The organism is Stenotrophomonas muris (assembly GCF_052751275.1).
Genome location: NZ_CP199879.1, coordinates 1861652 through 1919322 on the forward strand (window position 1 = coordinate 1861652; position 57671 = coordinate 1919322).

Annotated in this window: 48 protein-coding genes and 1 pseudogene (1 of these 49 cut by a window edge); 17 read left to right on the forward strand and 32 right to left on the reverse strand. The window is 64.2% G+C overall.

Annotation, left to right across the window (positions count from 1 at the left end):
• Positions 1-60: 60 nt before the first annotated feature.
• The 3 genes and pseudogenes from ACUVWL_RS08555 to ACUVWL_RS08565 all read left to right on the forward strand — a co-directional run.
• Positions 61-2160, forward strand: coding sequence for an ATP-binding protein (locus ACUVWL_RS08555; RefSeq protein WP_445979081.1), 2100 nt, complete (start codon positions 61-63; stop codon positions 2158-2160).
• Positions 2157-3587, forward strand: a complete 1431-nt coding sequence (locus ACUVWL_RS08560) for a DNA cytosine methyltransferase (RefSeq protein ID WP_445979082.1) — start codon at positions 2157-2159, stop codon at positions 3585-3587. Before ACUVWL_RS08555 ends, ACUVWL_RS08560 begins: the two co-directional genes overlap by 4 nt.
• Before the next feature lie 211 nt (positions 3588-3798).
• Positions 3799-3973: pseudogene (locus ACUVWL_RS08565) on the forward strand (transposase); the annotation flags it as partial.
• 1017 nt (positions 3974-4990) lie between these two features.
• Here the strand turns inward: ACUVWL_RS08565 and ACUVWL_RS08570 are convergent.
• The 8 genes from ACUVWL_RS08570 to moeB all read right to left on the reverse strand — a co-directional run bounded on the left by ACUVWL_RS08570 (position 4991) and on the right by moeB (position 15764).
• A complete protein-coding gene (locus ACUVWL_RS08570) occupies positions 4991-6079 on the reverse strand; it encodes an AAA family ATPase (RefSeq protein WP_445979083.1) in 1089 nt (362 codons plus the stop codon).
• Positions 6076-7206: a DUF262 domain-containing protein gene (locus ACUVWL_RS08575; RefSeq protein WP_445979084.1), complete on the reverse strand. Its 1131-nt coding sequence runs from the start codon at positions 7204-7206 to the stop codon at positions 6076-6078. Before ACUVWL_RS08575 ends, ACUVWL_RS08570 begins: the two co-directional genes overlap by 4 nt.
• A 194-nt stretch (positions 7207-7400) precedes the next feature.
• Complete coding sequence (gene guaA, locus ACUVWL_RS08580; RefSeq protein WP_329916095.1) at positions 7401-8966, reverse strand: glutamine-hydrolyzing GMP synthase; 1566 nt, start codon at positions 8964-8966, stop codon at positions 7401-7403.
• A complete protein-coding gene (locus ACUVWL_RS08585) occupies positions 8963-9388 on the reverse strand; it encodes a hypothetical protein (RefSeq protein WP_260439405.1) in 426 nt (141 codons plus the stop codon). The genes guaA and ACUVWL_RS08585 overlap by 4 nt, the downstream gene beginning before the upstream one ends.
• 161 nt (positions 9389-9549) lie before the next feature.
• Positions 9550-11007, reverse strand: coding sequence for an IMP dehydrogenase (gene guaB, locus ACUVWL_RS08590; RefSeq protein ID WP_005416248.1), 1458 nt, complete (start codon positions 11005-11007; stop codon positions 9550-9552).
• A 388-nt stretch (positions 11008-11395) separates the two neighbouring features.
• Positions 11396-12274 carry a bifunctional methylenetetrahydrofolate dehydrogenase/methenyltetrahydrofolate cyclohydrolase FolD gene (gene folD, locus ACUVWL_RS08595; RefSeq protein ID WP_445979085.1) on the reverse strand — a complete coding sequence of 293 codons (879 nt, stop codon included), beginning with the start codon at positions 12272-12274 and terminating at the stop codon, positions 11396-11398.
• 177 nt (positions 12275-12451) lie between these two features.
• On the reverse strand, positions 12452-14284 hold the full coding sequence (locus tag ACUVWL_RS08600; protein WP_445979086.1) for a monovalent cation:proton antiporter-2 (CPA2) family protein: 1833 nt from the start codon (positions 14282-14284) through the stop codon (positions 12452-12454).
• Between the two features lie 343 nt (positions 14285-14627).
• Positions 14628-15764, reverse strand: coding sequence for a molybdopterin-synthase adenylyltransferase MoeB (moeB, locus tag ACUVWL_RS08605; protein ID WP_445979087.1), 1137 nt, complete (start codon positions 15762-15764; stop codon positions 14628-14630).
• Positions 15765-15975: 211 nt separating this feature from the next.
• On the opposite strand from moeB, the gene ACUVWL_RS08610 reads away from it, so the two are divergent.
• Positions 15976-16452: a DUF695 domain-containing protein gene (locus ACUVWL_RS08610; RefSeq protein ID WP_445979088.1), complete on the forward strand. Its 477-nt coding sequence runs from the start codon at positions 15976-15978 to the stop codon at positions 16450-16452.
• Positions 16453-16697: 245 nt separating this feature from the next.
• Here the strand turns inward: ACUVWL_RS08610 and ACUVWL_RS08615 are convergent, their stop codons facing one another.
• The 11 genes from ACUVWL_RS08615 to ndk form a co-directional block, all read right to left on the reverse strand.
• Positions 16698-17183, reverse strand: coding sequence for an RHS repeat-associated core domain-containing protein (locus tag ACUVWL_RS08615; protein WP_445979089.1), 486 nt, complete (start codon positions 17181-17183; stop codon positions 16698-16700).
• Positions 17184-17222: 39 nt separating this feature from the next.
• Complete coding sequence (locus tag ACUVWL_RS08620; protein ID WP_236636371.1) at positions 17223-17390, reverse strand: hypothetical protein; 168 nt, start codon at positions 17388-17390, stop codon at positions 17223-17225.
• A gap of 7 nt (positions 17391-17397) precedes the next feature.
• Entirely contained in the window at positions 17398-17832 is a 435-nt protein-coding gene (locus ACUVWL_RS08625) for a hypothetical protein (RefSeq protein WP_445979090.1), read from the reverse strand.
• Positions 17833-17886: 54 nt separating this feature from the next.
• Positions 17887-18495, reverse strand: a complete 609-nt coding sequence (locus ACUVWL_RS08630; protein WP_445979091.1) for a DUF416 family protein — start codon at positions 18493-18495, stop codon at positions 17887-17889.
• Positions 18496-18934: 439 nt separating this feature from the next.
• Entirely contained in the window at positions 18935-20332 is a 1398-nt protein-coding gene (gene der, locus ACUVWL_RS08635; protein WP_014646861.1) for a ribosome biogenesis GTPase Der, read from the reverse strand.
• Positions 20333-20349: 17 nt separating this feature from the next.
• On the reverse strand, positions 20350-21558 hold the full coding sequence (gene bamB, locus ACUVWL_RS08640; protein ID WP_046430197.1) for an outer membrane protein assembly factor BamB: 1209 nt from the start codon (positions 21556-21558) through the stop codon (positions 20350-20352).
• Entirely contained in the window at positions 21558-22196 is a 639-nt protein-coding gene (locus ACUVWL_RS08645) for a YfgM family protein (RefSeq protein WP_032960761.1), read from the reverse strand. Before ACUVWL_RS08645 ends, bamB begins: the two co-directional genes overlap by 1 nt.
• Positions 22197-22260: 64 nt before the next feature.
• On the reverse strand, positions 22261-23133 hold the full coding sequence (locus ACUVWL_RS08650) for a helix-turn-helix domain-containing protein (RefSeq protein ID WP_445979092.1): 873 nt from the start codon (positions 23131-23133) through the stop codon (positions 22261-22263).
• An 18-nt stretch (positions 23134-23151) separates the two neighbouring features.
• Positions 23152-23937 carry a type IV pilus biogenesis/stability protein PilW gene (gene pilW / locus ACUVWL_RS08655; RefSeq protein WP_041863329.1) on the reverse strand — a complete coding sequence of 262 codons (786 nt, stop codon included), beginning with the start codon at positions 23935-23937 and terminating at the stop codon, positions 23152-23154.
• Entirely contained in the window at positions 23924-25129 is a 1206-nt protein-coding gene (gene rlmN, locus ACUVWL_RS08660) for a 23S rRNA (adenine(2503)-C(2))-methyltransferase RlmN (protein WP_005409296.1), read from the reverse strand. The genes pilW and rlmN overlap by 14 nt, the downstream gene beginning before the upstream one ends.
• 10 nt (positions 25130-25139) lie before the next feature.
• Positions 25140-25565, reverse strand: coding sequence for a nucleoside-diphosphate kinase (gene ndk / locus ACUVWL_RS08665; RefSeq protein ID WP_005409295.1), 426 nt, complete (start codon positions 25563-25565; stop codon positions 25140-25142).
• A gap of 360 nt (positions 25566-25925) precedes the next feature.
• Between ndk and ACUVWL_RS08670 the strand changes: the two genes are divergently transcribed.
• From ACUVWL_RS08670 to ACUVWL_RS08680, 3 genes are all read left to right on the forward strand, one after another.
• A complete protein-coding gene (locus tag ACUVWL_RS08670) occupies positions 25926-26579 on the forward strand; it encodes a TetR/AcrR family transcriptional regulator (protein ID WP_014646856.1) in 654 nt (217 codons plus the stop codon).
• Between the two features lie 39 nt (positions 26580-26618).
• Complete coding sequence (locus ACUVWL_RS08675; protein ID WP_049440713.1) at positions 26619-28991, forward strand: 3-hydroxyacyl-CoA dehydrogenase/enoyl-CoA hydratase family protein; 2373 nt, start codon at positions 26619-26621, stop codon at positions 28989-28991.
• 74 nt (positions 28992-29065) lie between these two features.
• Positions 29066-30274, forward strand: a complete 1209-nt coding sequence (locus tag ACUVWL_RS08680; protein ID WP_019661304.1) for an acetyl-CoA C-acyltransferase — start codon at positions 29066-29068, stop codon at positions 30272-30274.
• A gap of 475 nt (positions 30275-30749) precedes the next feature.
• Here ACUVWL_RS08680 and galU read toward each other — a convergent pair whose 3' ends face one another.
• The 8 genes from galU to cmk all read right to left on the reverse strand — a co-directional run bounded on the left by galU (position 30750) and on the right by cmk (position 39036).
• Positions 30750-31628 carry a UTP--glucose-1-phosphate uridylyltransferase GalU gene (galU, locus tag ACUVWL_RS08685; RefSeq protein WP_032960751.1) on the reverse strand — a complete coding sequence of 293 codons (879 nt, stop codon included), beginning with the start codon at positions 31626-31628 and terminating at the stop codon, positions 30750-30752.
• A complete protein-coding gene (locus tag ACUVWL_RS08690; RefSeq protein ID WP_014646852.1) occupies positions 31625-33538 on the reverse strand; it encodes a polysaccharide biosynthesis protein in 1914 nt (637 codons plus the stop codon). The genes galU and ACUVWL_RS08690 overlap by 4 nt, the downstream gene beginning before the upstream one ends.
• 3 nt (positions 33539-33541) lie before the next feature.
• The gene (locus tag ACUVWL_RS08695; protein ID WP_046430191.1) at positions 33542-34531 is read right to left on the reverse strand and encodes an MraY family glycosyltransferase; all 990 of its coding nucleotides are present in this window, start codon (positions 34529-34531) and stop codon (positions 33542-33544) included.
• A 3-nt stretch (positions 34532-34534) separates the two neighbouring features.
• Positions 34535-35713, reverse strand: coding sequence for a lipopolysaccharide assembly protein LapB (lapB, locus tag ACUVWL_RS08700; RefSeq protein WP_014646850.1), 1179 nt, complete (start codon positions 35711-35713; stop codon positions 34535-34537).
• A 6-nt stretch (positions 35714-35719) separates the two neighbouring features.
• Positions 35720-36004, reverse strand: a complete 285-nt coding sequence (locus ACUVWL_RS08705) for a LapA family protein (RefSeq protein WP_014646849.1) — start codon at positions 36002-36004, stop codon at positions 35720-35722.
• Positions 36005-36081: 77 nt separating this feature from the next.
• The gene (locus ACUVWL_RS08710; protein WP_005409286.1) at positions 36082-36387 is read right to left on the reverse strand and encodes an integration host factor subunit beta; all 306 of its coding nucleotides are present in this window, start codon (positions 36385-36387) and stop codon (positions 36082-36084) included.
• 87 nt (positions 36388-36474) lie between these two features.
• Positions 36475-38160 carry a 30S ribosomal protein S1 gene (gene rpsA, locus ACUVWL_RS08715; protein ID WP_005416230.1) on the reverse strand — a complete coding sequence of 562 codons (1686 nt, stop codon included), beginning with the start codon at positions 38158-38160 and terminating at the stop codon, positions 36475-36477.
• A 198-nt stretch (positions 38161-38358) separates the two neighbouring features.
• Positions 38359-39036 (reverse strand): (d)CMP kinase, encoded by a 678-nt coding sequence (cmk, locus tag ACUVWL_RS08720; RefSeq protein WP_014036894.1) that lies wholly within the window; start codon positions 39034-39036, stop codon positions 38359-38361.
• 197 nt (positions 39037-39233) lie between these two features.
• Here cmk and ykgO point away from each other — a divergent pair, with 197 nt between their 5' ends.
• From ykgO to ACUVWL_RS08750, 6 genes are all read left to right on the forward strand, one after another.
• Positions 39234-39359 carry a type B 50S ribosomal protein L36 gene (ykgO, locus tag ACUVWL_RS08725; protein WP_005409283.1) on the forward strand — a complete coding sequence of 42 codons (126 nt, stop codon included), beginning with the start codon at positions 39234-39236 and terminating at the stop codon, positions 39357-39359.
• Positions 39360-39534: 175 nt separating this feature from the next.
• Positions 39535-39834: a hypothetical protein gene (locus tag ACUVWL_RS08730; RefSeq protein WP_227837998.1), complete on the forward strand. Its 300-nt coding sequence runs from the start codon at positions 39535-39537 to the stop codon at positions 39832-39834.
• Between the two features lie 39 nt (positions 39835-39873).
• Complete coding sequence (locus ACUVWL_RS08735; protein ID WP_014646848.1) at positions 39874-40911, forward strand: agmatine deiminase family protein; 1038 nt, start codon at positions 39874-39876, stop codon at positions 40909-40911.
• A gap of 160 nt (positions 40912-41071) precedes the next feature.
• Positions 41072-41959 carry a carbon-nitrogen hydrolase gene (locus ACUVWL_RS08740; protein WP_014646847.1) on the forward strand — a complete coding sequence of 296 codons (888 nt, stop codon included), beginning with the start codon at positions 41072-41074 and terminating at the stop codon, positions 41957-41959.
• Between the two features lie 14 nt (positions 41960-41973).
• Positions 41974-42504 carry a GNAT family N-acetyltransferase gene (locus tag ACUVWL_RS08745; RefSeq protein WP_069117148.1) on the forward strand — a complete coding sequence of 177 codons (531 nt, stop codon included), beginning with the start codon at positions 41974-41976 and terminating at the stop codon, positions 42502-42504.
• Between the two features lie 4 nt (positions 42505-42508).
• Positions 42509-43729 (forward strand): TraB/GumN family protein, encoded by a 1221-nt coding sequence (locus ACUVWL_RS08750; RefSeq protein WP_014646845.1) that lies wholly within the window; start codon positions 42509-42511, stop codon positions 43727-43729.
• A gap of 135 nt (positions 43730-43864) precedes the next feature.
• Here ACUVWL_RS08750 and ACUVWL_RS08755 read toward each other — a convergent pair whose 3' ends face one another.
• From ACUVWL_RS08755 to ACUVWL_RS08765, 3 genes are read right to left on the reverse strand one after another with little or no spacing between them, the layout of a single operon-like run.
• The gene (locus ACUVWL_RS08755) at positions 43865-46951 is read right to left on the reverse strand and encodes an efflux RND transporter permease subunit (protein WP_014646844.1); all 3087 of its coding nucleotides are present in this window, start codon (positions 46949-46951) and stop codon (positions 43865-43867) included.
• Positions 46948-50469 (reverse strand): efflux RND transporter permease subunit, encoded by a 3522-nt coding sequence (locus tag ACUVWL_RS08760; RefSeq protein ID WP_445979093.1) that lies wholly within the window; start codon positions 50467-50469, stop codon positions 46948-46950. Before ACUVWL_RS08760 ends, ACUVWL_RS08755 begins: the two co-directional genes overlap by 4 nt.
• The gene (locus ACUVWL_RS08765; RefSeq protein ID WP_014036886.1) at positions 50466-51611 is read right to left on the reverse strand and encodes an efflux RND transporter periplasmic adaptor subunit; all 1146 of its coding nucleotides are present in this window, start codon (positions 51609-51611) and stop codon (positions 50466-50468) included. The genes ACUVWL_RS08760 and ACUVWL_RS08765 overlap by 4 nt, the downstream gene beginning before the upstream one ends.
• Positions 51612-51816: 205 nt before the next feature.
• Between ACUVWL_RS08765 and ACUVWL_RS08770 the strand changes: the two genes are divergently transcribed.
• The gene (locus ACUVWL_RS08770; protein ID WP_014646842.1) at positions 51817-52206 is read left to right on the forward strand and encodes a c-type cytochrome; all 390 of its coding nucleotides are present in this window, start codon (positions 51817-51819) and stop codon (positions 52204-52206) included.
• Between the two features lie 9 nt (positions 52207-52215).
• Positions 52216-52677, forward strand: a complete 462-nt coding sequence (locus ACUVWL_RS08775) for a c-type cytochrome (protein ID WP_005416218.1) — start codon at positions 52216-52218, stop codon at positions 52675-52677.
• 154 nt (positions 52678-52831) lie between these two features.
• On the opposite strand, the gene ACUVWL_RS08780 is transcribed toward ACUVWL_RS08775, so the two are convergent.
• Both ACUVWL_RS08780 and ACUVWL_RS08785 read right to left on the reverse strand, forming a co-directional pair.
• The gene (locus ACUVWL_RS08780) at positions 52832-54715 is read right to left on the reverse strand and encodes an ATP-binding cassette domain-containing protein (protein ID WP_014646841.1); all 1884 of its coding nucleotides are present in this window, start codon (positions 54713-54715) and stop codon (positions 52832-52834) included.
• A 356-nt stretch (positions 54716-55071) separates the two neighbouring features.
• Positions 55072-55947 (reverse strand): LysR family transcriptional regulator, encoded by an 876-nt coding sequence (locus ACUVWL_RS08785; protein ID WP_445979094.1) that lies wholly within the window; start codon positions 55945-55947, stop codon positions 55072-55074.
• 101 nt (positions 55948-56048) lie between these two features.
• Between ACUVWL_RS08785 and ACUVWL_RS08790 the strand changes: the two genes are divergently transcribed.
• Both ACUVWL_RS08790 and dbpA read left to right on the forward strand, forming a co-directional pair.
• Complete coding sequence (locus ACUVWL_RS08790; RefSeq protein WP_445979095.1) at positions 56049-57128, forward strand: YeiH family protein; 1080 nt, start codon at positions 56049-56051, stop codon at positions 57126-57128.
• Positions 57129-57312: 184 nt separating this feature from the next.
• On the forward strand, positions 57313-57671 hold the 5' end (the start) of the coding sequence (gene dbpA / locus ACUVWL_RS08795; RefSeq protein WP_032960452.1) for an ATP-dependent RNA helicase DbpA. 1018 nt of this gene lie beyond the right edge of the window; only the first 359 of its 1377 coding nucleotides appear in the window; the start codon lies at positions 57313-57315; the stop codon falls past the right edge of the window.

Sequence of the window (57671 nt, forward strand, 5' to 3'; positions counted from 1 at the left end):
ATAGGCAGCAGCATTAGGATATGCGGCACGGACCAAGCCGCCCCAAACCGGAGATTGCGTATGGCCAAACCTTCTCGCCAGGCAGCTGCGGCCGTCGGCAGCGAGTCAGGTCAGCAAACCCCTGCCGCAGAACCAATCTCGCCCGGACATGCACCATATGAGCTGCGCATCTCTCGACTGACAGTCGATAAGCTCGGCGTCAAGCTATACGACAAAGCCAGCGCCGTGGTCGCTGAACTGATCGCCAACGGCTATGACGCGGATGCCGAAACGGTCACCGTTCGCCTTCCCCTGAACCGCCAGTTGGCGTCTCAGGCTGGGGGCAAGTTGAACGACCTTGGGTTCGAGATCGAAGTCGAAGACGACGGTCACGGCATGACGCCAGAGGAGGCAATCGGCTTCTATTTGCGCGTTGGCGCTGATCGCCGCACCCGCAAGGACCAAGATGGCAGCAGGTCACGCGAGAAGAAGCGGCCAGTCATGGGCCGTAAAGGCATCGGGAAGCTTGCACCTTTCGGCATCTGTCGTCGCATCGAGGTATGGTCGGCCGGCGGTCCAAAAACCGAGGACGGCTATGCCATCACGAACTTCTTCATGGATTTCGACAAGATCGTCACCGATGATGACGAGGCTGTACCACTTGTTGTCGGCAGTGAGGACCGTCTCTGGAGTAAGAAGTCCGGGACTCGTATTAGGTTGACATCCTTCTTGGCCAAGCGCGTTCCAGACCAAGAAACATTCTTGCGACAACTAGCGGTACGGTTCACATTCGCGAAGCCAGATTTCAAGATCATGATTGTCGATGTGGCCACGCCTGGTGCCGCTCCTATCAAGGTCAACCCGCTTGACATTCCGTTGTTACCCGGATCAAGGATTGATTTGGCCAGTCGACCTGTCATGACCGACGATGACACGGCGCTGCCTGTTTCCGGGTGGCTCGGGATGGCAAAGGAAGCCTACAAGAACGAAGAGATGATGGGCGTCCGCATCTATGCCCGCGGCAAGATCGCAGGCGTCACGCGAGACTTTAACCAGCCAGCCGGCTTCACTGGCGAATTCGCGATGCGCTCCTATTTGGTGGGTCATGTTGAGGCAGAGTGGCTGGACCTTGATAACGGCGACGACCTCGTGAGGACAGACCGTCAAGATATCCTCTGGTCTTCCGACTACGGTGAGTTACTCCGGCGCTGGGGAGCGGAGCTCATCAAGGAAATCGCTCGCATTTCACGCGAGCCGCGTCGCGTGCGGGTTCGCGATGAATTCCTGCGGAAGTCTGGCATCGAGCAACGCGCACGGCAGAGGTTTGGCGACAAGCAGGTTGCCAGAGTTGCAATCGACTTGGCCAAGAAATTTGGTGGCTTTGCGGCAGAAGATGAGTTGAGCGATGACGTCTACGTCGAAGATCTCTCGCAAATCATCCTATCGGTGGCCCCACACCAAGCGTTGATGGAAGCGTTCCACGAATTCACCAATCAAGTGACCAAGGGTGAAGCCTCGATCGACCAAATGCTCGATATCTTCAGCAAGGCACAAATCGCAGAACTGGCTTCTTACGCTCAGATCGCGGCGCAACGCGTGAGGGTAATCAAAGACCTTCAGCAAATCATTGACGTATCGATGGACGAGAACCAGTTTCAGGCCCTGATTGCGCAAGCGCCATGGCTTATCGAACCGTCTTGGACCGTCATCACCAAAAACCAAAGCTTGAAGAACTTCAAGCATGCATTCGAGAAATTCTGGAAGATGACGCACGGCACTGATGTCGTGCTGGCCATCGACAAAGAGGCCAAGCGGCCCGATTTCACTCTGGTCAGCATCGATGGGCTCCTGCACATCGTGGAAATCAAGAAAGCTGGACATGCCTTCGACGACACAGACTTTGATCGCCTGATCAATTATGTCGATGCTTTTGACTTATTTTTCAAAGAGAATCAAGAGACCGTGGTTGAGTTTTACAGAGCTTGGCGCATCGACCTCGTCGCAGATGGCGAGAAGCTGAAGAAGAGTTCCAACAAGCATGCGTTCAGCAGATTCGTAGATTCTGGCCAACTGAAGCGCATGTCATGGCGCGACTTCCTGACCCGTGCAAAAAAAGTTCACGAGCAATTCCTTGATGTGCATGATCTGGGTGCCGAGAGCCGAGAAGGAAAGATGGCATGAGCAGGCTGCGCGCCGTAAGTCTTTTTTCCAACTGCGGCGCCGGAGATGTCGGCTACCGCGAGGCTGGCTTTCGCTTTGATGTGATGGCCGAGTTGGACCCTCGACGTTTGGAAGTCTGTCTACTCAATCATCCGGGAGCAGAGGGTGTGCCTGGTGATCTGCGCAATACATGGCAGACCGTGATCAAAAAGTACCGCTCTCGCGCAGGGCAAGCTCGCCCCGCCCTTCTGTGTGCTTGCCCACCATGCCAAGGCATGAGCTCCGCGCGCTCCGGGAAAGGCAGTCATGATGATGCAGAGGCAGGCTCCAGGGACGAGCGAAATCTCTTGGTGACTGTAATTGCCCGCGTTGCACTGAAACTGATGCCCTCCCTCATCGTGGTTGAGAATGTTCCCGCATTCTTCACGCGGAAAGTGCATCACCCCAAGGACAAGAAGCCGGTCTCAGCCGCGAACTACCTCATCACTTCACTTGCCGAAGACTACGTGGCATTCCCATTAATCGCTGACCTCTGCGACTTCGGCGTTCCCCAGTCGCGCAACAGAGCATTCCTCACTTTCGTGCGCAAGGACCTACCTGGACTCAGGCAATTGCTCCACATGGGTCGGACGCCGTTCCCGCGCGCAACGCATGCACCAGATGTGGGCAGCGCCAAGCCAGTGTCGCTGATAGAAGCGCTCGCGTCCTTCGCGTTGCCATACTTGGACGCAGCCACGCCCGAGACCGCTCACGCTGAGGAGTACGCAGGTTTCCATTCGGTACCGGTTTGGGATGAACGAATCTACTCCATGGTTGCGGCCATTCCCAGCGGATCAGGCCGCAGCGCATGGGACAATGACGCTTGTCGTCGTTGCGGACCAGTAAAGGTGCTTCCCGAATCAGTAACTTGCCCGAAATGTGCTGAACCGTTACCCCGACCGATCGTGCGAGAAGACGGTGGCGGCTATCGATTGGTCAAGGGATTCAAGAGCAGCTATCGCCGGATGCACGCTGACCGGCCTGCAGCCACAGTGACGACTGCTAGTGGTCACATCGGCAGCGACTACACGATTCATCCCACGCAGAATCGTTTACTTAGCCCACTGGAGTGCTCGCTACTCCAAACGTTCCCGATTGATTTCAAGTGGGGCGACGCGCTCAAGAAGCTCGGCCACACCAATGTGCGCGAGATGATCGGCGAGGCCGTCCCGCCCGCGTTTACGAAATTGCACGGTGAAGTGCTCAAGGGCATCTTGAAACGCGAGTGGGCCCGTGCGCCACTGACATCCAGCGACGAGCGGATTGTAAAGGGGTGGGCGAAGCTTACGGCGGCTTCCAAGAAGGATGGCCGTAAAGACCCGCGGGAGTACTTCGATTATGCGAAGCCGTTGAGGCGCGCCAAGTCCTCAAAGATGCAGAGGGATCACTCGGCGGACGCGCGGACCTGATACGAGTAAAACTCAAAAGACTCTTATACACGCTTCGAGACGGAGTTCGTTTCGCATGTCGCATTCCTAGATCGCTTGAATTCTCCAATTAAGCCACATGCAGCAGACGCTCGGGCCGGTGAATCTCTCCGGGGTCCGTATTCATTCAATGGGCGAATACGCGATCCCCGAGGGCCATCGCTACCGTAGCTATGCTTGGGCAGCAAAAGCGTGGAATAACTGGCGGCAGCGCGCATTGCGTAGCTACCTGGAGCCCCTACGAACATTTGCCCGTCGTCCTACAGACCTATCCACCAGGCATTTTGACTCATTGCCGATGGCCCCTCGGAACGAATCTGGTCGAAGGGTTCAACAACAAGATCAAGGTCATCAAGCGCGTCGCCTACCTTCCCCGGAGTTGGGTGAAGAGCCAGTTTTAGGCTGCCGTTAGCCCGTGCAGCCAAACATTCCAGATAGCATCTAGATCGGGAGATGTGCATGCATGATTCCGACCACCAGTTGGCGTTCATCTGCGCCAACCTTCTCTACTGAGTAGTGAATCCGACCGCATTGCCCACTCAATTTAGTATGCAGCGTGCATGAGACCAATCTAGCATGCCCATCCATTACAACTGACACGTTGCGCTGGCGCATCTTCCTATAGTCCGCCTTAGTATTCGAACTCTCATCGCTGAGGTCTACCCCCCTCGCGCGCGCCGCAGCCTGAACTCGCGGAAGATCCCAAGCACACTCTCCACACACATCAATATAGTCATCATTCAAAAATGAGAGATGCGCAACAACCTTTCCGCCTGACTCATGTAAGTCAACGCCCAAGTCAGCAGGACTGACAGACGGCGCGAACAATATATCCGGAAAAGCAAGAGCCGAAAATTCTGTAAAAACCCTTGCGCAGCTTATATTTCTCGCCAAATGAAATCTATAAAGACCCAGCAAGTCACGCTCTTCGCAGACCAGGAACGAGCTTCTGGGATCCGAGCCCCTATACTCTATCTCTATAATTCCACCTGAGTGCATGGGGGCAGCCAGAACTCCACAGGCCAAGCGGGAATCCATTCTATACGCGCCCCCATACGCACTAGATGAAGACGGCGCATCCGGATTTCTCACAGAGTATTCCAATTCTAAACCGGCGTCGCACACCAAGCATCTATCAATCAAAGTCAACAGCCCGGAAACGTCACCCATATCAAGTCCGAACTCAGCCGCACGCTCGAAAAGAACACTCCACAGGGGCGTCTCTCCACAAAGCATGTTGTATAGGCTGCCCGGTGTATGTACTGCAAATCCATCATTAACAGCTTTAGTCAGTATTCGAGAAATTCGGTCAAATATTCTGGGAGATGTTTCAGAACACGTCGCCCCTTTGAAATATTCGAGATCAACGAGAAGAGATCCCACGATCACTCCTTACGAGACGAACTAGTATTGATATGGAGGGATCGCATATTCGCGATGTGTTGATCAAAGAACCCACGCGGCCAGTCCGACGGCCGACCGTCATCACCTATGGTTAGCTCCGCAATGGAACTAGAACCATCACCTTCAGAGTTGATCGCGACAAGAAGACAGTCTTCCTTGCACAGTCCATTCGATTCTTTTGATGTAACCGCGATCCTGATTCCATCAACGATATAATCACTATGTGTCTCAATCAAAACATTTACACCAGTCGCGGCAAGCATTGATAAAAATCTCGAAATTGCCGTTTGTGCAGAGGGATGCAAGTGAGCTTCAGGGCTATCGATAATGAACGTTGAGCCAACCTCAGCCGTCAGCCCCGCAACGACAACAGGCAGCGCGTACGTAATTCCAAAGCCAGTGTGCGTAGAAAGAACCCAGTCCTCTTGCACACCTGGACGCTTGAAATACATTGACGGCGGTGCATTTCCATTCGCACGAACCTGGACCTCAATCGGCCCAAAAATCTGACTCATGTAGTACTCAACCAGAGGCAGAAGAAGTCCCGGCACGGAATCAGCACTAGGGATCAACTCTTCTCTCATGCGATCTCGCTCATGTGAACCGAGTACCTCCGCCGTGTACTGACCAGCGAATCCGACATCAAATTCGCCCACTCCTTGGCCTGAGAATTCTGGTTGAACCAACCTCGGTCCGAATCTCTCCGCCGCGAGATAGATCATCGAACTCTGGCTATCGGATGTGCGAGTGGAATTTACGTCTAGAACGCGGGCAGACGTACTGCTAGAAAATTCGACAACTGCGCCCGGCTGAATACTGATGGTGAACTTACCCTCCAAATCACCATGCAAATCTCTATTGAAGAGAGAGTCAGCATCCCCGAACTGAAGGCCAAAAGGACCATTCACAGGTATGGTTGATTTTGCCATACCACAGTGATGCAGCAGAATAGCCTGAAGAATTGTACTTTTCCCACCAGCGTTCGGGCCACATAACGCAGTCATTGGAGCAAGCCGCAAACTCAAATCACTGAAACACTTAAATCCCTGAATGCGCAGATCTCTGATCATGCCACAAACACCTTTCCAATTTTATAGAACCTGAGTGCTACGCTACCGGCCGAGGCAGTAGACTGAGTTACAGATGAAATGAAATCATGGTCCTCAGAGCACAGCACTCTGTACTCGTTTCTTATCTCAGAATGTGGCCTCAAGCGCTCTTCAGGTGTTATGAGAAGAGTAGTCCCCACCGCCTCAAAGATCGCTCTATTAATCGGCATTCTTCGATCATGCTCATAGGGCCACTTGCGAAACGAATATTCTCCAAATATGTCGTAGGCAACACGCATCGCACGCGTGAAATGATATGAATACTGTCTAATCTGCGAAGCACTCAGATTGTTATCAATAAGCTGAGTTGCATCATTCAAAAACTGATCCAGCCCCTCGCACTGATAATATTTGTCGAGACCAAACATGGAGAATGCAAGAACTCGGAGTGCAACCTCTCTGTCCGCCATCCGAACATTAGTTGCGAGACTATTTCCCGTGGCACAACTAAACTCCTGCGTTGCGGTCAACTCCCGGAGCAGCTCGCGCGATGGCGCCTTACTCATACAGTGGCGAATCTCTTGAGAATTCAGAGGAGTACCGCCAGTATTAATTCTCTTAAAAATGTCAAACTTGACAGGAGTTGGCGTCTGCGGATCAATGACGTTAACAACAATCTGCGTGCCATTTATTCGCTTAGCCCAAAGTGTACTCCTCAAATTATCGAACTTTCTCCCGCCCACTTCATCAGAAAGATATTCGAGGTCCACCAGCGCGAAACCCTTATTCCCTCGAACAAAGTCGTGAATAGTTGAAAGGCGCTGCACTCCATCCACAACCTGCAGCCGCCCCTCGTTATCGGCAGCAAAGTAGAAAGCCGGCAACGGAATCCGCAAAAGAACAGATTCGATAAGCCGTGATTTTTGTCGCGGTGACCAAACTTTTAGGCGCTGGAAATCGGGAGCAAGATCAATCTCCCCCTCATCGATCATGTCAAGGATGTTTCGTAGTGAGAACATCTTAGGTTCGACGCGAATCTGAGTGGGATCGTACGGTCGCGCCAGAGCACCGTCGGAGCCCCCATCAACAGCCTCCTCCTGTTCGAACTGATTCTGGTCATCCAGATCGTTGAGCGTCGGACTAATCATGATTTACCTAAAATTATGCAAGCGAAACAGATGCCGTGCATCTTACCGAACCGGGATGGAAGCGAACCGTTCCACCCTAACAATCGCATTGAAACATAGGATCCAACTGTTCGCACACAGTGGCCTGCAGAGTTGAGCGGTGCACAGTACTCACATACAACAAGGGCGCCTCTCGGCGCCCTCGTTCTTTCAATTCACTCCCACTCAATAGTAGCCGGCGGCTTCCCCGAGATGTCATAAACCACCCTCGACACCCCCCGCAACTCATTGATGATCCGATTGCTCACCGTCCCCAGGAACTCATACGGCAGATGCGCCCAATGCGCGGTCATGAAGTCGATGGTTTCGACCGCCCGCAACGCAATCACCCACTCATAAGCCCGCGCATCACCCACCACGCCCACCGACTTCACCGGCAGGAACACGGCAAACGCCTGGCTGGTCTTGTCGTACAGGTCCGCCTTGCGCAGCTCATCAATGAAGATGGCATCGGCCTTGGCCAGCAGCTCGGCGTATTCGCGCTTCACTTCACCCAGGATACGCACGCCCAGGCCCGGGCCCGGGAACGGATGGCGGTAGACCATGGTCCGCGGCAGGCCCAGCTCGACGCCCAGGCGGCGCACTTCGTCCTTGAACAGCTCGCGCAGCGGCTCCACCAGGCCCAGCTTCATGTGCTCCGGCAGGCCGCCCACGTTGTGGTGGCTCTTGATCACATGCGCCTTGCCGGTCTTGCTGCCGGCCGACTCGATCACGTCCGGGTAGATGGTGCCCTGCGCCAGCCACTTGGCGTTCTTCAACTTGTTCGATTCTTCGTCGAAGATCTCAACGAACAGGTTGCCGATGATCTTGCGCTTGGCTTCCGGGTCGCTCACGCCTTCCAGCGCGGCGAAGTAACGGTCGGCGGCGTTCACGCGCACCACCTTTACGCCCATGTGCTCGGCGAACATCGCCATCACCTGGTCGCCTTCCTGCCAGCGCAGCAGGCCGGTATCCACGAACACGCAGGTCAGCTTCTCGCCGATGGCCTTGTGCAGCAGCGCAGCCACCACGGACGAATCGACGCCGCCGGACAGGCCCAGGATCACTTCGTCATCGCCCACCTGTTCGCGCACGCGGGCGATCTGGTCGTCGATGATGTTGGCGGCGGTCCACAGGGTCTGGCAGCCGCACACGTCCACCACGAAGCGGCGCAGCAGCGCCTGGCCCTGCAGGGTGTGGGTCACTTCCGGGTGGAACTGCACGCCGTACCAGCGCTTTTCTTCGTTGGCCATGGCGGCCACCGGAATGCGGTCGGTGGTGGCGGTGATGGTGAAGCCCGGCGGCGCAACAGAGACGTGGTCGCCGTGGCTCATCCAGACATTCAGCTTCGGCTCGCCGCCGTGGTCGCTCAGGCCCTTGAACAGTGCATCCGGGTTGATCACGTTCACTTCGGCGTGGCCGAACTCGCGCTGGTCAGCCGCTTCGGTGGCACCGCCCAGCTGCGCGGCCAGGGTCTGCATGCCGTAGCAGATGCCGAAGATCGGCAGGCCGCTGTCGAACACTTCCTGCGGCGCGACCGGCGCACCCGGCAGCGTGGTCGATTCCGGGCCACCGGACAGGATGATGCCCTTGGCGCCGAACGCAGCGATCTCGGCCGGGTTGTGGTCCCACGCCCAGATTTCGCAGTAGACGCCCAGCTCGCGGATGCGGCGGGCGATCAGCTGCGTGTACTGCGCGCCGAAATCGAGGATGAGGATCTTGTCGTTATGGATATTGGTCATGGTGCCGTTCCAGTGGTGTTTTTCGCAGCGCCTGGCGCTTCAAGGCTCTGCGTCAGCGTGGCGATGAACGCCTCGCGTTGTTGAATATGTGAGGGGTCTTCCTCATCCCAGCGCAGCATCAGCAGGCCATGCGGTGCGTTGGGGTTGGCCCGGTCAGCGCGCGGCAGCTCGGCGATTTCCTGCACTTCGGTGCCGGGTACGATGCGCCGTTGAAAGGCGCGCATCGGGTAGCCAGATGCTTTCGCAGTACCCCAATCGGCCATCGCGGCGCTCATCCGCTTCGGCTCCAACGGCCCCAGCACCGAATCGGTCACCGGATCTTCCGGGCCAGCCCACAGCTCGGTAATGCACTGCAGCGTGACCTGCAGCGGGCGCTCGCCGGTGCCCTTCAGCAGCCAGCGCTGCTCGCCGGCGGCCTGCACCTGCCAACCCTTCGGCAGCGAGAACGCGTTCTGGCACGCCTGCACGTGCTGCAATTGCGAAACCGCCGCGCCCGGAGACCCGGAGCGCGGCGGCGGTTCGGACAACGAACAGCCTGCCATCAGCAGGCTGCCCGTAATCGCAAGAGCAGTTCGCAAGCGCATCAGGCGCGGTAGTTCGGCGGCTCTTTGGTGATCGTCACGTCGTGGACGTGGCTCTCACGCTGGCCGGCGCCGCTGATCTTCACGAACTTGGGCTTGCTGCGCATGTCTTCGATGGTGGCGCAGCCCACGTAACCCATGGTGGCGCGCAGGCCGCCCATCAGCTGGTGGATGATGCCGCCCACCGGGCCGCGGTACGGCACGCGGCCTTCGATGCCTTCCGGCACCAGCTTGTCGGCGGTGGCGGCGTCCTGGAAGTAGCGGTCCTTGGACCCCTTCTCCATGGCAGCCAGCGAACCCATGCCGCGGTAGCTCTTGTACGAACGGCCCTGGTACAGCTCGGTCTCGCCCGGCGATTCCTCGGTACCGGCCAGCAGGCCACCGACCATGATGGTCGAGGCACCGGCGGCCAGCGCCTTGCCGATGTCGCCCGAGTAGCGGATGCCACCGTCGGCGATCAACGGGATGCGGTCCTGCAGCGCTTCGGCCACCAGGTCGATGGCGGTGACCTGCGGCACGCCGACGCCGGCGACGACGCGGGTGGTGCAGATCGAGCCCGGGCCGATGCCGACCTTCACCGCGTCCGCGCCGCTGTCCAGCAGCGCCAGTGCGGCTTCGCCGGTGCAGATGTTGCCGCCGATGACCTGCACGTTCGGGAAGTTCTTCTTGACCCAGCTGACGCGGTCCAGCACGCCCTGCGAGTGGCCGTGCGCGGTATCGACCACGATCACGTCCACGCCGGCGGCGACCAGCGCTTCCACGCGGCGGTCAGTATCGCCACCCACGCCGACGGCAGCGCCGACCAGCAGGCGGGTCGACAGATCCTTGGCGGCGTTCGGGAAGTCGGTGTTCTTCTGGATGTCCTTGACGGTGATCAGGCCACGCAGTTCGAACGAGTCATTGACCACCAGCACCTTCTCGATGCGGTTGCGGTGCAGCAGCTGCAGCACTTCGTCGGACGCGGCGCCTTCCTTGACCGTGATCAGGCGATCCTTCTTGGTCATGATGTGGCGGACCGGATCGTCCAGCTCGGTCTCGAAGCGCATGTCGCGGTGGGTCACGATGCCGGCCAGCTGGCCGTCGCTGCCCACCACCGGCACGCCGGAGATGTTGTGCGCCTGGGTCAGGGCCAGCACGTCGCGGATGGTGGTTTCCGGGCCGACGGTGATCGGGTCGCGGATGACACCGGCCTCGAACTTCTTGACCTTGGCCACTTCCGCGGCCTGCTGTTCCAGGCTGAGATTCTTGTGGATGATGCCCATGCCGCCGAGCTGGGCCATGGCGATGGCCAGGCGGGCTTCGGTGACGGTGTCCATCGCGGCGGACAGGATCGGAAGCTTGAGCTTCAGGTCTCGGGTCAACCGCGTTTCGAGGTTGACGTCCTTGGGCAGGATGGTCGAGTGGGCGGGGACGAGCGAGACGTCGTCGTAAGTGAGTGCTTCAGCCTGGATGCGCAGCATCGGCATACCCGAGATGTGGGGAAGCGCGACATTTTACCCTGTTTTCGCGTCGCGTGGCAGGGGGTAGATGCGACGCAGTGTCGCGCCGGCGGCGATTGGTTCAGGGGGCCATCCGGGCCAGCGGCATGCTGCCTTTGGTGGGTGCGGACCGTTGGTCCGCACTACCCTTCAGACACCTGTGCCCCAGCATTGTGCCGACCAACGGTCGGCACCCACCTTAAGAGGATCACTCGGGCCGCCCTGGAGCGCCTTTGGTAGGTGCCAACCTTGGTTGGCACGATGCGTCCGGCACCGGCACCCCAGACGGGCCGATGGCCCCGATGGATGTGTGCCAACCAAGGTTGGCACCTACCAGGAGCAGGCCAACGGTTGCCCCCACCCCAAAAGGTCAGCTCAGCGCTTCCGCCGCTTCCAGGGTGTTCTGCATCAACGTGGCCACGGTCATCGGGCCCACGCCACCCGGCACCGGGGTGATCCAGCTGGCCCGCTGGGCAGCCGCCTCAAACCCGACATCGCCCACCAGGCGGCCGTCGTCCAACCGGTTGATGCCGACGTCGATCACCACCGCGCCCGGCTTCACCCACTCGCCCGGCACGATGCCCGGGCGGCCCACCGCCACCACCAGGATGTCGGCGTTGCGTACGGCCTGTTCCAGCACCTCCTTGGGGGTGAACTTGTGGCAGCTGGTCACGGTGCAGCCGGCAATCAGCAGCTCCAGGCCCATCGGACGGCCGACATGGTTGCTCACGCCCACGATGGTGGCGTTGCGGCCGCGTACCGGCTGGTCGGTGTGGCCCAGCAGCGTAGTGATGCCGCGCGGGGTGCACGGGCGCAGGCCGAACTCGCGCAGGGCCAGGTGGCCGACGTTTTCCGGGTGGAAACCGTCCACGTCCTTGCGCGGGTCGATGCGCTGGATCAGCCGGCGCGCATCGGGGATGCCCGGCAGGGGTAGCTGGATCAGGATGCCGTTGATCTTCGGATCGGCGTTGAGCTGGTCGATCAGCTCGAGCAGCTCGGCCTCGGTGGTACCGGCCGGCAGATCGTAGTCGTGTGCCTCGATGCCGACCTTCTCGGCGGCACGGCGCTTGTTGCGCACGTATACGGTCGAGGCCGGGTCGCCACCGACCAGCACCACGGCCAGGCCCGGGCGGCTGCCACCGGCCGCCACGCGGGCGTCGACGCGCACCTTCAGGCTGTCGAGCAGGTCCTCGGCGATGCGGCGGCCATCAAGGATGCGGGCAGGGTGCTGGGGGGCGGAATCGGTCATCGGGAGCAGGCGTGGGGCGGCGGGGACGCTATTGTCCCTGATTCAGGCCCCCTCGCCCACCGCAGGATGGGGTCCTGATGGGGTCGGATCCCTTTGCCACAGGCAAAGGGCTCTGACCCCAGCACGACGTAGCGGGTCAGAGCCCTTTCCGCTGGAAAGGGATCCGACCCGCAAACGTTATTCTCCCTCTTCCGGCACGTCCTGCGGGTTCAACGTCTTGCTTGCCCGCTTCGGCGCGGTGAACGGCGTCGGCGTCGGCACGCCCTGGGCTGAATTGCCGAACACCATCTTGGCGCCGGCATTCAAGCCACCACCGGCAATCTCCAGCTCGAAACGCTCGGCATCGCGGCGACGGATCTGCTCGGCAATCTCCACCGCGTCGTCTTCATCCGCACCCAGTTCCACCAGCGCGGCCTGGCCGAACAACACCGCCGATTCAAACGTCTCGCGGATCTGGAAATCGACACCGGCATGGATCAGCCGCAGCGAATGCTCGCGGTCGAACGAGCGCACCATCAGCTTGGCCTGCGGGAACTCGTGCGACACCAGTTCGACGATGCGGTCGGCGGCCTCGGCCTTGTCCACGCACACCGCAATCGCACGCGCGGTGGCCGCGCCCGAGGCATGAAGCACGTCCAGTCGCGTACCGTCGCCGTAGTAGATCTTGAAACCGAAGCGCGCGGCGCTCTGGATCATCTCCACGTCGTTGTCGATGATGGTCACGTCCACGTCGCGCGCCAGCAGCGACTGGCTGGCGACCTGGCCGAAGCGGCCGAAGCCGATCAGCAGCACACTACCGGACAGGCCCTCGGCCTCGTCCACGCCGTCCATGTTCACCGTCGGCTTCGGCGCGATGCGCTTGTAGACCAGCACCACCAGCGGGGTCAGCGCCATCGACAACACCACCACCGCGGTGAAGTTGGCATTGATCTCCAGGTTGATCACGCCGGCTGAGGCGGCAGCGGAGAACAGCACGAAGGCGAACTCGCCACCCTGCGCCATCAGCACGCCGCGGTCCAGCGCCTGCGCGTGGTCGCTACCCATGATGCGCGCCACCACGTAGATGCACAGCGCCTTGGCCACCATCAGCGCCAGCACCAGGCCGAGGATCAGCTGCCAGTTGCCAGCCACCACGCCCAGGTCCAGCGCCATGCCCACGCTGAGGAAGAACAGGCCCAGCAGGATGCCGCGGAACGGTTCGATGTCCGCCTCGATCTGGTGGCGGAAGGTCGACTCGCTCAGAAGCACGCCCGCGAGGAACGCGCCCATCGCCATCGACAGGCCGGACAGCTGCATCAGCAGCGCCGCGCCCAGCACCACCAGCAGCGCGGCGGCGGTCATCACCTCGCGCGCCTTCGATTCGGCCAGCACGCGGAACAGCGGATTGAGCAGGAAGCGGCCGACCAGCACCAGGCCGACGATGGCGCCGACGCCGATCGCCACCGACAGCCAGCGCGAGCCTTCACCATCGGCGCTGCCCGCGCTGGGGCCCATCCAGGCCACCAGCGCCAGCAACGGCACGATCAGCAGGTCTTCGAACAGCAGGATCGAAACGATCTTCTGCCCCGACGGCAGTGCGATGTCGCCGCGCTCGGCCAGCAGCTGCATCACCACTGCGGTGGATGTGAGCACAAAGCCGGTGGCACCGATGAAGGCCACCTGCCACGGCAACCCGAACAGCTTGGCGATGCTGGTCAGCACCAGCGCACAGGTGACGATCTGCAGCGTGCCCAGCCCGAAGATTTCCTTGCGCAGGCTCCACAGGTGCGAGGGCCGCATCTCCAGGCCGATCACGAACAGGAACATCACCACGCCGAGCTCGGCGGTATGCAGGATCGCCTGCGGGTCGGAGAACCAGCCCAGCCCGAACGGTCCGATCGCCAGGCCAGCGGCGAAGTAGCCCAGCACCGAGCCCAGGCCGGCCCGGCGGAACAAAGGCACCATCACCACCGCCGCGCCCAACAGGGCGACGACCTTGACCAGCTCGCTGGTCGCTGCTTCTACCGCCATGCGGTGCTTTCCCCAAGATCCAGAATCGCGTTCAACAATAGAGCAATGCCGATGACGGCAATAGCACGCATGTTGCGCCGGATTGTCTTGGAGATGGAACGATACCGGGAGTGACCCCCAGCATCATCCCGAAACCATGCATCCGCGTCGGTGGGTGCCAACCTTGGTTGGCACAACCACAACCTGTAGAGCCGAGCCCACGCTCGGCTGCTCTTCGTGCCGAGGCCAGAAGCAGCCGAGCATGGGCTCGGCTCTACAGTAGATCCACGCCATGCGTGGATGAATCCCCGGCCAGGTTCCCCGCCGTGGATCCACGCCATGCGTGGATGACGCCCGGCCGGGTTCACCCACCCCGGCAGAACGCGGCGTAATCGATATATCCCGGGAACGGCACGCCCGGCGCGCACACCGGGCAATGCGGGTCCGGCCGGATGCCGGTCTCACGGAAGCGCATGCCCAGCGCGTCGAAGCGCAGCAGGCGGCCAACCAGCGGCTCACCGATGCCCAGCAGCAGCTTCAGCACCTCGGTGGCCTGCAGCACGCCCGCCAAGCCGGGCAGCACGCCCAGCACACCGGCCTCGGAACAGTTCGGCGCGAACTCCGGCGGCGGCGGCTCGGGGAACAGGCAGCGGTAGCACGGCGCCACGCCACGCTGGCGGCCAGCGTCAAACACGCTTACCTGGCCGTCGAAGCGCTCGATGGCGGCGTAGACCAGCGGCTTGGCGTGCTTGATGCAGGCGTCGTTGAGCAGGTAGCGCAGCGGGAAGTTGTCCGACCCATCCAGCACCACGTCCACGCCCTCCAGCAGCGCATCCACGTTCTCGGAAGTGACCCGCTCAGGCACCGCCTCGACGTCGATCGACGGGTTCAACGCCAGCAGCCGCTCGCGCGCCGAATCGACCTTGAACTGGCCGACGCTGGCTTCAGTATGCACGATCTGGCGGTGCAGGTTGCTGCGCTCCACGCGGTCGTGGTCGGCGAAGCGCAGGTGCCCTACCCCGGCGGCGGCCAGGTAGAACCCAGCCGGTGCGCCCAGCCCACCCGCGCCCAGCACCAGCACGCGCGACTGCTGCAGCCGGCGCTGGCCGGCCTCGCCCACCTGTGGCAGCAGCAGGTGGCGCGAATAGCGATCGTAGAAGTCGCGGTCGGCGGCGCTGGCCAGCGGCTGCACCAGCGGCAGCGACTGCTCGCGCCAGGCCACGGTGCCGCCGGTCACGGAAGCGACGCGGGTGTAGCCGGCCTCCAGCAGGAACTGCGCGGCGTCGGCCGAGCGCTTGCCGCTCTGGCAGATCAGCAGGATCTCCTGGTCGTGCCGCGGCAGGTGTGCGGCCGGGTCGGCCTGCAGCTCGCCCTTGGCCACGCCGCGCGCGCCCTCGGCCATGCCGCCGGCCCGTTCGTGTGCCTCGCGCACATCGATCAGCACCGCGCCATGGGCCAGGCGCTCGCGTGCCTGCGCGGGGGAAATCTCTTGGATGCTCATGGCCGCATTATCGCGCAAACCCTGCGCCTGAAGTTGCGCCTCGGACCAGAGCCCAACGGCAAAGCGTTGCCGGACATTAACCGAAGCTATTCACAGCGGCACAAACAAAATTGCCGAGTTGAGGCAGCCCCTCTTATCGGCAACTGAAACGGGCTTCCTTAAGTCGCGCATGAGCTATCATTTGACTTCGGCCCATCCATAGAACCGTGAAGTGAAGAACAAGATCACACCCGAGCCTTATTACACGCTCATCGATACATCGATCGGGAATGATCCCGCAGTTGTCGTCGTCAACTCGGCATTGCGAAATTTCAAGGACCTTGCAGCTTTCCCATGGCACCTAAGAATTTGCATCGACTGCAAAATACAAGATAAAAATGGCATGCCAACAACTGAAGAAACTGAAGCCCTTCACAAGTTGGAAGTCAGCGTCGCAACGCCACTCCAAGCCACCCATAACGCCATCTTCCTAGCACGCATCACCGCACGGAAACAACGAGTATTGCTATATCGCGTACACGACCCCGAGGCGGCTAATGACATACTTCAAACACTCTCCAAAGAAGATACCCCGCTGCGCGAATGGGAATACGAGATGGAACATGATGCCGCCTGGGAATTAGCGAAGCCAGAACTCCACCTACTGGAGCAGGATTCCCGTTTCAACCAGGACGCGATGCAGTCCTGACTGCTAGCAATCAAACTCTTTTCTGCACGCCTGCATGCGGGCTTCGTGTCTTGGGTTGCTTGGAGAGCTTGCATTAATCTTGTTGGCTGACGAGCCGCCTTGGGATTGCGCTCCGCCATTCTGCTCAATAAGACGCTGCTCGCGTCCACTTATCGCATCCGGATTTGCAGAATTCCTATCTACCTTGACTGGGCCATAGCCCTCAGCTGTCTTGGCTTGATGATCCGGCTGACTGGTTCTTTTCGCTACTTGCTGTTCAGGTTTACCTTTTCCACTCGTCTTTCCTGAATAGGTCGGTTTTTCAGGGTGATCTCGAGTATAGGTGGTGTAGGTTTTTTTCTGCCCGTCTCAACCATATTTACCGCACTCTTCAACGGCCCGAGAGCCCTCCCTCCTGGCACTGCATCAGCAACAGCTTCGCCAATTGACGTGGATTGAATTTCATCACCTGGCCTCGGGGCGTTGGCAGGCTCCGAATGAGTCATTGCGAGAACAAAGAAAATGACCACAGGACATACCGGACAACGACCTTCCGGGTCACTGAACTTGTAAGGGTTATTGAAGGCATATGCATAGCGGTTGAAGAACCGCCAATCGCCGTTTCCATACGCCGCGACCGGATCAACAGAGAGAAATGCCCCGATGGCGGGGTCGTAGTACCGCTGCCGCATGTAGCTCAAGCCCGTTGCAGCATCGCTCACATGCCCGGTATAGCCCGGCCCATCAGTCACTTCCCCGCCAACGACGGCTCCATAGGGCTCATAGGCGAATCATTTGATGACGTTGCCGGATGCATCGGTCTCGGCCACCGGCGAGCCCAAGGCATCGGTGTGGATATAGGTGACCGTTTGTGCTGTTGCAGTCCCTACAAACGTCGTCACAGCCATGGCGATGGCAGCCAGCCACTTGGGGACCTGCTTTGTCTTCCGTGTGTTCATATCCACCTCAGTTCGACCAGGCCGAGCACGCCTGCGCGTTGCAGGCACGTACCTTGTAACCACCCTGGCAGCGGGTATCGAGGTCGTAGCCGATGCCTTCTGCCCTATGGGTCGCGCCGCCGCTGCTTGAACGCATGTTGTAGTAGGTGGCACCCGGCGACGCATTCCAGATGACCGAGCAGATGTTGGGGCCGCTCTTTACGATCCTCACACCCGTAGGTACGGCCGGCGCACTGGAAATCGCAACCAGGCCAGCAGCAGAACTGGGGCTGCAGCCTGCGGGATTGCAGGCACTACCACGGTAGTAGAAGTTGCCTCCGCCGCCCTTATTCAGGGAAACGGCTCGATCCCCCGCAATCAGCGACCAGTTGGCGCGGTCAGTACTTTCTTCGATTTCATAGCGCGTCGCGTCCGCCACCTCCAGCAGAGAGTTTGAGTACACCGCGCCAATTCCACCCCCTTGCATAAATCAATGGAATGGCATGCTCAAGTCACCCTAGGATTCAGGGGTTGCAGCAAGGCTCGGCAATTCCACGCGCCCCCATCGTTTAACGATTTCAGCCCGTGCCACTTTATTTTCTCTTCCGGTAGACTTGAGAATTTCCAAGGCACGCCTCTGTCGTTTCAGCTCAGTCTGCATCAAGAGGCTTCTTAGTATTCTATTTTCAAATTCAGGAGCATTTGGATCCAGATTTTCAACAATCTGAACAAACAAATCCACTGAGTCTCTAGCCAATTCAACCACATCCATCACGGCCGTGACCTCGGCATGAGTAGCTGCGGCTGAGGCGGTTATTGAAATTGCGGCTGCAGCATCCAGCGCGGAAGACGCATAAATTGAACTGAAACTGGATGGATCCGGAGCCTGTGCCTCGCAGCCTTTGGAAAGACTTTCGAGATTGCGACTCCCCCCAATGACCTCAAGCCAGACAGAATCAAGGGTGTTACGCAGAATGTTTACATCCCCAAATGAAGTCTGGGCACTAAATCTGCGATAGTTTGGAATCATCCTCTCGCAGCAGCTAGCCATAAATGCCAATCGCTGCCAATTGGAAAGAAGGAGGAAGTCCGATGCTAAGGATGGCGTGGCTGGATAGTTTTCCATTCTTCACTTATCGATAATTTTTACGTTTTCTTGCTTCATTGCAGACTGACATCCAAGACACGCAGGCCTGCTCGGAGAAACGCTCGTTGGAGTGAGGCCCATTGTTCTTGCACTATTGACACCATTGACCTCTGCGTGAACGCCAGGGACTCCCTTTCCAGCAACCTCCCCATCCTTTAGAGCATTTCGCTGCGCCGGCCTCAACCGCCCCTCGCTAGGCGGAGACCGGCCGCGAGGGTGTTGCGTCACCGCATCCTTGGAGTCGCGCACTCCTAGCTCGAGTCAGCGAGCACAGAAGACCCTGCCCTGTACAGAAGAACTTGGCCCGAGCCTTTGCTGATTCGCAATGATGGCCCCGTTTGGGTGCCATCTTGGGGCAGGTGTGCTCTCAGGGCGACCACAAACAAGAAAGGCGGCCCTGCGGCCGCCTTCTCGTGAATCACTTGCCCTTGACGTGCTTCATCAAGCGCCGCTTGGCCTTGACCTGCCGCTCGGTGAGGACGTTCTTCTTGCCCTCGTACGGGTTGGTACCCTCGCGGAAGATGAAGCTCACCGGCGTGCCGATCAGCTTGAAGCGCTTGCGGAAGAAGTTCTCCAGGTAGCGCTTGTACGACTCCTGCAGTTCCTTCAGGCGCGTGCCGTGCACGATGAAGGTCGGCGGGTTGGAACCGGCCGGGTGCACGTAGCGCAGCTTGGAGACATGGCCGCGGATGGTCGGCGGCGGATTGGTCTCGTAGGCCACTTCCAGCGCCTTGTTCACTTCGCTGGTGGTGAAGGTCTTGTTCGCCGATTCGTGCGCGCGGTGCACCGCGCGGAACAGCTCACGCAGGCCCGAACCATGCTTGGCCGAGATGCGCACCGACTCTGCCCACGGCACGAAGCCCAGCTTCAGCGACAGCATGGTTTCAGCCTGCTCGCGCTGGTACTCGGTCAGGCCATCCCACTTGTTGATGGCGATCACCAGCGCGCGGCCGGCATCGAGCACGGCACCGAGCACGGTGGCGTCCTGGTCGGTCACGCCTTCGGTGGCGTCGAGCATCAGCACGGCCACCTGGCACTGCTCGATCGACTGCATGGTCTTGACCACCGAGAACTTCTCGACGACCTCGTCCACGCGCGACCGACGGCGCAGGCCGGCGGTATCGATCAGGCGGTACTCGCGGCCGTCACGCTCCAGGTCCACCGCGATCGAGTCGCGGGTGGTGCCCGGCACGTCGGAGGCGATCATGCGCTCCTCGCCGAGGATGCGATTGACCAAGGTCGACTTGCCCACGTTCGGGCGGCCGACGAAGGCGATGCGGATGCGGTTCGGATCGTTGTCCAGCTCTTCGCCGCTGCCTTCTTCCGGCAGGCGCTGGATCACTTCGTCCAGCAGGTCGTCCAGGCCCTGGCGATGCGCGGCCGACACGGTCAGCATCTCGCCGAAGCCGTAGCGGGCGAACTCCGAACGCACGGTGTCCTCGTCTGTGCCGTCGATCTTGTTGATCAGCAGCAGCGTCGGGCGCGACAGCTTGCGCAGCCAGGCCAGGATCTCGTCGTCCATCGCCGAGGTGCCCTCACGGGCGTCGACCACGAACAGGATCAGGTCGGCTTCCGCCGCAGCGGCGCGGGCCTGGCGGGTGGTAGCCCCTGCCAGACCCTCTTCCTCTTCCGCGATACCGCCGGTGTCGACGACGAGGAAATGATTGTCCTCGTCCAGCCGGCAGACACCGTAGTTGCGGTCGCGGGTGACGCCGGGCTGGTCATGGACCAGCGCGTCACGGGTGCGGGTAAGCGCATTGAAAATAGTCGACTTGCCGACATTCGGCCGTCCAACCAGGGCGACCAAAGGCAGCATCGCGATTACTCCAATTTTTAATTTGCCAACCGGAAGGCGGTCAGCTTGCCATCAACGTTCTGCACCAGCAGCACCCCGTCTGCGACGACCGGCTGGGCCAGCAGGGCGTCGCCGCCACTTTTTGCCCGTGCCGCCATCGCACCATCGGACGCCTGCAACCAGTGCACGTATCCCTTGTAGTCGCCGACCACCACGTAGTCGCCGTGCAGCGCCGGGCCGGTCAGCGATCGACGGGCCAGCGCGGTCTGCGACCACATGGCCGCGCCGCTGGCCTTGTCCAGGCCGAACACGCCGCCCTTGTTGTCGGTGACGAACACATTGCCCGACGACACCGCCACGCCACCGGCACCGCCATGGTCGCGCGCCCACAGCGGGCGACCGGTCGGGCCTTCGATGGCCATGGTCTGGTTCTTGAAGCTGCTCACGTAGAGGGTGTTGCCCTCCAGCACCGGAGCGCCGTCGACGTCGGCCATGCGCTCCAGCTCGGTGCGGCCTTCGCCGTTGCCGAGGTTCTGTTCCCACAGCGTGCGGCCATCCTGCTGGGCCAGGGCCGCAACCGCGCCCTCGTCCTTGCCGATGAACAGCACGCCCGGGCCGGTCACCACCGGCGCGTTGCCACGCACGGTCAGCGCCGGCAGCTCGCTCGGGTTGAACCACTTCTGGGTGCCGTTGCCGGCATCGAAGCCGGTAACGCGGCCGTCGTTGCTGCGCACGTAGACCATGCCCTGGGCCACGGCCGGCGCGGCAATGACTTCACCCGGAACACGGGCGCGCCACTTCTCGCTGCCATCGTTGATATCCAGCGCGATGACCTGGCCATCCAGCGTGCCGATCACGACCAGGTTCTCACCGACACCCGGGCCGCCGGACAGGCGCAGCTTGGCCTTCTTCTTTTCCTTCTTCGGCTCCCAGGTCCAGACCTTCTTGCCGGTCTGCAGGTCGATGGCGTGCACGCCACCGGTGATCGCCGCAGCAAACACGTGGCCGTTGGCGACCGCCGGGCCCTGGCGCACGCCGATGCGGCGCTCGCCCTTGCCGAGGTTGACCGACCAGGCCTTGCTGACCTTCACGGTCGGCTCGAACTTGACCAGCTCAGCCGGTTCCTGTGCCTTCTTCGCGGCCGCGTCCTTGCCGGCGAACCAGCCCTTCATGGTGCTGCAGCCGGTCAGGGCCATGCCCATCAGGAGCACGGTGGCGACGCGGGTGATCATGACCTTCTGACTCATCAAACCGACTCCGCAGGGGCGGCGACCGTGCCGCCGGCGTCCATAACCTTGGTTTCCAGCAGGCGCCGCTGCGGCGCTGCCACGTCCAGCGTCTTCAGCGCCTTCTCGTACTGTGCACGGGCGTCATCGCGCTTGCCCTGCGCCATCAGCGCATCGCCATGGATTTCCAGGCTGCTGCTGTCGGTCGCGCTGCCCAGCAGCTTGATGGCCTCGTCGCTCTTGCCGGTGGCCACCAGCAGGCGGGCCACACGCTGGTCGACCACGCGCTGCAGGTCACCTTCGACCTTCACATTGCGCAGGGTTGCCAGTGCCTCTTCATTCTTGCCGGCGTCGACCTGGGCCTTGGCCAGCTGCAGCGCCGCGAGGTCGCCGTAGATGCTGGACGGGCCGGCTTCGAGCGCCTTGACCGCCTTGGCGGCGTCGTCAAGCTTGTTCTGCTGCAGGCCCTGCAGGGCCTTCTGGTACTCGACATTGGCCGAGGCCAGCTTGCCGCCCTGATCCTTCTGGTACCACTGCCAGCCAGCAATGGCACCGATGGCGATGACTACGCCACCGAGGATGCTGGCGCCATTCTTCCGCAGCCAGCTGCGGACGCGTTCACTTTGTTCGTGCTCGTCGAGCAGATCGTCGATCGCCATGCGTACTCTCGCCCCGCCCGTCGGGAGGGACCATTGGGATTATCGAAGGTGGTGAAACCGCGCCTCAGTGCGAAACCGGGACCACGGAGCCTTCAGAGGATACCTGAAAGCGTGCCACGTTGGCTCGCTGGTAGGGGGTCAGATCGACGATAGCGCCGTTCTGCTGAACCTGGACCGCCGAGGCGTTGCCCAGGGTCACCCGGGTCACCTGGCCCGGCGTGAAGCTGCGGGTCTCGCCGGACCTGATCAGCGCCTTCTCGACGGTGCTGCCGTCCGGCCCCCCGATGTCGACCCAGCTGTCGCCGCTGAACTGCATTTCCAGCGCGTTGCCGGCAGCCGCCGGAGCCGGCGCCGGGCGCGGCACCGGGGCCAGCGAGGCCACGTACGGGGTGGCCGCCGGCTTGCTGGCCGGGGCGGTGGCCGCTTCGGCCGGCGCGACAGCCTCGGCACCGGCCGTGGACGGGGTGACCGGCACGGCGGCCGGGATCACATCCAGCGAGGCGGTGCTCGGCGACGGGGTCGCGCTGCCGTCGAAGTGGCCACGGGTGGCGAACCACACCGGCACCGCCAGCACGGCGGTGATGCCGACATACAGCACGCGCCGGCCGAGGTTCTCGGCGATGCGGCGCGCACGCGGGGTATGGGTATGGCTGACCAGGGTGGGCGGAACCACCGGGCCGACCTGGGCCTGTTCCAGCAGCTGGCTGACATCCACGTCGAGCAGGCGCGCATAGCTGCGCAGCTGGCCACGCACGAACACCGGCGCCCCCAGCTTCTGCCATTGTTCCTCTTCCAGCGACTTGACCACCTGGACCGGCATGCGCAGGCGCGAGCCGACATCTTCGAGGGTCAGTCCGGCCGCTTCGCGGGCCTGGCGCAGGCGGGTGCCGCAGCCGGCCGCAGTCTCGAGAGCGCTCACAGTCTGGTCATCAATCACAATGCATCAACCCTGGAGTTAGGAGCCCGCGTCCTGCGGAAATTCCTGTCGAATCCGCTGCAGATAACGATCAGATGCCGCCCGATCGCCCAGCTTCACTTCGATTTGAGACGCAAGTTGTAACACGGAACGCGTTGCGGGTGCAGCCGCAATCCTACGTTCGGCGAAGGCCCGGGCCTCCATGTAGCGGCCCTGGCGGTAGCTCAGCTGGGCCATCGACTCCAGCGCGACCGGGTTGGCCGGGGCCGCCACGAGCGCCGCACGCAGGTCGCGTTCGGCACGTTCAAGCTGGCCCGCATCCAGTGCGCAGCTGCCGGCATTGGCCTGGGCTTCGCCCGGGGTGGCATAGCCCGGCGCCTGCAACGCGCGGTCGAACCAGACCAGCGATTCGGCCGGCTGGCCCTGCTGGCACAGCCAGGCACCGTAGTTGTTGAGCACGTCGCCGCGCTGCGGCGCCAATTCGGCGGCCTTGCGGAAGTTCTCACCGGCCTGGCGGGTGCGGCCACGACGGTCATCGATGCCGGCCTGCAGCACCAGCGCATCGGGCGCCTCGGGCGCCAGCTTCAGTGCTTCGCGCACCTTGCGCTCGGCGGCATCGAGATTGCCGACCTGCATGTCGCGGGTCGCCAGCGTCAACAGGTCGCGCCAGCGCACTTCGCGCCGCACGCTTTCCGGGTCACCCACCGAATAGACCGGCGCCTGGCTCGGGCCGAGCTTGGCCTTGGGATGGGATTTGCAGCCGCCGACCGCAACGGCCAGCACGCCTGCGAGAAGCGCCAGCCAGAGGCGGTCAGGCCGCGGCATCGCTCCCCTTCCCCGCCTGCAGCGTCTTGTTGAACTCCGCCTGGCGGCGGGTGCGGTCCATCACCTGGCCCTTGAGCTGGCCACAGGCGGCGTCGATGTCGTCGCCACGGGTGCGGCGGACCATGGTCAGCACGTTGCTGTCGAGCAGGATCTTCTGGAAGGCGCGGATGTGCGCTTCTTCCGAACGCTCGTAGCGGGTGCCCGGGAACGGATTGAAGGGAATCAGGTTGACCTTGCCCGAATCCTTGGCCTGCACCGCGTTGTCGAACTGGCGCATCAGGCGGGCCAATTCGCGGGCATGCTCGGGCTTGTCGTTGATGCCCTTCATCAGGGTGTATTCAAAGGTGACCGATTCGCGGCGCTTGTTGGCGCGCAGGTAGCGTGCGCACGAGGCCATCAGCTCGGCGATCGGGTACTTCTTGTTGAGCGGCACCAGGGTTTCGCGCAGCGCATCGTTCGGCGCATGCAGCGACACCGCCAGCGAGACGTCGCTCTCGGCGGACAAGCGGTCGATCTGCGGCACCAGGCCGGAGGTCGACAGGGTCACGCGCTTGTTGGCCAGGCCGTAGCCCAGGTCGTCGCGCATCACGCTCATGGCGCGCACGACGTTGTCGAAATTCATCAGCGGCTCGCCCATACCCATCATCACCACATTGGTGAGGCGGCGCATCTGGTGCGGCACGTTGCCCAGGTGGCGCGCGGCAACCCACACCTGGCCGATGATCTCGGCAGTGGTCAGGTTGCGGTTGAAGCCCTGGGTGGCGGTGGAGCAGAACGTGCAGTTCAGGCCGCAACCGACCTGCGAGGACACGCACAGCGTGCCGCGGGTCTTGTCCGGGATGTACACGGTCTCGATGGCGTTCTTGCCATCCACGCCCATCGCCAGCAGCCACTTGTGGGTGCCGTCGGCGGAGGGCTTGTCGAACACGATGTTCGGAACCAGCACCTCGGCATGGGCCTGCAGCTTGGCGCGCAGGACCTTGCCGAGGTCGGTCATTTCATCGAAATCGGTGACGTAGCGATGGTGGATCCACTTCATCACCTGGTGGGCACGGAACTTCTTTTCGCCGAGAACCTCGACGAAAAACTTCTCCAGGCCCGCGCGATCGAGGTCGAGCAGGTTCTGCTTGCCAGCCGTGGGTGCCGACTTCGGCAGCGGCTGGATGGCGGGGGACTGTACGACCTCGTTCACGGCATTACTCTCAGCGCGAAACGACTTCGGTGGCGGCGAAGAAGTAGGCGATTTCAATCGCGGCATTCTCGACCGAGTCCGAGCCGTGGGCGGCGTTGGCATCGATGGATTCGGCGAAGTCGGCGCGGATGGTGCCCGGCGCGGCTTCCTTCGGGTTGGTGGCGCCCAGCAGGTCGCGGTGGGCCAGGACGGCGTTCTCGCCTTCCAGGGCCTGGATCATCACCGGGCCGGAGATCATGAACTCGACCAGCGCGTTGAAGAACGGACGCTCGCGGTGCACGGCGTAGAAGCCTTCGGCTTCACGGCGCGACAGCTGCTTGTACTTGGCGGCCACGACCTTCAGGCCGGCCTTCTCGAAGCGGGCGTAGATTTCGCCGATGACGTTCTTGGCAACGGCGTCCGGCTTGATGATCGAAAGGGTGCGCTCCAGCGCCATGGGATGTCTCCAATGGAATCGGGCCGCTGATGGCCCGAAGGGTAACATGAAAAAAACCCGCGTCGGGACGCGGGCTTAGCCTGATAAACGTAGGCGAATTGTAAAAGATAAAGCGGCGGCATGGTAGTGCCGGTCGCCGGCCGGCAAACCCTCATGGCAGGGGTCAGATCCCCACAGGGGCTCTGACCCCATTCCGGCCCAGTGTCGGGGTCGGAGCCCCTGCGGGGATCCGACCCCTACCCCATTCACCCAGCTGAGTGGATTCTGACCGTCCGGGCCATTTTTGCTGCACTGCAAAATGCCATACGCTACCGTCTGGTCCTAGTATCAAACAATCGTTTGATTAAGGTCCGCCCGCCGATGGCCAAACCCGCCCACTTCTCGACCAAGGACCGCATTCTCGGCGCGGCCGAGGAGCTGTTCGCACAGCACGGCTTCGCCGGCACTTCGCTGCGCCAGGTGACCAGCCAGGCCGACGTCAACATCGCAGCGGTCAACTACCACTTCGGCTCCAAGGAAAACCTGGTCAACGAGGTGTTCCGCCGCCGCATGGACGAGATGACCGGCGCCCGCCTGTCGCAGCTCGAACGCGCCCGCAGCGAACACCCCGGGCAGCTGCGCCCGGTGCTGGCCGCCTTCGTCGAGCCGGCATTGGCGCTGGCCCAGGACCGCCAGAACGGCGGTGCCTTCGTGCGCGTGATCGCCCGCGCCTACGCCGAGAAGAACGACAACCTGCGCAAGTTCCTGTCCGACCACTACGGCCACGTGCTGCGTGCGTTCGGCAAGGCCATCGGCGAGTGCGTACCCGACCTGAGCAAGGAAGAGCTGTACTGGCGCCTGGATTTCCTGGCCGGCTCGCTCACCTATGCCATGGCCGACTTCGGGCTGATCAAGCGTCCCGCCGGTGTCACTGAAGCGGCGCATCGTGCCCATGCCGCCCACGAACTGATCCATTTCGCCGAAGCCGGGTTCCGCGCCGCCGCTCGCGCCAGCGCCCTGCCCGCTTCCCTTTGATTCCACCCAGTAACTGCTGACCAACAAAGGCCCTACACCATGTCCAATTCCCTGCTAGTCCGCCGCGCCGCCGTGCTGGGTGCCGGCGTCATGGGTGCCCAGATCGCTGCCCACCTCACCAACGCTGGCGTCGACACCGTGCTGTTCGACCTGCCCGCCAAGGAGGGGCCGGCCGACGGCATCGTGCTGAAGGCGATCGCCAACCTGGGCAAGCTGAGCCCGGCACCGCTGGCCAGCAAGTCGCTGGCCGAAGCCATCACTCCGGCCAACTACGAGTCCGGCCTGGAGCAGCTGAAGGACTGCGACCTGATCATCGAGGCCATCGCCGAGCGCATGGACTGGAAGCAGGACCTGTACAAGAAGATCGCGCCGTTCGTGGCCGACCACGCGGTGCTGGCCTCCAACACCTCGGGCCTGGGCATCAACAAGCTGGCCGACGTGCTGCCCGAGCAGCTGCGCCACCGCTTCTGCGGCGTGCACTTCTTCAACCCGCCGCGCTACATGCACCTGGCCGAGCTGATCCCGGCCACCACCACCGACGCCGCCGTGCTGGAAGGCCTGGAAGAGTTCCTGGTCACCACCCTGGGCAAGGGCGTGGTGTACGCCAAGGACACCCCGAACTTCATCGGCAACCGCATCGGCGTGTTCTCGATCCTGTCCACCATCCACCACACCCAGCAGTTCGGCCTGGGCTTCGATGAAGTGGACGGCCTGACCGGTCCGCTGGTCGGTCGCCCGAAGTCGGCCACCTACCGCACCTCCGACGTGGTCGGCCTGGACACCATGGCCCACGTCATCAAGACCATGGGCGACACCCTGCCGAATGACCCGTGGCATGAATTCTTCAAGTCGCCGAAGTGGCTGGACGCGCTGATTTCCAAGGGCGCGCTGGGCCAGAAGACCGGTGCCGGCATCTTCCGCAAGGTCGGCAAGGACATCGTGGTGCTGGACCTGGAGAAGCAGGACTACCGTCCGGCCGATCGCGCTGCCGCGCCGGAAGTGGTCGAGATCCTGAAGATCAGGAACCCGGCCGAGAAGTTCGCCAAGCTGCGCGAGAGCCAGCACCCGCAGGCGCAGTTCCTGTGGGCGACCTTCCGCGACCTGTTCCACTACAGCGCCTACCACCTGGCCGACATCGCCGAGACCGCGCGCGACGTCGACCTGGCCATCCGCTGGGGCTACGGCTGGTCGCTGGGCCCGTTCGAGACCTGGCAGGCCGCCGGCTGGAAGCAGGTGGCGCAGTGGATCGCCGATGACATCGTCGCCGGCAAGAGCATGAGCAACGCGCCGCTGCCGGACTGGGTGTTCGATGGCCGCGACGGCGTGCATGCCGCCGAAGGCAGCTACAGCCCGTCGCGCAACGCCAAGCTGCCGCGCTCGTCGCTGCCGGTGTACCAGCGCCAGCGCTTCCCCGATCCGCTGCTGGGCGAGACGTTCGCGCCGGGCGAGACCGTGTTCGAGAACGACGGCCTGCGCATGTGGCACGACGGTGATGGCATCGCCGTGGTCAGCTTCAAGACCAAGATGAACACCGTGTCCGACCAGGTGCTGGACGGCCTGCAGGAATGCGTGAGCCGCGCCGAGAAGGACTTCCAGGGCCTGGTGATCTGGCAGCAGAAGGAACCCTTCTCCGCCGGTGCCGACCTGGCCGGCGCGCTGGGCCTGCTGCAGGCCGGCAAGGTCGACCAGTTCGAAGAAATGGTTGCCAACTTCCAGCGCACCAGCCAGCGCATCAAGTACTCGCTGGTGCCAGTGGTGGCTGCCGTACGCGGCCTGGCCCTGGGTGGCGGCTGCGAGTTCCAGATGCACAGCGCCAAGACCGTGGCCTTCCTGGAAAGCTACATCGGCCTGGTCGAGGCCGGCGTCGGCCTGCTGCCGGCCGGTGGTGGCCTGAAGGAACTGGCCGTGCGCGCCTCGCAGGCCGCGGGCCCGGGCGGCGACGTGTTCGCCGAACTGAAGAAGACCTTCGAGACCGTGGCGATGGCCAAGGTGTCCAACTCGGCGGTCAACGCCAAGGAACTGGGCCTGCTGCGCAGCACCGACAAGGTGGTGTTCAACAGCTACGAGGCCCTGCACATCGCCAAGGCCGAAGCACGCGCCCTGGCCGAAGCGGGTTACCGCCCGCCGCTGCCGGCACGCCGCATCCAGGTGGCCGGTGACGTGGGTATCGCCACCTTCAAGATGATGCTGGTCAACATGCTGGAAGGCCGCTTCATCAGCCCGTACGACTACGAGATCGCCGAGCGCATCGCTACCGTGCTGTGCGGTGGCAAGGTCGACCGCGGCACCCTGGTCGACGAAGAGTGGCTGCTGACCCTGGAGCGCAAGCACTTCGTCGAACTGGCCCAGCAGGAAAAGACCCAGGCCCGCATCGCGCACATGCTGAAGACCGGCAAGCCGCTGCGTAACTGATCGCCCATCCCTGCTTCCGGTGGGTGCCGACCGTTGGTCGGCACTCCGGCTAAAAAATTCAAGAGATCACTGCAATGACCAAGCAAATCCAGGACGCCTACATCGTCGCCGCCACCCGTACCCCGGTTGGCAAGGCGCCCAAGGGCATGTTCCGCAACACCCGCCCCGACGACATGCTTGCGCACGTGCTGCGCAGCGTCGTCGCCCAGGCCCCGGGCGTGGACGTCAACCGCATCGATGACGCCATCATCGGTTGCGCCATGCCGGAAGCCGAGCAGGGCATGAACGTGGCCCGCATCGGCGTGCTGCTGGCCGGCCTGCCGAACACCATCGCCGCACAGACCGTGAACCGCTTCTGCTCCTCCGGCCTGCAGGCCGTGGCGCAGGCCGCCGACGCGATCCGTCTGGGCAACGCCGACCTGATGCTGGCCGGCGGCACCGAGTCGATGTCGATGGTGCCGATGATGGGCAACAAGATCGCCATGGCGCCGAGCGTGTTCGACAACGACCACGTTGCCATCGCCTACGGCATGGGCATCACCGCCGAGAAGGTCGCCGAAGAGTGGAAGGTCTCGCGCGAAGACCAGGACGCCTTTGCCCTGGCCTCGCACCAGAAGGCCATGGCCGCGATCCAGAACGGCGAGTTCAAGGACGAGATCAGCCCGTACGAGATCGTCTCGCACCTGCCGGACCTGGCCGACGGCCAGCGCATCATCACCCGCAACAAGATCGCCGACACCGACGAAGGCCCCCGCCCGGACTCCTCGGCCGAAGGCCTGGCCAAGCTGCGCCCGGTGTTCCGCAACGGCCAGTTCGGCGGCACCGTCACCGCCGGCAACTCGTCGCAGATGAGCGACGGCGCCGGCGCCGTGCTGCTGGCCTCGGAGCAGGCGATCAAGGATTACGGCCTGACCCCGCTGGCCCGTTTCGTCAGCTTCTCGGTGGCCGGCGTGCGCCCGGAAGTGATGGGCATCGGCCCGATCGCCGCGATCCCGAAGGCACTGAAGCAGGCCGGCCTGACCCAGGACCAGCTGGACTGGATCGAGCTCAACGAAGCCTTCGCCGCGCAGTCGCTGGCGGTGATCCGTGACTGCGGCCTGGACCCGGCCAAGGTCAACCCGCTGGGCGGCGCGATTGCCCTGGGCCACCCGCTGGGTGCGACCGGCGCGATCCGTACCGCAACCCTGCTGCACGGCCTGCGTCGTCGCCAGCAGAAGTACGGCATGGTGACGATGTGCATCGGCACCGGCATGGGCGCAGCGGGTATTTTCGAGGCGCTGTAAGGTTCAAGGCGTTGCCTCGTTGGGCTTCATGGCGTGGGTCGGGTTGGCAGGGCTGCCCGGGACACGCCGTGAACCCTTCCATGGGGGCTCGATGGCGCCATCCATGGCGCCAACGGTCCCGGGCAGCCCTGCCAACCCGGCCCTTCCAGCCTCCCCGCGGCGGAGGGATGAGCAAAGGCAGGGTCAAAGGCTGGGGTCAGATCCCTTTGCTGCGCAAAGGGATCTGACCCCAGCCCACGAAAAAAGGCAGCCAGTGGCTGCCTTTTTGCTTTTGCTTCTGCCTTTGATTCCGCCCTTCCCGTCCGCGCCACACGGAAACTGTCGAGAGGGGGCGGATGGCCCTCTCCAAAACCGTTGGCGCCATGGATGGCGCCATCGAGCACCATGGAAGGGCTTTGGCGTGTTTTGGAGAGGGCCACCCGCCCCCTCCCCCACGTATCAATCAAGGCGCCGCACGGAGCGCTTGATAAAACCCTTATTCCGCCAGCATCGCCGCCAGCTTCTCCCGCGCCGGGCCAGCCAGCTTCGGGTTGTCCAGCGCGAAGCGGATCGTCGCCTCCACCAGACCCAGGTGCGTGCCGCAGTCGAAGCGGGTGCCCTCGAAACGATAGGCATCGACTTCTTCGGTCTTCAGCAGCTCGGCAATCGCATCGGTCAGCTGGATCTCGCCGCCGGCACCGGTCTGGGTCTGTTCCAGCAGCTCGAAGATCTTCGGGCTGAGCACGTAACGGCCCACCACCGCCAGGTCGCTCGGCGCGTCCTCCGGCTTCGGCTTCTCGACGATCTGCGAAATACGGCCCTTGCGGCCATCGAACGCGTCGGTGGCGACGATGCCGTAACTGGCGGTCTTATCGTGCGGCACGTCTTCCACCGCGATCACGCTGGCGCCACTGGCTTCGTTGAGGTCGGCCATCTGCTTCAGCGCGCCCGCACCGCGGTTCCAGATCAGGTCGTCGGGCAGCAGTACGGCAAACGGCTCGTCACCGATCACCGACCTGGCACACAGCACCGCGTGCCCGAGGCCCAGCGCCTCGGCCTGGGTCACGAAGATCGCGCGCACACCATTGGGGAGCACGTGCCGGATCAATTCCAGCTGCTCCTGCTTGCCAGCGCGCTCAAGCTTCTGCTCCAGCTCGTACGCCTTGTCGAAATAGTCGGCAACGGCGTGCTTGTAGCGGTTGGTGATGAACACCAGCGTGTCACAGCCGGCTTCGATCGCCTCATCCACCGCGTACTGGATCAGCGGCCGATCAATGATCGGCAGCATCTCCTTCGGCACAGTCTTGGTTGCTGGCAAAAAACGCGTCCCCAATCCTGCCACCGGGAAAACTGCTTTGCGAATTCGCTTGCTCATTGGTGCCTGTTGGCCTCACGTGCCGGAAAAGGCACGACTTTAGCGGATGAAATGTAAGCATCCTGTTCGATTGGCGAGAATTCCGGCATCGTCGCAAACAGGATTTCCTGGATGCGGGCGGTGTCGTAGCTGGCAATCGCCTCGCGCAGGCGCGGAACGTTGCCCAGCACCAGGTCGCGCGAGAACGTACGCACGCCGGCTTCAAGAATCTTCGGGTGCGCGGTGGAGCGGTAATCTTCGTCCGAATAGAACAGCGTCTCGTGCAGTTTCTCGCCCGGACGCAGGCCGGTATAGATGATCTGGATGTCCTTGTACGGCTGCTTGCCGGTCAGGCGGATCATCTGTTCGGCGAGCACGCGGATCGGCACCGGCTCGCCCATGTCGAGGGTATAGATCGCACCATGCGACGCCGATGCGGCCGCCTGCAGGATCAGCTGGCAGGCCTCGGGAATGGTCATGAAGTAGCGGCTGACTTCCGGGTCGGTGACCGTGACCGGGCCACCGCGCAGGATCTGCTCGCGGAACAGCGGCACCACGCTGCCGGCCGACGCCAGCACGTTGCCGAAGCGCACCGTGACAAAACGGGTATGCGTGGACTTCTGGTCCAGGCTCTGGCAGATCATCTCGGCGTAGCGCTTGCTCGCGCCCAGCGCATTGACCGGGTCGACCGCCTTGTCGGTGGAGATGAACACGAAATGCTCCACGCGGGCTTCCAGGCAGGCGCGCGCGACGTTCTCGGTCGCCAGGATGTTGTTGCGCACTGCTTCACGCAGCTGGCGTTCCAGCACCGGTACATGCTTGTAGGCGGCCGCATGGAAAGCGGTATCGACCGGGTGCAGCGACAGCGCGTGGCGGATCACCGCTGGGTCACCGCAGTCGCCCAGCACCGCCTCGATCTCGACATCGGGGAAGCTGCGACGCAGCTCGCCCTCGATGGTCAGCAGCAGCAGCTCGCTGATCTCCAGCAGGATGATGCGACCGGCACCATGCCGCGCGCACTGGCGGCACAGCTCCGAGCCGATCGAACCACCGGCGCCGGTAACCATCACGGTGCGCCCACCCAACCAGCCGCGGATCAGGTTCCAGTCCGGCATGATCGGCTTGCGCCCCAGCAGGTCCTCGATCGCCACTTCCTTCAGCTGGCCCGGCAGCGACTGGCCCTGCAGGATGTCACTGAGCTTGGGCACGGTACGGAACGGCACGCCGGTGCTTTCGCAGATCGCGACGACGCGCTGCATGCCTGCGGCGTCCAGCGACGGCATGGCAATGACCAGCAGCTTGGCAGCGGTCTCGCGGACCACCGTCGGCGCGTCATCCAGCGTGCCCAGGATCGGCAGGCCCTGCAGCTTGGCGCCACGCAGGTGCGGTGCATCGTCGAGCAGGCCGACCGGCTCGAAGTTGCCGGAGCGGCGCAGGTCGCGCACCAGGGTCTCGGCCGCCTGGCCGGCGCCGAGGATCAGCACGCGGCGGGCGCTGGAATCGGACTGCAGTGCCTGGTAGTCCTTCCAGGCGCGGTACAGCAGGCGCGGCGCGCCGAGCAGTGCCGACAGCGCGAACGGGTAGATCACCAGCACCGACATGGGTACGCCGTCGAAGCGCTTCCACATCAGCACCAGGATGATGGCCACCATGCCGATGAAGCTGGCCTTGAAGATGTTCAGCAGGTCGCTGACGCTGGCAAACCGCCACAGGCCGCGGTACAGGCCCACGCGCCAGAACACCAGGCCCTGCAGCAGCAGGACCAGGGTGGTATCGACGTTCCACAGGGGCAGCGCCGGGGCGTTGGGCAGGATCGAGTAACGCCCTGCATGGAGCAGCTGCCAGCATGCCCAGACCATGAAGAGGTCGTGGCAGACGATGGCCGAACGCGGCATCAGGCCGAGGATTCTGTCCCGCCAGGGTGAAGCCATAATTCAGGTAATTCCTTGTCGGTGGCGCATTCCATTGCGCAGGAGGAGCCAGAGGACGCTCAGCGCGATGAACCACGCGATCGCCACGACAGCCTCCCACCTCGGCTGCAAATTGGAGCAGACATTGAACACTGTAATACTGAACAGACCCAAAGCAAAGTACATCCCTGTCACCTGCGGGTGACTGGCTCCTGCCTGCACCGCGCGCTGGTAGACATGCTGGGTATGGGGTTCCATCCAGCGTTGTCCGGAAATGATGCGCGCCAGCAGTGTGAAGCCCGCGTCCACGAGGAACGGCGAAACCGGTACCAGCAGCAGGATCCAGTTGATATCGGTACGCACGCTGGCGATCGCCAGCACCACTGCGACCGCATACCCCAGCGCGCCGCTTCCAACATCGCCCATGAAGATCCGGGCGCGAGGGAAGTTGAACGGCAGGAATCCAAGGCAGGCCAGGCCCAGCGCCACGGCGGCCAGTGAATAGGGCCACGGCAGTACCGGCGCCAGCCCCAGCATCGCCACAACGGCCTGGCTGGCGGCGATGCCATTGATGCCGTCCATGAAGTTCCAGATGTTGATCAGCGACGCGGTGAACAGCAGCACCAGCACCGCCAACAGCCAGCTGCCACCATTCACCTTGACCAGGCCGGCCAACAGCGCTGCGGCGATGAAATGCACCAGCAGGCGACGCATCGCCGGCAGGGGCTTGTGGTCGTCCCACCAGCCGATACCGGCCACCAGCACCAGCCCAAGGCTGGCCACCAGCACCGTCGGCGTGCTTTCGGGCCAGGCCCAGATGGCCACGCCGGCGGTCACCAGCAGGCTGATGACGATGGCGATGCCGCCACCGCGCGGGGTGGCAACGCTATGGCTGCGACGCTCGCCCGGCTGGTCCATCAACTGCTGGCGCAGTGCATAGCCCCGCGCAGCCCAGGTCAGCAACGCACTGAGCAGGGCGAGCCCCAGCAGCGCGCCCATCACAAGCCAGGGCATGGATCAGAGCACCGCGTAGTTCAGCAGCGGCTTGACCGTCCCCCACTCCTTGCAGCTCGGGCACTGCCAGTGGTGGGTACGCGCACCGAAGCCGCAGCGCGTGCAGCGATAGGCCGGGTTGCGCACCAGCAGCTGGTCGGTGATGTGCTTGAGGTCATGCAGGGTGGCGGTGGAATCGGCTCCCTCGGCGAGGGTCAGATCGATCAGCGCGGATTCGCCACGTACCGACGGGCGATCCTTGAGCTGGCGACCGAGGTAGGCACGGGCCGGCGCCACACCTTCCTGCTCTTCCATCAACCGGGTCAGCGCCAATACCGGGGCGATGCCGCGGTAGTGCTCGGTCATCTCCGACAGGAACGCGCGTGCACCTGCCAGATCGCCGACCCTGCGATAGTTCTGCATCAGTGCCGGCAGCAGTTCCGGCAGGTATTCGGGGTCGTTGCGCGCGGCGCGCTCGAAGGCGCGCACGGCGGCCTCTGGATTGCCCGCGTCGGTTTCCAGCCGGCCCTCGATGATGCCGGCGCGCACCGACATCGCGTCGGCCTGGTAGGCGCGGGCGATCGCTGCCCTCGCCTCTTCCAGCTTGCCGGCGCCACGGAAACGTTCGGCCAGTTCGCATTCGAACTGTCCGATCAGCTTGCCCATCGGCTCGCCGGTGACGTCCTCGAAACGGGTCGCGTTGTCGATCGCCTTTTCCCAGTCGCGCTCGGCCTGGTAGATGCCGATCAGGTGCTTGAGCGCCTGCGGTGCGCGCTGATCCAGCTGCGCCAGCTCGGTGAACACGGTCTCGGCACGGTCCAGCAGGCCGGACTTCATGTAGTCCTCGCCCAGCGCCAGCAGGGCCTGCACGCGCTGTGCATCACTGAGGTCGTGGCGGTTGACCAGGCCCTGGTGCAGGCGGATGGCGCGGTCGACTTCGCCGCGGCGGCGGAACAGGTGGCCCAGCGCGACCTGGGTCTCGAAGGTTTCCTTGTCCAGCTCGGCGATGTGCAGGAACAGCTCGATGGCCTTGTCCGGCTGCTCGTTGAGCAGGTAGTTCAGGCCACGGAAATAGGTGCTCGACAGGCGGCTGACCTGGCTGTCACCGTGGCGTTGACCACCGCGCCGCCCGATCACCCACCCAGCCAGGGCGGCCAGCGGAACGAACAGGAAGAACCAGAACCACTCGGTGACGAAATCCATCTTCGATCAGCGTCCATCAAAAGATTGAGGGGAAGCAACCGGTGCCGGCGTGGCGGCAGCGGACTTGTTGGCGCGGCGCAGCTGGCTGTAGAGCGGAATGACCACGCTCACCAGCACCAGGCCAGCGCCAACGATGACGCCGATCAGCAACGCGGCAATGATGGCCACGCCGACCGAGGTCTTAAGCTGGGTGAACAGCAGGTTGATGGTCATCTCGTCCATGTTCATGGCACCGATGATCAACCCAAGAATGAGTACCGCCAGCAGGACCAGCAGACGAAAAACCTTCATGCGACAGCTCCAGTGGCAGGAGTCCGTAGCTTATCCGACTCGCGGCTGGATTCGCACGCGGTGGCGCGACGGAAGGCTCAGGCCGGATCGGCGTCCAGCGGCAGCACACTGCTGACCCGCTCGCGCAGTTCCTTGCCCGGCTTGAAATGGGGGACATGCTTGCCCGGCAGGGCAACCGATTCGCCGGTCTTCGGGTTGCGACCCAGGCGCGGCGGACGATAGTGCAGTGAGAAGCTGCCAAATCCACGGATTTCGATGCGATCCCCGGCGGACAGCGATCCGCCCATCATTTCCAGCAACGACTTCACCGCCAGATCGACATCATCGGCCTTCAGGTGCGCCTGGCGGCGCGCAAGGATTTCGATCAGTTCGGATTTGGTCATTACCGGCTCACATCAGGGGCATCTCAGCCTGAAACGGCCCGGGCAATGCCCGGGCCGTCCAGGAAACAACGAACAGCGTAAGGCCGATTACTCGGACTTGTTGCCGTTCAGCTGTGCACGCAGCAGCGCGCCCAGCTGGGTGGTGCCGCTGGAAGCCGAAGAGGACTGGTATTCCTCCAGCACTTCGCGCATTTCCGCGTCGTCCTTGGCCTTGATCGACAGCTGCAGGGTACGGCCCTTGCGGTCCATGCCCACGAACTTGGCTTCGACCTTGTCGCCGACCTTCAGGTGCTGGGTGGCGTCGTCAACGCGCTCGTTGGCGATGTCGCGGGCCGAGACGTAACCTTCGATGCCGTCAGCCAGCTCGATGATCGCGCCCTTGGCGTCGACTTCCTTCACCACGCCTTCAACCTTGGAGCCCTTCGGATTGGCAGCCATGTACTGGCCGAACGGATCCTGCTCCAGCTGCTTCACGCCCAGGGAGATGCGCTCGCGCTCCGGATCGACAGCCAGGACGACGGCGTCCAGGGTATCGCCCTTCTTGAAGTTGCGAACGACGTCTTCGCCGGTGGTGTTCCAGCTGATGTCGGACAGGTGGACCAGGCCGTCGATGCCGCCGTCCAGGCCGATGAAGATGCCGAAGTCGGTGATCGACTTGATCTGGCCCGACACCTTGTCACCCTTCTTGTGGGTGGCAGCGAAGGTTTCCCACGGATTGGCGGCAACCTGCTTCATGCCCAGCGAGATACGGCGACGCTCTTCATCGACGTCCAGCACCATCACTTCGACTTCATCACCAACCTGGACAACCTTGGACGGGTTGACGTTCTTGTTGGTCCAATCCATCTCCGAGACGTGCACCAGGCCTTCGACGCCCGGCTCGATCTCAACGAACGCACCGTAATCGGTGACGTTGGAGACCTTGCCGAAGACGCGGCTGTTGGCCGGGTAACGACGGCCGATGTTGTCCCACGGATCCTCGCCCAGCTGCTTCAGGCCCAGCGAAACGCGGTTGCGCTCGCGGTCGAACTTCAGCACGCGGACGTCCAGCTCGTCGCCGACGTTCACGACTTCCGACGGGTGACGCACGCGCTTCCACGCCATGTCGGTGATGTGCAGCAGGCCGTCGATACCGCCCAGGTCCACGAACGCGCCGTAATCGGTCAGGTTCTTGACGACACCCTTCAGGATCGCGCCTTCCTGCAGCTTGTCCATCAGCTGCTCGCGCTCTTCCGAGTGCTCGCTTTCGACGACAGCGCGGCGCGAGACCACGACGTTGTTACGCTTGCGGTCCAGCTTGATGAGCTTGAACTCGAGTTCCTTGCCTTCCAGGTAGGCCGGATCGCGCACCGGGCGCACATCGACCAGGGAACCCGGCAGGAAGGCGCGGACATCCTTGATGTCCACGGTGAAACCACCCTTGACCTTGCCGCTGATGCGGCCGGTGATGGTTTCGTTCTTTTCCAACGCTTCTTCCAGCTCGTCCCACACCATCGCGCGCTTGGCCTTCTCGCGCGACAGGACGGTTTCGCCGAAGCCGTTCTCGATCGAGTCGAGGGCGACCTTGACGATGTCGCCTTCGGCGACGTCGATTTCGCCAGCGTCGTTACGGAACTGTTCGATCGGCACGATGCCTTCGGACTTCAGGCCAGCGTTGATCACCACGACGTCGCCGCGGACTTCAACAACGGTACCGCTGACGATGGCGCCCGGCTTCAGCTTGGCCAGATTGGCCTGGCTGGCTTCAAACAGTTCGGCAAATGATTCGGTCATTAGATTTACTCTGTTGGACACATGGGTCGGTGGCGTCCCCTTCAGGGGAATGGCGACCGCCCGCCTGTTGGTCGACCCCGGAAACGCAGGTCGTGTGTAGTAGGAAAACCGCCACGCATCATTGCGCGGCGGAGCTGGTACAGCACTGCTATGCGCGACCACCGCCGATGCTGCTGGCAGCGCTCCCGCGCGAACGGATCAGGCAGCCGGAACCGGAAGCAGATCCATCACTCTGGCAACGACATCATCGATGCCGATGCCTGTGGTGTCGATGAGGACAGCATCGTCTGCCGGCTTCAGGGGCGCCACGGTACGCTGGGCATCACGGGCGTCGCGGGCCATGATCTCGCGCAGGAGGTCATCAAAGTTAACAGAAACCCCCTTGTCTTTCAACTGCTTATGCCGGCGCTCGGCGCGCTCCTCGGCACTGGCGGTCAGGAAGACCTTGTAGGAGGCGTCCGGGAAGATCACCGTGCCCATGTCGCGGCCGTCGGCGACCAAGCCCGGCAGCTCCCTGAATGCGCGCTGGCGCTCCTTCAGGGCGGCGCGGACCTCGGGAATGGCGGCAATGGCCGAGGCCAGCGCACCGGTGGTCTCCAGGCGCAGCTCGTCGGTGGCATCGGTGCCGTTGACCATGACCCGCATGGCATCGCCCTGCTCGACAAACTGAACGTGGGTGTCGAAGGTGCAACGCACCAGCGCCGAGGCGTCGGAGGTATCGATGTCGGCCCAGCTTGCGGCCACGCCCACCGCCCGGTACAGCGCGCCCGAATCCAGGTAATGCCAGCCCATCCGGCGCGCGATGATGCGGCTGATGGTACCCTTGCCGGCCCCGGATGGGCCGTCGATGGTCAGGACGGGAGCGAGTGGATTCATGGGGGTCCCAGAGCGTGTGAAGAGGCCATTCTAGCCCCTGCCAGACGCCCCCAGCGGGATCTTTTGTGCAACCACTTGAAACCACGAGGAAAAGCCCGGTAGAATGGCGGGCTTGAACGAGCGTCAACTGCCGATTGTCTTTCGCATATCGCGGCCACGCTCCACCCGAACAACTACTGTTTACGCCGAGGTATGCCATGAAAGTCCTGTCCTCCCTGAAGTCGGCGAAGGCCCGTCACCGTGACTGCAAGGTCGTGCGTCGTCGTGGCAAGATCTTCGTCATCTGCAAGTCGAACCCGCGTTTCAAGGCGCGTCAGCGCTAAGCCTCACAGCCTTCCGGCTGCGGCTGGCCCTACGCGGGGCCGACCCGATGCAAGAAACCGCCTTCGGGCGGTTTTTTGTTTATGCGGCTTTTTCCTGCCGTTTTTGCTGTAATCGCCTTTCTTGACCACTGGGGAGTAGATCGAGATGAAGCGTTACCTGTCCGCCCTGGCCGTGATGGCCACCCTGGCCGCCGCCACACCGGCACTGGCCGATACCCTGCTTGTCGACCGCGCCCGCGAGAAGCCGGCCGGTGCCCTGCCCGTGCGCGGCCAGAGCATGCAGCAGGTGCAGGCGCAGTTCGGCGCGCCCAGCGAGCAGCTGCAGCCGCGTGGCGGGCAGAAGCGGCAATGGCCGACCATCAACCGCTGGGTGTACCCGCAGTTCACCGTCTACTTCGAGAAGCAGAAGGTGATCGACGTGGTGGCCAACCAGGCGGACCCGAACGAAATCGGCCCGAAACCGCCGATCCGTTGATCCCATTACCCGCCGTGGGCGGGCCTGTGTAGCGAGACCATGAACCAGACCCTTCGTTTTCCTGCCGAATGGGAAGCCCAGAGCGGCGTCCTGATTGCCTGGCCCACCGCCGATACCGACTGGGCCGACCGCCTGGGCCAGGTGGAAGAGACCTACATCGCCCTGGTCGCGGCCATCACCCGCTTCCAGCCGGTGCTGATCTGCGTGGCCGACGACGATGTGGAGACCTACGCCGAGATGCGACTGCGCTCCAACCGCATCGACATGGACAAGGTCCACTTCACCACGGCGGCCTACGACGATACCTGGCTGCGCGACTCCGGCCCGATCACCCTGCGCCGTGCCGACGGCGGCTTCCAGCTGCTGGATTTCCGCTTCACCGGCTGGGGCGGCAAGTTCGACGCCACCCTGGATGACCAGCTGGTGGGCGTGCTCGACCAGGCCGGCGTATTCAACGATGCTCCGGTCCGCAGCATTCCGTTCGCGCTGGAAGGCGGCGGCATCGAGACCGACGGTGAAGGCACCCTGCTGACCACCTGGAAGTGCCTGCACGAGCGCCACCCGGACCGCGACCGCGCCAGCCTGAGCGCCGACCTGGCCGACTGGCTGCAGCAGGACCGCGTGCTGTGGCTGGACCACGGCTACCTGGAAGGCGACGACACCGACGCGCACATCGATACCCTCGCCCGCTTCGCCTCCGCTGACAGCATCGTCTACCAGGCCTGCGACGACGAGAGCGACTCGCATTACGCCGAACTGCAGGCGATGGGCAATGAGCTGGCCGCGCTACGCACCAGGGATGGCCAGCCGTACCGCCTGTTCCCGCTGCCGTGGGCCCGGCCGGTGATCGACGAAGGCCGTCGCCTGGCTGCCTCGTACGCCAACTACCTGATCGTCAATGGCGCGGTGCTGATGCCGGCCTATGGCGACCCGGCCGATGACCTGGCCCGCGACGTGCTGGCACAGGCGCACCCGGGCCGAGAGATCGTGCAGGTGCCCTGCCGCTCGCTGATCTGGCAGAACGGCAGCCTGCACTGCATCACCATGCAGCTGCCGGCCGGGCTGTTGAAGGCGTAACGGTCGTGCCGGCCGCTGGCCGGCAACCCTGCAATGCCTGATGGATCCACGGGATTGCCGGCCAGCGGCCGGCACTACCCGCTGCGCCATTCAGCGCGCGACACGCCGTCGCCGCCCATCCGCGCTAACATGCTGGTTTTCCCCCGCAGGAACGCCCCGCATGAACTCGCGCAGCCCCCTTACCGTCGCCCTGATCCAGGAGCGCAACCACGGTGATGCCGCCGCCAACCTGGCGGTGATCGAAGCACGCGTGGCCGAGGCGGCTGCGCAGGGTGCCAAGCTGGTGCTGCTGCAGGAACTGCATAACGGCCCGTACTTCTGCCAGCACGAATCGGTGGACGAGTTCGACCTGGCCGAGCCGATTCCGGGCCCGAGCACCGAGCGCCTTGGCGCGCTGGCGAAGAAGCATGGCGTGGTGCTGGTCGGCTCGCTGTTCGAGCGCCGCGCTGCCGGGCTGTACCACAACACCGCCGTGGTGTTCGAGAAGGACGGTACGCTGCTCGGCAAGTACCGCAAGATGCATATCCCGGACGACCCGGGCTTCTACGAGAAGTTCTACTTCACCCCGGGCGACATCGGCTTCAAGCCGATCGATACCTCGGTGGGCCGCCTGGGCGTGCTGGTGTGCTGGGACCAGTGGTACCCGGAAGCGGCGCGCCTGATGGCGCTGGCCGGCGCCGAGCTGCTGCTGTATCCGACTGCGATCGGCTGGGATCCGGACGACGTGCAGGACGAGAAGACCCGCCAGCGCGACGCCTGGGTGCTGAGCCATCGCGGCCATGCGGTGGCCAACGGCCTGCCGGTGCTGAGCTGCAACCGCGTCGGCCACGAGGCCTCGCCGCTGGGCGCGTCGGGCATCCAGTTCTGGGGCAACAGCCACGTGCTGGGCCCGCAGGGCGAGTTCCTGGCCGAGGCCGGCACCGAGGCCACCGTGCTGCTGTGCGACGTCGACCTGCAGCGCAGCGAGCACGTGCGCCGCATCTGGCCGTTCCTGCGTGATCGCCGCATCGATGCCTACGGCGACCTGCTCAAGCGCTACATCGACTGAGCCGGAGCCCGCGCATGGCCGTCCTCATCCGTGATGCCGGCCCGGCCGACATCGACGCGATCACCGCGATCTATGCGGTGGAAGTGACTGACTTCGTCAACACCTACGAGTACGACATTCCGGACGCGACCGAGATGCTGCGCCGCATGCGCGACATCGTCGATCGCGGCTTCCCCTACCTGGTCGCCGAGATCGACGGCCAGGTCGCCGGCTATGCCTACGCCAACACCTACCGCACCCGCGTCGCCTACCAGTGGACCGTTGAGAACTCGGTCTACGTCGATGCCCGCTTCCAGGGCCAGGGCGTCGGCACCGGCCTGCTGCAGGCGTTGATCAACGCCTGCATCGCACGTGGCTACCGGCAGATGGTGGCGGTGATCGGCGAGCCGACCAACACTGCTTCAATCAAGCTGCACGAACGCTTCGGCTTCGAACTGGTGGGCGTGTTCCGTGGCCTCGGCCGCAAGCATGGCCGCTGGCTGGACACCGTGCAGATGCAGCGCGCGCTCGGCGATGGCGCCGACACCGCACCTTCCAATGAATGAACCCATGACCGAAACCCTTCCCGAGACCGGTGACGACCTGTTCGCCGGCCAGCCGGTGCGCGTCGTCGAACGCGACGGCGTGCGCTACACCCTGCTGGGCACCGCCCACGTCTCCCGCGCCAGCGTCGAGGCCGTGGAAAAAGCCATCGACAGCGGCCGCTTCGATGCGGTTGCCGTCGAGCTGGACCCGCAGCGCCTGCAGGCGCTGAGCGACCCGGACACGCTGGCCAAGCTCGACCTAGTCGAGGTGATCCGCAAGGGCCGCGTCGCCCTGTTCGCCGCCAACCTGGCCCTGTCCGCCTACCAGCGCCGCCTGGCCGAACAGCTCGACATCGAGCCAGGCGCGGAACTGAAACGCGCGGTGGAACTGGCGCGCGAACGCGACCTGCCGGTGCACCTGATCGACCGCGAGGTCGGCCTGACCTTCCGCCGGGCGTCGCAGCGGCTTGGGTTCTTCGGCAAGCTGAAGCTGGTTGCCGGGCTGGGCGCCGGCCTGTTCTCGTCCGAGGAAGTGGGCGAGAACGAGATCGAAAAGCTCAAGCAGGGCGACATGCTGGAATCGAGCTTCGGTGAGTTCGCCAGCGAGAGCCCGGCGCTGTACGAAACCATCATCGGCGAGCGCGACCGCTACATGGCCACGCGCCTGCGCGAGGAGCACACCCCGCAGCAGCGTGAAGTGCTGGCGGTGGTCGGTGCCGGTCACCTGGCCGGGCTGGCGCGCTACCTGGAAACCGATACCGAGGCACCGGCGCCGCTGCGCGCCGAGCTGGAGGCGGTGCCGAAGAAGCGCAACATCCCGTGGTTCACGCTCGGCATCCTGGCGATCGTGGCGACCGGCATCGGTGTGGGCTTCTACCGCGGCGGCCTGGGCGTGGGCACCGAGCTGCTGGCGACCTGGGCAATGTATACCGGCGGCCTGGCGGGCCTGGGCTGCCTGCTGGCAGGCGGTCACCCGCTGAGCATTCTTACCGCGATCGCGGTGGCCCCGTTCAAGCCGTTCCGCCTGAGCATCCCGACCGGCGCATTCTCGGCGCTGGTGGAAGCGCGCCTGCGCAAGCCGGCCTACGAAGACTTCCTGAAGCTGCGCGACGATGCGCAGAGCCTGAAGGGCTGGTACCGCAATCGCGTTACCCGCGTGGTGCTGACCTTCATGCTGACCAACATCGGCAGCATGCTCGGCCTGTGGCTGACCACCTTCAAGGTGTGGGGCAAGGTGGCGGGGTAAGCCTCTCAACCGGCCACAGAATCTGTAGCGCCCGAGCCCATGCTCGGGCGACGCCGCGACGCGGCGAGCAGAAAAAAAGGGGGAGACCGCCCCACTACGACCGGCCTCCCCCACACCACAACACGTTGGCGCGCATTACAGCCGGGCAGCGCCCGGCTCCATCCTCTCCAGCCCGCGTGCACGGCGGATCAACCGCGTCACGGCATTGCGCAGGTCATCGAGCACCGCATAGATCGTCGGCAGGAACAGCAGGCTGACCACCGTCGAGAACGCCAGGCCGCCCGCAATCGCGCGCGCCATCGGCGAATACTCCGGGCCATTGCCGAACATCTGCGTATCGGTCAGCGAGATCGGGATCATCGCCAGGATCGCCGTGCCCATGGTCATCATGATCGGGCGCAGGCGTTCGCGTGAGCCTTCCACCAGCGCCTGGGTGCGGCCCATGCCGCTGCGCCGCAGGTTGTTGATGTGCTCGATCATCACGATGCCGTTGTTCACCACCACGCCCATCAGCACCAGGATGCCGATGAAGGACATGATCCCGAACGAGGTGCCGGTGATCCAGAACAGCCAGAACACGCCGAAGATCGAGAACAGCACTCCGCTCATGATCGCCGCCGGGAACAGCAGCGACTCGAACACCGCCGCCATCACCACGTAGATCATCACCAGTGCGATCAGCAGGTTGAACACCATCTGCTGCATGGCCTCGTCGTCGTTGCCGTAGTCGCCGCCGTCGAAGGTGAAGCCATAGCCGGCCGGGAAGTTCATCGGCTTGAGCACGGCTTCGATCGCCTTGCGCCCGTCCGGCGCGGTGACCTTCTCGGCCAGGTTGGCCTTGATGGTCAACGTGGTCTGGCGGTTGGTGCGGCCGATCTGGGTGGCCGACGAACCAACGTCCACGGTGACCAGGCTCAGCAGCGGCACGCTGCGGCCATCGCCGGTGCGCACGCTGAAACCGGCCAGGTCTTCCGGGCTGCTCTGCTCGGCGCCGGCAAAGCGCACCCACACCGGCACTTCGTTGTCACCGCGGCGGAACTCGCGCATCGGCGCGCCGCGCAGCGCCAGGCCGACGAAGCTGGCCACCTGCTCGGCATTGAAGCCGAACGCTGCGGCACGCTCGCGGTCGACGCGCACCTTCAGCTCGCCGCCCTTCTCGCCGTTGTCGATGCGCACGTCACGCAGCTCGGCACGCTGCGCCAGCAACGGCACCACTTCCTGGCCGATCTCCTGCAGCATCGAGCTGGAATCACCCACCAGCTGCACCTGCACGCCCTGGTTGCTGCCGCCACCGCCATCGCCGCCCTGGTTGCCGACGAAGTAATCGGTGCGTGCCGACTTCGGCAGGCCCTTGCGCAGTTCCTCCTGCAGCGACTTGATGTCCTTGGCGTATTTTTCGTCCAGGGTGACCACCGTGGAGCTACCTTCCTGCTCGCTGTACCAGGAATACACCTGCTTCACGTGCAGGCGCTCGCGGTTCTGGTCGATCCAGTTCTCCACCCGCGCCACTTCCTCGGACATCTGGCGGTAGGTGTAGGCGCCCTTCCACATGTAGCCGATGAAGATGTCCTTGCCACCCTCACCACCGAACATGTCGACCTTGGTCAGCTTCATCGGCACCAGGCTGACCAGCACCACGAGCAGGATGCCGAGCAGGCTCCAACCGCGGTGATGCAGTGACCAGTCCAGCAGCTGCGCATAGCGTCGCTGCAGGCGCGCGATCAGGCCGGTCTGCGAGTGCACCAGCTTGGGCGTGGCCATGCGCGCGGACAGCATCGGGATCAGGCTGACCGCCACCAGCCACGAGGCCAGCAGCGAGACCGAGATGGTGATCGCGATCTGCGCCATGAAGATGCTGATGTTGTTGGTCTCGCCGAACAGGTTCGGCACGAACACGATGCAGTGGCACAGCGTGCCGGCGCTGAGCGCGATGGCCACGTTGCGGGTGCCGATGATCGAGGCCAGCCGTGGCTGCCCCGGCATGCGCTCGCGCTCCTGGTAGATGCTCTCCACCACCACCACTGCATTGTCGACCAGCATGCCGACGGCCAGCAGCAGGCCCATCATGGTCAGGATGTTGAGTGTCACCCCGACGAAGTACATGAAGCCGAGGGTGATGGTGAAGCAGATCGGAATGGCCAGCGTCACCATCAGCGTCGACGGCCAATGGCGCAGGAAGAAGAACAGCACGGTGACCGACAGGATCAGGCCGACCGCGCCGGCCTCGGCCAGCTCCAGCAGCGAGGACGTCACTGCCTTGCCCTGGTTGTCGATCACCTTGATCTGCACGTCGCGCATCGACGGCTGCGCGCGGATCGCCTCGACTTCGGCCAGCGCCGCACGCGAAACGTCCACCAAGTTGGCGCTGCGTTCCTTGAAGATGTCCAGGCCCACCGCCGGGTTGCCGTCCAGGCGGCGCCCGTAGTTCATCCGCGCCGGCTTCAGGCGGACATCGGCGATATCACCCAGGCGCAGTCCCTTGGCGTTGATCACCAGGTCGCGCATCTCCTGAAGGTCGGTGATCTCGCCTACCGGCTGCACGCGCACGCGCTGGCCGTTGTCGTCGATCTGCCCGGCCGAGATCGAGAAGTTCAGCGTGCGCAGGCGCTCGCTCAGCTCGTTGATGCTCAACCCATGCGCGTTGAGCCGGTTCGGATCGATGGCGATCTCCACCTCGTTCGGCGGCGCACCGGTGATATCGACGCGGGCCACACCGGGAATACGCTCGATGCGCCGCTTGAACTCACGATCGAGCATGTCATAGGCGGTGGTCAGGTCGGTGGTGCTGGCCAGCCGCACCTTCAGCACGGGCTGGTCGCTGCTGGACCACTTGAACACGTTGTAGCGCTGCAGGTCGTCGGGCAGGTCGCTGCGGATCGCGTCGATACGCTCGCGCGCGTCCGACGCGGCAATGGCGATGTCGCGGTCCCAGTCGCTGAACTCGATGTAGATCAGCGCCGCCTCGGAGGTGGCCGACGAGCGCATGCGCTTGATGCCGGTCATCGTCGCCAGCGATTCCTCGACCGGACGGATGATGGTCCGTTCCACTTCTTCCGGGGTCGAGCCGGTGTAGGGAATCTGCACGAACAGGAACGGCGCGGAGATGTCCGGCAGCGCCTCCAACGGCAGCCGGAACGAAGCGATCAGGCCGATCACCACCAGCGACACGAAACACATGATGGTGGTGACCGGACGGCGGATGGAGAACTCGGCAACACTCATGCCGGTTCCTCCACACCCGCTGTGCCGCCCTCGTCGCCATGCAGGCCCTCACCGGCGTGCTTGCGGCCGCGCTCACGGTAGTAGGTGTCGCCGCGACGATCCATCAGGTCGTACACCACCGGGATCACCAGCAGCGTCAGCAGCGTCGACACCAGCAGGCCACCGATCACGGTGATCGCCATCGGTGCACGCACTTCGGCGCCCTCGCCCATCGCCACCGCCAGCGGCAGGAAGCCGAACAGCGTGCACAGCGTGGTCATGATGATCGGGCGCAGGCGGGAACGCGCACCCTCCACCAGCGCCTCATGCTTGGCCACGCCGGCCTCGCGCAGCTGGTTGACCTTGTCGATCAGGATGATCGCGTTCTTGGTGACCAGGCCGACCAGCAGGATCAGGCCGATGAACACCACCACCGAGATGGGCTTTCCGGTCAGCATCAGCGCCAGGATCGCGCCGACCAGCGCCAGCGGGATGGTGAACAGGATCACGAACGGGTGCAGCAGGGATTCGAACTGCGAGGCCATCACCAGGTAGACCAGGAAGATCGCCAGGCCGAAGGCGAAGATCAGCGACTTCGCCGCCTGCGCCAGCTCCTCGCCCTGGCCACCGATGTGCAGGCCCACGCCTGCGCCCAGCGGCTGTTCGGCCACCATCTGCTGCACTTCGCGCATGGCGGCGCCCAGGTCGATGTCGCGCAGGTTGGCCGACACCACCGCCACCCGGGTCTGGTCGGCACGATGGATCTCGCTGGGGCCGGTGGTGGCGACCACGTCGGCCACCGCGTCCAGGGTCACCGGGCGGGTGCTGCCCGGATTGACGATCAGCCGGCGGATGCTCTCCACGCTGGCGCGGTCACCTTCCTGGGCGCGCACCAGCACGTCGATCTTGCGGTCACGGAAGCTGTAGCGGGTGGCGACGTCGCCACGCACCTTCTTCACCACCACGTCGGCGATCTGGCGGGTGGTCAGGCCCAGCGCACCGGCGCGCTCCTGGTCGAAGCGGATCTGGATTTCCGGGAAGCCCTCTTCCACCGTCGACTTCACGTCGGCGTAGTGGGCGTTGCCGCGCAGCATCGCCGCCAGGCGCTGGCCGGCCACTTCCAGGGTCGCCATGTCCTGCCCGCGCAGTTCGATTTCCAGCGGCGTGGAAAAGCTGAACAACGCCGGCCGCGCGAAGTCGACCTGGGCACCCGGGTGCTGGCTCATGGTGCCGCGCAGGCGCTCGGTGATCGCCGCTTCAGTGTGCGCATTGCCGCCACCTTCCATCACCACGGTCAGCTTGCCGATGTTCTCGCCACTTTCGGTCGGGCTGGCATCCAGCCGGGTGCCGCTGCCACTGACGCCATACAGCGAGGCCACGCCTTCGCCCTTGCCATGCGCCAGCTGCAGCTCGCGCACCAGTGCATCGGTCTGCTTGAGCGGCGTGCCGGCCGGCAGCTTCACCGTCATTTCGAAACGGTCCTGCGCCAGCTGCGGGATCAGGTCGGCGCCAAGCATCGGCACCAGCGCCATGGTCGCCACGAAAATGATGGCTGCCACGCCCAGCACCTTGCCGGGATGCGCCAGCGCACTCGGCAGCAGGCGCAGGTAGCCTCGCTCGGCGCCTGCATAGGGCTTCATCGCCAGGTCGCTGGCCTTGCGCATCACCGGGCCGACCACCGCCACCACGCCGCGCCACAGGCGCACCACGAGCCAGGCCAGCGCATAGAAGCTCCAGCGCACGCTGGCGAGCACGCCACGGCGGCCCAGTGCAACCGGCTTCTGCCAACGCTTCTGCGGCTGCCATGCTGCGTTCGGCGCCTCTTCCGGGAACGCCAGCGGCGGCCGCCCCTTCAGCGAGCTCAGCATCGGGATCAGGGTCATCGACACCAGCAGCGAGATCGCGATGGCGATCGCCACGGTCAGCGCCTGGTCGCGGAACAGCTGCCCGGCGATGCCATCGACGAACACCAGCGGCAGGAACACCGCGATGGTGGTCAGGGTCGAGGCGACCACGGCCATGCTCACTTCACGGGTGCCGGCGATCGCCGCCTGCAGGATGCCCAGGCCACGCTCACGGGCCTTGGCGATGCTCTCCAGCACCACGATCGAGTCATCCACCACCAGGCCGGTGGCCAATGCCAGGCCACCCAGCGACATCACGTTCAAGCTCAGGCCGAGCTGGCCCATGAAGAAGAACGTGGCGATGATCGAGACCGGCAACGACAGGCTGATCACGAACGTACTCCAGCCATCGCGCAGGAACAGGAAGATGATCAGGATCGCCAGCAGGCCGCCGATCACGGCATCCTTCTTGACGTCGGCGATGGCGTGCTCGATGAAGCGCGACTGGTCCTCGATGGTGGTCAGCTGGACATCGGACGGGAACGTGCCCTTGATCTGCTCCAGGCGCTTTCGCAGCGCTTCAGCGGTGGACACGGTGTTGGCGTCGCCTTCCTTGTAGATGGCCAGCTCGACCGACTCCTTGCCGCCCAGGCGGATGATCGCTTCGCGCTCCTTGTAGCCCTGGCGCACGGTGGCCACGTCCTTCAGGCGCACCGGCACGCCGTTGGCAACCACGCTGGAGCCACCGCCGGACGATGCGCTCTGTGCCGCCGACGCCGCCGCGATGGCGGCCGCCGAACCGGTCGACGCGGCGATGTTGAACATCTGCTGCAGCGCCGAGTCCGCCGCGCTGCCATTGGCGGCCTGGGTGGTCACCAGCAGGTTGCGGATCTCCTCCAGGTCGGCGAACTGGTTGACGGTACGCACCAGGAAGCGCTGCGAGCCCTCCTCCAGGCGGCCGCCGGAAATGTTGATGTTCTCGTCCTTCAGGCGCTTGATGACGGTGTCGATCGGCAGGTTCAGCTGGGCAAGCTTCTGCTGGTCGATGTCGACCTGGATCTCGTCCTCCAGGCCGCCGCCCACCTTCACTGCCGCCACACCGGTGACCGGCTCCAGCTTCTTCTTGAGGTCTTCATCGGCATAGCGGCGCAGGCCGGTCAGCTCGCGCACCGCATCGGCATCGCTGGTCGGCGCCGTCTTGTTCGACAGCACCAGGCGCATGATCGGCTCGGTTGACGGATTGAAGCGCAGCAGCACCGGGGCCTTGGCCTCCAGCGGCAGGTTCAGCGCTTCCATCTTGTCGCGCACCTCCAGGCTGGCCTGGTCCATGTTGGTGCCCCAGGCGAATTCCAGCACCACGTCGCTCTGGCCGGTGCGCGAGACCGACTTCAGCTTGCGCAGGTTCTTGACCACGCCGACCGCTTCTTCGACCGGCTGGGTGATCAGGGTTTCGATTTCAGTCGGCGCTGCACCGGTGTATTCGGTGCGCACGGTCAGCGTCGGGTAGCTCAGGTCGGGCAGCAGGTTGACCTTGAGATTGCCCAGCGCGATCAGGCCGAACAGCAGCAGCGTGACCGTGCACATGGCGATGGTCACGCGGCGGCGGGTGGCAAACTCCACCAGGCCGCCGCGCATGCCGGCGGCGGCGCCGTCGCTCGCCGGCGAGGCACCGTGGTCGTGGCCCGGGGCGGTCATTGCTTGCTCCCGGCCTTGTCTGCGGGCTTGGCGGCCGCAGCGACCGTCTTCGCCTTCGGATCGGCAATCACCTGCACCGTGGTGCCGTCGCGCAGGGCGACCTTGCCGGCGGTGACCACCTGATCACCGGCCGCCAGGCCATCACGGATCTCCACCCACGGGCCCTCGGCGTAACCCAGCTTGACCGGAACGCGTGCGACCTTGCCTTCGCGCACGCGGAACACCGCCGGCTCACCGTCGTCGAGCAACGCCAGGCGCGGTACGACCAGCGCATCGGCACGCTGGTCGTAGTCGATGCGGATGCGACCGAACATGCCGGGCTGCAGCGCGTGTGCGGCGCCGTCGAAGGCGCTGACCACGCGAAACGTGCCGCTGCCCGAATCCACCACCGGCGCGATGCGATCAACGGTGCCGGTGAAGCTCTGCCCCGGCAGCGCGTCGGCCGCCAGCGTCACCGGCTGGCCGGCGCGCAGGGTGGCCAGTTCACGCTCGGGCACGTTGAGGGTGGCTTCCAGCCGCGAGTTGTCGACGATGCGGAAGATCGGCGTGTTGATCTGCACGAAGTTGCCGGTCTTGATCGAGCGCGATGCGATCACGCCGGAGATCGGCGCCACCACCGTGGTGTAGGACAGCTCCAGCGTGGCCAGCCGGTACTGCGCGCGGACGTTTTCCAGGTCGTAGCGCAGCTGGTCGACATCGGCGGCGCTGACCATCTGCTGGCCGACCAGCTTCTGTGCGCGCTGGTAATTGTTTTCCAGCTTGCGCATCTGCGCTTCGCTCTGTGCAACGGCCAGCCGTGCACGATCCGGGTCCAGCCGCACCAGCGGTTGGCCGGCGGTGACCCGCTGCCCTTCCTCGACCAGCACCGCCAGCGCCACGCCGGAGGTCTTGGCGACCACCTGCGACTCGGCGCGTGGTTCCAGCGCGGCCGTGCCGGTGTAGCTGGCCGCGACGGCACGATGGCTGGCCACCGCCACTTCGACCGGGACTGCGTCGACCTTCTTCTCCTCCTTGGTTTCGGCAGCCTTGGCTTCGGAATTGGGCCCTGCGGCGCAACCGCCCAGCAGCAGGGAGGTGGAGATCAGCAGTGCGGCAGCGCAGATTCCGCTGCGACGGCCGGACAGGAAGGTTGGGTGCGACATCGTCGGGTCCCTGAAGGATGCGTGGACAGGTGTGGTAGCAAAGTAATGCACCACTTCACGGCAACACCATATCCCAAAGGTCATGGTGCCTTCACGCCGCCGGTCGGCCCGACCCCATTTCAGCTAGATGAAACCTGAGGCTATACTCGGGTCGTTCCGTACCCCACGCCGGAACGACCAGACCCGAATCCCCGGAAACGACACCATGCGCCCGCAGCCGCTCGCCGCTTGTCTCGCTCTGGCCGTCCTCCTGCCCCTTGGGGCCGCCGCACAGCCCGCTCCTGCTCCTGCCACACCCGCCCCGGCCCCGGCTCCCGCCGTTGCGCCAGCGCCTGCCGCACCCACCGGCAACTTCGACAATGGCCGCGTCCTGGCCTACACCTGCCAAGGCTGCCACGGGATCACCGGCTACAAGAACGCCTACCCCAGTTACCGGGTGCCGAAGATCGGCGGCCAGACCCAGCAGTATCTGGCCCAGGCCCTGACCGAGTACCGCCAGGGCAAGCGCCGGCATCCGACGATGCAGGCGCAGTCGATGAGTTTCAGCGAACAGGAGATCGCCGATCTCTCTGTTTACCTGTCCACCGTCAAGTAAGGCCCGCCCATGTCGAAAGCCGCGCATCCGATGCGTCACGCCATCGCCCTGTCCGTTGCCCTGCTGCTGGCCGCCTGCTCACAGTCGCAGGTGGAAAACAGCGAAAAATCGGCCGCCGACCCGGGCCATGCCAGCGGCGAGCACGGTTCATCGTCCTCCGCCGGCCTGCCCGCTGGCCGCGAGGCCGCCGGTGAAGCCCGCGCCAAGGTGAAGGGCAAGGCCACCAACCAGAGCTGCATCGACTGCCATGGGGCCGACGGCAATGCGCCGATCGATCCGACCTATCCGAAACTGGGTGGGCAGTACGGTGACTACCTGGCGCACGCGCTGCAGGCCTACCGCGCCGGTGACCGCCAGCATGCGCTGATGACGCCGCAGGCGAAGGACCTGAGTGATCAGGACATCGCCGATCTGGCGGCGTACTTCGGCAGCCGGCCGAGCCAGCTGCGGGATCTGCACGGGGTCAAATGACGGCCGGCCCCCCGGTCGGTGCGGACCGTCGGTTGGTAGGTGCGGACCGTTGGTCCGCACAGATTCCGGATATCCACGCATGGCGTGGATCTGCTGAGCCGAGCGTGGGCTCGGCTCTACATCAATCGGCGCGATCGCTGGCGCCGGTCAACGCTCAGCCTTCCAGCTCTTCCCAGCGCGCGTAAGCGGCATCCAGTTCGGCCTGCACCTTGGCCAGCTGCTGGGTGTGCGCCGTCACTTCAGCACTGCTGCGGGTGTAGAACGATGGGTCGTTCATCGCCGAGGTCAGCCCTTCGACATCGCCTTCCAGCTTCTCGATGGTCTTTGGCAGCTGCTCCAGCTCGCGCGCTTCCTTGTACGCCAGCTTGCGCTTGGGGGCTGCGGGAGTCGCGGCCGCAGCAGCGGCCGGTGCAGCAGTCGCCGGCTTGGCAGCCGGGGCCGCGGCAGGCGCAGCCACGCTGGCCGCATAGCGCTGCCAGTCGCTGTAGCCACCGACGTACTCGCCGATCACGCCGTCGCCTTCCATCACCAGCGTGGAGGTCACCACGTTGTCGATGAAGTCACGGTCGTGGCTGACCAGCAGCAGCGTACCGGTGTACTCGCCCAGCAGCTCTTCCAGCAGCTCCAGGGTTTCCACGTCGAGGTCGTTGGTCGGTTCGTCCATCACCAGCAGGTTGGACGGCTGCGCGAACAGCTTGGCCAGCAGCAGGCGGTTGCGCTCGCCACCGGACAGGCGGGTGATCGGCGCACGCGCGCGCTCGGGGGTGAACATGAAGTCCTGCAGGTAGGCATGCACGTGCTTGCGCTTGCCGTTGAACTCGAGGAAATCGCGGCCTTCGGCCACGTTCTCGATCGCGCTCCAGTCTTCGCGCAGCACCGCGCGGTACTGGTCGAAATAGGCGATCTGCAGGTTGGTGCCCGCATTGACCTCACCCTTGGCCGGCTGCAGTTCGCCCAGCAGCAGCTTCAGCAGCGTGGTCTTGCCGCTGCCGTTGGGGCCGATCAGGCCGATGCGGTCGCCACGCAGGATGGTGGTGGTGAAATCGCGGACCATGGTGCGCTCGCCGAAGGCGAACGAAATGTCCTTGACGTCGATGACCTTCTTGCCGGAGCTGACGCCCTGCGCAGCTTCCATCTTGACGTTACCGCTGAGGTCGCGGCGCTGCGAGCGTTCGGTGCGCATCGCCTTGAGGCGGCGCACGCGGCCTTCGTCGCGGGTACGGCGCGCCTTGATGCCTTGGCGGATCCAGACTTCTTCCTGCGCCAGCAGCTTGTCGAAGCGGGCATTTTCCTGCGCCTGCGCGTTGAGGCGTTCCTCGCGGCGGCGCTCGTAGTTGGCCCAGTCGCCCGGCCAGCTGGTCACCTGGCCGCGGTCGATCTCGACGATGCGGGTGGCCAGCGCACGCAGGAAGCGGCGGTCATGGGTGACGAACACCACGCTGCCGCTCCAGCCCTTCAGGAACGCTTCGAGCCAGTCGATGGCTTCGATGTCCAGGTGGTTGGTCGGTTCGTCCAGCAGCAGCACGTCCGGGCTGGAGACCAGTGCACGGGCCAGCAGCACGCGGCGCTTCATGCCGCCGGACAGGCGGCCGAATTCGGCATCGCCGTCCAGGTCGAGCTTGGTCAGCGTTTCGCTGACACGCTGGTCCAGGCCCCAGCCGTTGGCGGCATCGATCTTGGCCTGCACATTGCCGAGGGCTTCACCATCGAAGACCTCGGCATGGCTGAGATGGTGGAACTCGGCCAGCCACTGGCCCAGTTCACCGAGGCCATCGGCAACGACGTCGAACACCGAGCCGGCTGCGCCGTGTGGCACTTCCTGCTCCAGGCGGGTGACGCGCACGCCCTGCTGCACGCGGACTTCGCCGTCATCGGGCTTGTGGTCGCCCGACAGCAGCTTGAGCAGGGTGGATTTGCCGGCGCCGTTGCGGCCGATCAGGGCGATGCGTTCGCCCGGCTCGATCGACAGTTCGGCCTTTTCCAGCAACAACGGGCCGCCGACGCTGAAGTCGACGTTCTGCAGAGTAATCAGAGGCATCCGGATATTGTACGGGTTGGGGGCGTCGGCCGGGTTGCACCCGGCACCCGCGGTAGTGCCGGCCGCTGGCCGGCAACCTCAACGGCAACGTCAAAAGCTGGTTTCCTGTGGGATGGCGGGATGGGTCCGGTCGCGGGGGACGCCGTAAACCCGTCCCTGGGGGCTTGGCCGCGGCATCCATGCCGCGGACACCCCCGCAACCGGACCCATCCCGCCTTCGATAGATTCCTGCAATCTGTCGGAACTACATTCTGCTCTGGTGGGTGTCGACCTTGGTCGACACGGTAGATCCACGCCATGCGTGGATGAGCGCTACAAGAAGGGTCGATGGATGGAATCGACTGGAAATCTGATGTCTACCCCACCTCCCCCAGCAACGCCTGCAACCCCGACAGCCATTGCTTGCCGGGGTGGCGCACCAGCCACAGGGTGCGCTGCAGGGCCGGCAGCGGAGTCTCGAGCACGCGCAGGCGGCCCAGGGCCAGCGGCTCTTCCAGCGCGTGGCGCGACAGGCAGGCCAGGCCGAGGCCGGCGATGGCGGCCTGCTTGATCGCTTCGGTATTGCCCAGCTGCAGGGTCTGCGCGAAGCCACGCAGGTGCGGCAGCAGGGCCTGTTCCACGGCTTCGCGGGTGCCGGAGCCAGGCTCACGCAGCAGCCAGCGTGCTCGGCGCAGTTCATCCAGCGACCAGCGTGCGCGGGCATCGGCGGCAGCCACGATCACCAGTGGGTCCTGCTGCCAGGCGGTCACCTGCAGGCCACGCTCATGGCACGGGCCTTCGATCAGGCCGGCGTCGACGTCCAGGCGCTGTACCGCGGCGACCACGCCGGCACTGTTGTCGATGCGCAGATCGACCTCGGCCTGCGGCGCCTGCCGCAGCAGTTCGGCGATGCGTGGCGGCAGCAGGTAGTTGCCGATGGTGGTACTGGCGGCCAGCACCAGCCGTAGCGGTGCGCCCTGCGACGGGTCGCCGCCGGCGGCCAGCTGCCGCTCCAGATCGGCGGCGTTGACCAGCAAGGTGCGCGCCGGCTCCAGCAGCGCGCGGCCGTGCCCGTTCAGCGCCAGGCGGCGGCCGATGCGGTCGAACAGCGGGGTGCCGAAGTGCGCCTCCAGCTCCTGCAGGGCGGCGCTGCTGGCCGACTGCGAGAGCGCGACGGCCTGGCCGGCGGCAGTGGTGGTGCCATGGTCGGCGATGGCGACGAAGACCTGCAGCTGGCGCAAGGTCAGGCGCATCGAATGTACCCGCTTTATAGGTAGGTTTCACCCATATTATTCGTTTTACAGGTCAGTGACACAGGCGCACGCTTGGCCCATCACTCCAGTCCTGTCGCGCCATGAACGCCACCGCTCTCTCCTCCTGGTCCCTGCCCGCCCTGCGCCAACGCTGGCAGCCTCGCCTGCCCGGCCTGCTGCTGGTGGGCCTGATCGCGGCGGCGTCGCTGTACCTGGCCGAGCTTCCCTGGCTCCAGGCGCATGGCCTGAGCGCGCTGACCGTGGCCATCGTCTCCGGCATCGTGGTCGGCAACACCCTTTACCCGCGGCTGGCGCCGAGCAGCGCGGCCGGTGTCGGCTTCTCCAAGCACTGGCTGTTGCGCGCCGGCATCGTGCTGTACGGCCTGCGCCTGACCTTCCAGGACATCGGCCACGTCGGCGTGGCCGGCGTGCTGATGGACGTGCTGGTGGTCGCCAGCACCTTCGGGCTGGCCTGCTGGCTGGGCATGCGCGTGTTCAAGATGGAGCGCGAAGCGGCGATGCTGATCGGCGCCGGCAGCGCGATCTGCGGCGCGGCGGCGGTGATGGCCGCCGAGCCGGTGGTGCGCGGCCGCGCTGCGCAGGTCACCGTCGCGGTCTCTACGGTGGTGGTGTTCGGCACGCTGGCGATGTTCCTTTACCCGGCGTTGTATGCACTGGTGCAATCGCACGGCTGGCTGGCAATGGACGCGCGGCAGTACGGCCTGTTCACCGGTGCGACGGTGCATGAAGTGGCACAGGTGGTGGCGGCAGGCCGCGCGGTCAACGAAGCAGCGGCCGACACGGCGGTGATCACCAAGATGGTGCGGGTGATGCTGCTGGCGCCGTTCCTGGTCGCGCTGTCGCTGTGGCTGGCGCGTGGCGGCAAGGCCAGCGCCGACGGCAGCAAGGCGCGCATCGTGGTGCCGTGGTTCGCTTTTGGTTTCGTGGCGGTGGCCGGGTTCAACTCGCTGCATCTGCTGCCGGCGGGCCTGCAGGCGGGGCTGGTGCAGCTGGATACCGTGCTGCTGGCGATGGCGATGGCCGCGCTGGGCCTGACCACCCACGTCTCGGCGCTGCGCCAGGCCGGGCTGAAGCCGCTGCTGCTGGCGCTGATCCTGTTCGCCTGGCTGCTGTTCGGTGGCCTGGCGATCCATCAGGGTGTACTGGCGGTGCTTGGCTGAGCAGGAGCGTGCCGACCCAGGTCGGCATCCACCCGTAGATCCACGCCATGCGTGGACGCCCCCCGGGTATATTCACGCCCTGCGTGGATGACGACTCCGATGGGGTCGGAGCCCTTTCCTGCGGAAAGGGATTCGACCCCATCCGATCAGGCGGGACCGGCCGCGCAGGCAGGTACAATGCGCCATGACTGACTTCTCGACCCTGCCGCTGAGCCCGGCCCTGCAGCCCGGCCTGGATGCCCTCGGCTACACCACCCTCACCCCCGTGCAGGCGCAGAGCCTGCCGGCCATCCTCGATGGCCGTGATGTGATCGCACAGGCACCCACCGGCAGCGGCAAGACCGCCGCCTTCGGCCTTGGCCTGCTGCAGTCCATCGACCCCAGCCTGATCCGCGTGCAGGCGCTGGTGCTGTGCCCGACCCGCGAACTGGCCGACCAGGTCGGCAAGCAGATCCGCAAGCTGGCCACCGGCATCCCCAACCTGAAGCTGTTGCTGCTGGTGGGCGGCGTGCCGCTGGGCCCGCAGCTGGCCTCGCTTGAAGG

Bases quoted from the DNA above. Each gene is read 5' to 3' on its own strand.
- ACUVWL_RS08555 (WP_445979081.1), top strand. From the start codon at position 61: ATGGCCAAACCTTCTCGCCAGGCAGCTGCGGCCGTCGGCAGCGAGTCA.
- ACUVWL_RS08560 (WP_445979082.1), top strand. From the start codon at position 2,157: ATGAGCAGGCTGCGCGCCGTAAGTCTTTTTTCCAACTGCGGCGCCGGA.
- ACUVWL_RS08570 (WP_445979083.1), bottom strand. From the start codon at position 6,079: ATGATCAGAGATCTGCGCATTCAGGGATTTAAGTGTTTCAGTGATTTG.
- ACUVWL_RS08575 (WP_445979084.1), bottom strand. From the start codon at position 7,206: ATGATTAGTCCGACGCTCAACGATCTGGATGACCAGAATCAGTTCGAA.
- guaA (WP_329916095.1), bottom strand. From the start codon at position 8,966: ATGACCAATATCCATAACGACAAGATCCTCATCCTCGATTTCGGCGCG.
- guaB (WP_005416248.1), bottom strand. From the start codon at position 11,007: ATGCTGCGCATCCAGGCTGAAGCACTCACTTACGACGACGTCTCGCTC.
- folD (WP_445979085.1), bottom strand. From the start codon at position 12,274: ATGACCGATTCCGCCCCCCAGCACCCTGCCCGCATCCTTGATGGCCGC.
- ACUVWL_RS08600 (WP_445979086.1), bottom strand. From the start codon at position 14,284: ATGGCGGTAGAAGCAGCGACCAGCGAGCTGGTCAAGGTCGTCGCCCTG.
- moeB (WP_445979087.1), bottom strand. From the start codon at position 15,764: ATGAGCATCCAAGAGATTTCCCCCGCGCAGGCACGCGAGCGCCTGGCC.
- ACUVWL_RS08620 (WP_236636371.1), bottom strand. From the start codon at position 17,390: ATGAACACACGGAAGACAAAGCAGGTCCCCAAGTGGCTGGCTGCCATC.
- ACUVWL_RS08630 (WP_445979091.1), bottom strand. From the start codon at position 18,495: ATGGAAAACTATCCAGCCACGCCATCCTTAGCATCGGACTTCCTCCTT.
- der (WP_014646861.1), bottom strand. From the start codon at position 20,332: ATGCTGCCTTTGGTCGCCCTGGTTGGACGGCCGAATGTCGGCAAGTCG.
- bamB (WP_046430197.1), bottom strand. From the start codon at position 21,558: ATGAGTCAGAAGGTCATGATCACCCGCGTCGCCACCGTGCTCCTGATG.
- ACUVWL_RS08645 (WP_032960761.1), bottom strand. From the start codon at position 22,196: ATGGCGATCGACGATCTGCTCGACGAGCACGAACAAAGTGAACGCGTC.
- pilW (WP_041863329.1), bottom strand. From the start codon at position 23,937: ATGCCGCGGCCTGACCGCCTCTGGCTGGCGCTTCTCGCAGGCGTGCTG.
- ndk (WP_005409295.1), bottom strand. From the start codon at position 25,565: ATGGCGCTGGAGCGCACCCTTTCGATCATCAAGCCGGACGCCGTTGCC.
- ACUVWL_RS08670 (WP_014646856.1), top strand. From the start codon at position 25,926: ATGGCCAAACCCGCCCACTTCTCGACCAAGGACCGCATTCTCGGCGCG.
- ACUVWL_RS08675 (WP_049440713.1), top strand. From the start codon at position 26,619: ATGTCCAATTCCCTGCTAGTCCGCCGCGCCGCCGTGCTGGGTGCCGGC.
- ACUVWL_RS08680 (WP_019661304.1), top strand. From the start codon at position 29,066: ATGACCAAGCAAATCCAGGACGCCTACATCGTCGCCGCCACCCGTACC.
- galU (WP_032960751.1), bottom strand. From the start codon at position 31,628: ATGAGCAAGCGAATTCGCAAAGCAGTTTTCCCGGTGGCAGGATTGGGG.
- ACUVWL_RS08690 (WP_014646852.1), bottom strand. From the start codon at position 33,538: ATGGCTTCACCCTGGCGGGACAGAATCCTCGGCCTGATGCCGCGTTCG.
- ACUVWL_RS08695 (WP_046430191.1), bottom strand. From the start codon at position 34,531: ATGCCCTGGCTTGTGATGGGCGCGCTGCTGGGGCTCGCCCTGCTCAGT.
- lapB (WP_014646850.1), bottom strand. From the start codon at position 35,713: ATGGATTTCGTCACCGAGTGGTTCTGGTTCTTCCTGTTCGTTCCGCTG.
- ACUVWL_RS08705 (WP_014646849.1), bottom strand. From the start codon at position 36,004: ATGAAGGTTTTTCGTCTGCTGGTCCTGCTGGCGGTACTCATTCTTGGG.
- ACUVWL_RS08710 (WP_005409286.1), bottom strand. From the start codon at position 36,387: ATGACCAAATCCGAACTGATCGAAATCCTTGCGCGCCGCCAGGCGCAC.
- rpsA (WP_005416230.1), bottom strand. From the start codon at position 38,160: ATGACCGAATCATTTGCCGAACTGTTTGAAGCCAGCCAGGCCAATCTG.
- cmk (WP_014036894.1), bottom strand. From the start codon at position 39,036: ATGAATCCACTCGCTCCCGTCCTGACCATCGACGGCCCATCCGGGGCC.
- ykgO (WP_005409283.1), top strand. From the start codon at position 39,234: ATGAAAGTCCTGTCCTCCCTGAAGTCGGCGAAGGCCCGTCACCGTGAC.
- ACUVWL_RS08730 (WP_227837998.1), top strand. From the start codon at position 39,535: ATGGCCACCCTGGCCGCCGCCACACCGGCACTGGCCGATACCCTGCTT.
- ACUVWL_RS08735 (WP_014646848.1), top strand. From the start codon at position 39,874: ATGAACCAGACCCTTCGTTTTCCTGCCGAATGGGAAGCCCAGAGCGGC.
- ACUVWL_RS08740 (WP_014646847.1), top strand. From the start codon at position 41,072: ATGAACTCGCGCAGCCCCCTTACCGTCGCCCTGATCCAGGAGCGCAAC.
- ACUVWL_RS08745 (WP_069117148.1), top strand. From the start codon at position 41,974: ATGGCCGTCCTCATCCGTGATGCCGGCCCGGCCGACATCGACGCGATC.
- ACUVWL_RS08750 (WP_014646845.1), top strand. From the start codon at position 42,509: ATGACCGAAACCCTTCCCGAGACCGGTGACGACCTGTTCGCCGGCCAG.
- ACUVWL_RS08755 (WP_014646844.1), bottom strand. From the start codon at position 46,951: ATGAGTGTTGCCGAGTTCTCCATCCGCCGTCCGGTCACCACCATCATG.
- ACUVWL_RS08760 (WP_445979093.1), bottom strand. From the start codon at position 50,469: ATGACCGCCCCGGGCCACGACCACGGTGCCTCGCCGGCGAGCGACGGC.
- ACUVWL_RS08765 (WP_014036886.1), bottom strand. From the start codon at position 51,611: ATGTCGCACCCAACCTTCCTGTCCGGCCGTCGCAGCGGAATCTGCGCT.
- ACUVWL_RS08770 (WP_014646842.1), top strand. From the start codon at position 51,817: ATGCGCCCGCAGCCGCTCGCCGCTTGTCTCGCTCTGGCCGTCCTCCTG.
- ACUVWL_RS08775 (WP_005416218.1), top strand. From the start codon at position 52,216: ATGTCGAAAGCCGCGCATCCGATGCGTCACGCCATCGCCCTGTCCGTT.
- ACUVWL_RS08780 (WP_014646841.1), bottom strand. From the start codon at position 54,715: ATGCCTCTGATTACTCTGCAGAACGTCGACTTCAGCGTCGGCGGCCCG.
- ACUVWL_RS08785 (WP_445979094.1), bottom strand. From the start codon at position 55,947: ATGCGCCTGACCTTGCGCCAGCTGCAGGTCTTCGTCGCCATCGCCGAC.
- ACUVWL_RS08790 (WP_445979095.1), top strand. From the start codon at position 56,049: ATGAACGCCACCGCTCTCTCCTCCTGGTCCCTGCCCGCCCTGCGCCAA.